This window comes from Amycolatopsis bullii, assembly GCF_014654205.1.
Classification (GTDB): domain Bacteria; phylum Actinomycetota; class Actinomycetes; order Mycobacteriales; family Pseudonocardiaceae; genus Amycolatopsis; species Amycolatopsis plumensis.
The window spans coordinates 1-56595 of the sequence record NZ_BNAW01000027.1 but is presented as its reverse complement, the minus strand read 5'-3'; the positions used below and the strand labels follow the sequence as shown (position 1 = coordinate 56595).

Here is a 56595-nt window from a genome sequence, read left to right as displayed (position 1 = left end):
CGGGCGGGAAGGTTTCGCTGCTGGAGGTCGGCTGCAGCGCGGGCCTGCTGCTGGGCCTGGACCGGTTCGGCTACCGCTACCAGTGCGACGGCGGTGACCAGCTGACGGCGGGGCCGGCCAAGGCGGCGGTCGGGCTGCACTGCGCGCTGGACCTGGCGCCGGGGGCGGTGGTGCCGAAGCTGCCGAAGAAGCTCGCGCTGCTCGACCGGGCCGGCCTCGACCGGGCCCCGGTGGACCTGTCGGACGAGGACGAGCTGGCCTGGCTCGAGGCGTGCGTCTGGGCGGACCAGCCGGACCGCATCCGGCTGCTGCGGACGGCGGCGGCCGAGCAGGCCAAGCACCGGCCGCGGTTGATCACCGGGGACGGGGTCGACGACCTGGCCGCCGCGGCGGCGTCCCTGGAGGGGCCGCTGGTGGTGCTGACGAGCCACGCGCTGGCGTACTTCCCGGCGGATCGGCGGGCGGCGTTCCTCGAAGCGCTGGCGGGGCTGGCGGCCTCGCGGCCGGTGTGGTGGGTCTCGGAGGAGTTCTACGGCGCCGGGCTGGAGCTGGTGCTGCCGGGCCGCGACGACCTTTCGGGCGCGGACGGGCTCGCGACGCTGGGCGTCGTGCGGTGGGAGGACGGGAAGGCCGAGGCGCACGCCTTGGCGCGGACCGCGCCGCACGGGCAGCGGATGACCTGGTTGCCGCTGTAATCAGGTCCGGGGCAGGGCGTTCCACTCACGCAGCGTCACGAAAAGGAGGTCCACCAGCTCTCCGGCCGCCTCGAGCCGGGCAAGGTCTGCCGCATCGGACCAACGCACGTCCGAGGCGTCGTCACCCGCCGTGAGAACGCCGCCCTCGACTTCGCAGGCGTAGTCGAAAATCTCGTACGGCCCCCGCCGCACCGAGCCGACCAGTGTGCCCGGAATCACGTCCAGTCCCGTCTCCTCGAACAGTTCGCGGATTACGGCCTCTTTGTCCGTTTCGCCCGGTTCGACTCGGCCACCCGGCAGCGACCATTGCCCCGAACCGGGGTCATTCCGGCGCCGGATGAGCAGCAAACGGCCCTGTGGGTCGAACGCGATCCCGCCGACGCAGCGGATCGTGGTGCTGGTCAGGCCCTCCATGTCCCGAAGGGTAGACGTAACCGAGGTGAAAACGGCTGTCCTGTACACGGAGAGTAGCCATACGGTACACTTCGGACGGCGTGCTGACCCAAGCGCGGGACTTCCCTCCCCTGCGCCTGTTCGGTGCGGTACAACGTAAAAGCTGCTGTTGTCCGGTGTCACCGTAAGAGACGGGATTTGATCGCGGTGAACGTGAAGAAGATTGCGGGCCTCGCCGGTATCGCGTTGGTGCTGTTCTTCGTCATTGCCCAGCCGGGTCAGGCCGCGGGCCTTGTCGGCAACATCGTCGACTTCCTGCGCAGCTCGGCCGAATCGGTGATCACCTTCGTCAGCAACGTGTTCAAGGGCTGATCGCGGGGTTACCCTCGGACCATGTTCGCGCCACGCGATCCCGACGAGTACCTCCTCGACACCGAGCGGCGGGTCATCCGGATCCGCCGCCACTGGGCGGTGCTCCTGTGGGACACCTTCGAGGCGGCCGCGCTGCTGGCCGTCTGCGTGCTGGTGTCCTACCTGCTGCCGCCGGCGCTGTACATCGGCCAGAACATCCTCTGGTACGTCGCGCTGCTCGTCGTCCTGCGGTTCGCCTACGTGGTGATGGAGTGGTGGGTCGAGCGCCTGGTGGTCACCGACAAGCGGTTCGTCATGACCACCGGGGTGTTCACCACCAAGGTGCTGATGATGCCGATCAGCAAGGTCACCGACCTCAGCTACGTCCGCACCGCCACCGGCCGCATGATGGGTTACGGCACGATGGTCGTCGAGTCCGCCGGTCAGATCCAGGCGCTCAACAAGATCGACTTCCTGCCGCGGCCCGAAGAGTTCTACGACACGATCTCGGAGCTGGTCTTCGGCGACAAGCAGAAGCAGGCCGAACGCTTCTCCATGATCAAGGCCCAGCGCGCCGCCCGGGGGAAGAAGCCGGTCGGCTGAGACTGACGTCCCCGCCGAGCGTGTGACGCAGCGCATCGTCGACAATGGACACGATGCGCATCGACCTGCACGCCCACTCCACCGCTTCCGACGGCACCGACTCGCCGGCCGGGCTCGTCGCCGCGGCCGCGAAAGCCGGGCTCGACGTCGTCGCGATCACCGACCACGACACCACCGCGGGCTGGGCGCCCGCCTCCGAAGCGGTGTCACCCGGCCTCACGCTGGTCCCCGGCGCCGAGCTCTCCACGGTCTCCATCGACCCCGAGACGGGCCGCCAGATCAGCGTCCACCTGCTGGCCTACCTCTTCGACCCGACGTCGGAGCCCGTCGTCACCGAGCAGACCCGGCTGCGGCTCGAGCGCCGCACGCGGCTGCGGCGGATGGCCGAGCGGATGGCCGCCGACGGCCTCCCGATCGACATCGACGAGATCTTCGGCCTGCTGCCCGAGGACTCCCCGCCCGGGCGGCCGCACCTGGCCCAGGCGCTCGTCCGGGCCGGCCTGGTCGAATCCGTCGACGAGGCCTTCGCCGACTACCTCAGCCCGCGCCGCGGCTACTACGTCGCCCGCCGGGACACGCCGGTCGAAGAGGCCATCGACATGATCGCCGCGGCCGGCGGCGTCACGGTCATCGCGCACCCCTTCGCCTTCAGCCGCGGCGCCACCATCAGCGAGGACACCCTCGCCGGGCTGGCCGCGCGCGGGCTCACCGGCGTCGAGGCCGACCACCCCAACCACGACGCGCCGACGCGGGCCCGCGTTCGCGAACTGGCCGCCGAGCTCGGGCTCGTCTTCACCGGGTCCAGTGACTACCACGGCACGAACAAGACGATCGCGCTCGGCGAGTGCACCACCGACCCCGGGCAGTTCGAGGAGCTCGCTTCGCGCGCCACGGGGTTCCAGGTGGTGAAGGGCTGACATGGCGCTCTTCGACGCGAAACTGTTCATGAGCGCGACGATCACCCTGATCGTCATCATGGACCCGCCCGGCACCGTGCCGGTGTTTCTCAGCCTCGTCGGCCGCAAGCCGATGGCGACCCGGGCGCGCGCCGCGCGGCAGGCCGTCCTGGTGTCACTGCTGGTCATCAGCCTGTTCGCGGTGGCGGGCCAGGCGATCTTGGCCTACCTCGGCATCGGCATCCCGGCGCTGCAGGGCGCGGGCGGCCTGCTGCTCCTGCTGATCGCACTGCAGCTGCTCACCAGCAACGGCCACGAGCCCGAGGCGGCGGCCGACGACGTCAACGTCGCCCTCGTGCCGCTCGGTACTCCGCTGCTGGCCGGGCCGGGCGCGATCGCCGCGACCATCGTGTTCGTCCGGCAGGCGGACGGGCACGTCGGCGCGTACATCGCCCTGGCGCTCGCGATCGTCACCGTGCACCTCGTGATCTATCTCTGCATGCGCTACTCCGGCCTGGTCATCCGGCTGATCAAGGAAAGCGGCATCACGCTGCTGGCCAAGGTGGCCGGCCTGCTGCTCGCGGCCATCGCCGTGGAGCTCGTCGCGAACTCCGTGCGCGGGTTCATCTCCGGCGCCGGCTGACGCGGCCACCCGGGTTGTCCTGCCGGACAGGATGCGCCCGGTGCGTTGACATCGTTGGCACCCCTCCCGCAGCCTGAAGCTCAGCTCACTGGTTGAAACGATTCAACTTCTTGCGGGAGGCCTCGATGAAGTGGCTCAGAGCGGTCCTGCCGGTGACGGTGCTGGTGGCGAGCGGCGTGGTGGCCGCGCCCGCCGAGGCGGCACCGGGCTGGCAGAAGTACGTCGTCGCACCGGCGAGCCGGGACGTCCGGCCCGTGAAGGTGCTGTCCACCACCGGGGACGTCACGAACCCGAACGGCCTGCTCGGGCGCGGGGTGGCGACGTTCAAGCGGCAGGCGCCGCCGCCGAAGCCGGTGTGGCCCGCGGGTACCTCCGCGGCCGCGTCGTCGTTCCACGCGCCGAACAACGGCGGGAACGGGCAGCCCCGGACCTACGACCCCGGCAACGCCGTCGACGGCAACCCCGAGACGTTCTGGAACGACGACACGATCGGTGCCTACCCCGACGTCCTGACGATCACCGCGGGAGCCCCGGTCGCGCTGCCCGGCGTCACCGTACTGTCCAATGTGGACGGGGTGCCGCAGGACTTCACGGTCGAGGTGCTGGACGCGGGTGCGTGGCGGGTGGCCGCGTCCGTGACCGGCAACACGGCCGTGCAGCGCGCGGTCGCCTTCGACCGGCCGGTGACGACCGCGCAGGTCCGGATTACCGTGACCAAGGACCAGAACACCCCGTCCGGCGAGTTCAGCCGGGTCGCCGAGGTGTGGCCGGGCGTGGTCGCCGACCCGCCGGTGCCGACCGCCGTCGTCGACTTCGGCAAGGTCGTCGCCGGGTACCCGAAGATCGCCTTCGCGGGCGCGTCGGCGAACCGGCCGGGCATCCGGCTGGCGTTCTCGGAAACCCTCCAATACCTGGGCGAACGCTCCGACTTCACCCGCTCGGACTTCTCCGGCGGGCCGGGTACCGACCAGTTCGCCGTGCCCGCGACGCCGACGGTGTGGCGCGACACCAAGGGCTGCGCCGCGGGGACGCAGGTGTGTGCGGACGGCCTGCACGGCTTCCGCTACCTGCGGATCAGCCTGGACGCGCTGGCCTCCGACGCGCCGTTGGCCCAGCCGTCCGGTGAGGTGCGCATCAGCGGCGTCTCGCTCGACTTCACGCCGTTCCTCGGCACGCCGTCGACCTACCGCGGCTGGTTCGAGTCGTCCGACGACGAGCTGAATCGCTACTGGTACGCGGCGTCCTACACGAACGAGCTGGGCATGGACACCTTCCGCGAGTCCGATGTGGACCCTCGGGGCGCCTTCTCGCCGTCGCTGGACGGGAAGCTGGTGCTGCACGACGGCGCGAAGCGCGACCGGGACCCGTACGTCGGCGACGTCGCCGTCTCCGGCCTGACGCAGTACCTGACGCACCAGGACGGCACGGCGGCTCGGAACGTTCTCGCCGACCTGGCCGACCACCAGCGCGCGGACGGCTGGATCCCGCCCGCGTCGATCAACGACTACACGTTGCCGCTGTTCGACTATCCGCTCTGGTGGGTGACCTCGAGCTGGGACTACGTGCTCTACACGGGCGACACCGCGTACGCGGCTTCGTACTACTCGCACCTCGTGAAGACGCTCGACAGCTGGTACCCCTCGGTCACCGATTCGCGCGGGTTGCTCGCGAAGGGGCTCAACGGTACCGGTGGCTACGGCGACTACGCGTTCCTGCCGCGTACGGGCGAAGTGACGTACTACAACGCGTTGTACGTCCGAGCGCTTCAGGGTGCGGCCGGTCTCGCGCGCGCGACGGGGCACCCGGCCGACGCGGATCGGTGGCTCGCGCGCGCTTCGGCCGTCTCGGCGGCGGTGAATCAGTATCTGTGGGATCCGGCGGCGGGCGCGTACCTCGACTCGGCGACGGGCGCGGTGCGGCACGGCCAGGACGGCAACAGCCACGCCATTCTCGCGGGCATCGCTTCGCCCGTGCAGGCCACTTCGGCGCTGGCGCGGCTTGCGGCGGGCGCGCTGCCGTACGGGAACCCGTTCATGGACAACGACACTCTGGTGGGCGACGGCACGAAGCGCGTGTACGCGTTCACGTCGTTCCCCGAGCTGCAGGCGCGGTTCCGGAGCGGGCAGACGGCGTCCGCGATCGACCAGATCAAGCGGATGTACGGCTGGATGGCCACGCACGACCCGGGCATCACGGCGTGGGAGGGCATCGGCGAGGGCGGCTCGCACTACGAGCAGGGGTACACCTCGGCCGCGCACGGCTGGTCGACCGGGGTCGTGCCGGCGCTGACGAACGAGCTGCTGGGCGTGTCGCCTGCTTCGCCGGGCTTCGCGACCTGGACGGTTGCGCCGCACCCGGGTTCGGTTTCGTGGGCGCGCGGGGCGGTGCCGACGCCGAAGGGCGAGTTGTCGGCTTCGTGGTCTCAGCAGGGTTCGGTGTTCTCGCTGACGGTTTCGGCGCCGCGAGGGACTTCGGGTTCGCTGGTGGTTCCGTCGGGCAAGCTGGTGCTGCTGGACGGGCGTCCGCTGCGTGCCGGTGGTGCCCTGGCCGTTTCCGGTGGCACGCACACGGTCCTCGTCGTGCGCTGATTGGGCTTTCCGCGCGGGGCGGCTCGCCCCGCGCGGAAAGTGGCTGTGACATCTGGGGCTTCGCCCCAGGTCGGGGGCTCCGCCACCCGAACCCCCGAAAAAGGTGTCGGTGGTGGTGCGTAGCGTGGGCGGCGTGAAGGAGCAGATGGGCTTCGACTTCGGCGTCGCGCAACCGGTGCGGCTCACGAAGGTCTCGCCGGCGCGGCTGGCGACCTTCGACGACTGCCCGCGCCGGTACCGCCTCGCGTACCTGCAGCGGCCGACCCCGCAGCGCACCGGGCCGTGGGCGCACAGCACGCTGGGCGCGGTGGTGCACAACGCGCTGCGGGCGCTGTTCGACCTGCCGGTGCTCAAGCGCGTGCCGCAGCGGGCGGTGGCGCTGGTGGCCGAGTTCTGGAAGGACGCGGGCTTCGAGAGCGAGGAACAGGCGGCGCGGTACCGGGCGCGGGCCAAGGGGTGGGTGGCGGAGTACGTCGAGGACAACGACGTCTCGCACGACCCGGTCGGGCTGGAGCGCTGGGTGTCGGCGCCGGTCAGCGGCACGCCGGGGGAGCGGCCGTCGATGATCATCGAGGGTCGGGCGGACCGGATCGACGCTCGTGACGGCTCGCTGGTGATCGTGGACTACAAGACAGGTCGTCGCCCGCCGGACGAGTACGAGGCCCGCGCGTCGCAAGCGCTTGCGCTGTACGCGGTGGCGGCGGCGCGGACGTTGCGCATGCCGTGCACGGCGGTCGAGCTGCACCACCTGCCGACGGGCACGATCGCGGCGGCGGACCACACGCCCGAGAGCCTGCAGCGGCACCTGCAGCGCGCGGAAGAGACCGCCGCGGACCTGCGCCTGGCCACGGATACCCTGGACGCGGGCGGCGACGGGGACGTGCTGTTCCCGCCCCGCCCGGACCGGCGCTGCGCTTGGTGCGACTTCCGGCCCAGCTGCGCGGCGGGCCAGGAAGCGGCCCCGCAGGCGCAGCCGTGGGACCTGCTCGCGCCCTGAACGGGAGGGAACTTGGCTTCACCGGACACCGACGAACTGGCGACCGTCCCGTTGCCGACCGGGAGCCCCGAAGGCGGAAAGGCCGCCTCGGGCCCCGAGCCGGAAGCGCCGACGGTGGAGCAGGAGCCGGTCGGGCCCGAGCGGATCGAGCCCGCGGAAGCATCTCCGGACGCACCCGCGGCTCCGGCTGCCCGGCCGGGTGGCCGCTGGTGGCGCGGGCTCACCGGCTCGCTGGCCGCCGGTCTCGCCGTCCTGGCGATCGGCGTGCTCGCGGTGGCGGGCATCTGCCTGTTCACGGGCGCACCCGGCCCCGGCGCGACCCTCCTGATCGGTCACCCGATCGCGGCCGCCCTGGCCCTGGTGGCCCAGCGAGTCGCCGACCGCCGCAACGGACCCCCGGCCGTGGGAGCGGGCCTGGCCGTGGTCCTGTTCACGGTGTCGGCGCTAACCCTCTTCTGGCTCACCTGACCCAAGCCCCGCCAGTCCCGGGCTCAATCACGCAAGACCCGGCTTCGCGCACGCGAGATGCCCGCCCAAGCACGCGAGATGCCCGCCCAAGCACGCGAGATGCCCGCCGGATCACGCGAGATGCCCGCCCAAGCGCGCGAGATGCCCGGCAGATCTCGAAAGTCTCACCTTTCCCCGCGTGATCGGAGGCGAAACTCGCGTGATCAGGCGGGTATCTCGCGTGACTGGAGGGGAATCTCGCGTGATTGGCGGGGCATCTCGCGTGACTGGAGGGGCATCACGGGGCCCGCTTACTTCAGGGCTGTGAGGGTGGGGCCGCGCTGCTCGAGCAGGACCGGACCTGCCGCGGCCAGGCGGACCGGGCCCGGATAGCCGCGGCGCTCGACGCCCACCGTGCGGATCGTCGAGCCGTCGTTCTCGTTGAGCACCGCCAGGCCGCCCTTGATCGGGACCACCAGCTGCTGGGCGAACGTGACTCCCGGGCCCAGCGCACTGCTCAACGTCCAGCGCGGCGACAGGTCGTCGCGGGACAGGGCCACCACCTTCGACCCGCTGAACCAGTACATGTTCGCCGCCGTCTGGGTGGTCGCCTCGACGCCCGTCGGCGGGTCGGCCGCCAGGTCGCCCGGCGGGACGTCCAGGGGGTACGCCGCGCGCTGGGTGCCGTCGCCGTTGAACGTCACCAGGAGCTTCTGGTCCGGCAACACCACCGCCGTCAGGTCACCCGACATCGCGATCACGCGGGCTCGCTTGCCCGCCAGCACCGAACTGAAGCTGACCTGCGGCTCGTCGTCCTTCTCCGGGGCCGCCTTGTACACCGTCAGGCGGTCCGCCGGGTCGCCCGGGCAGCGCTCGATCACGCCGATCTTGCCCGACGCCGCCGCGACCGTTCCGTACGTGCAGCCCGTCCGGGGTTGCTTGCCCGCGTTGACCAGCGCCGGGACCTGGCCGTACTCGGCGCTCTGCACCAGGTCGTCGCGCCAGGTGGTGAGGAGCTGCTTGCCTGTCGCCGTGACGTGGGAGCCGTCGTCGACCAGCTGGGTGCCCAGCTCCGCGTTGCCGTTGCGCTGGGCGGTGATGCGGCCCGTCGCGGGATCGAGCTGGGTGACTTCGCTGCAGTTGCGGCTCTTGTGGTAGACGGCGTTCAGCCGCCCCCACACCGAGTCGAGGGTGCACAACGGCAGGTCACGCGTGTAGTGCCAGCGGATCTGCCCGGTCAGCGGGTCGCGGGCGGCGACCTCGCCGCCGTCCGCGGTGGCCACCGAGTCGCCGGCCACGACCGGGATCGGTGTCGAGCCGCTGGAGGCGCTCCAGATCTCGGAGAGGGATCCCGGCACCTTGTCCGGCGCCGCGGGCAACGCCGGGGGCGGCGCCGCCTGGGTGTGATCGGTGGCCGCGCTGTCGCTCGTCGCGCCGATGACCAGCGCGACGGCGAGCACGACCACCGCGATCAGCGCGGCGATCACCCGGTCCCGCCCGCGGTTCCACGGCGAACGACGCGCCTTGACGCGCGGGGCGGGCGGGGTCGGAGCAACGTCCTCCAGGACGTCCTCGGAGCCGTACTCGGGGGCCGGTTCTGCCGCGGGCGTGACCTCTTCAGGCGCGCTTTCGGGCGCCTTCTCGTCTTCGCTCACTTACCCGACCCCCGTGCGTAGGCCTCAGTCTGCCGACGCAGGTGTATCAGACGTCGCGGCCGGGCGGCGACGGCGGCGCCGCCGAGCCGGCCGCTCGGCGTTCTCGCCGGCCTCCTTCTCGACGGCCGGACCGGTCGCTTCCGGGGCGTTGCCGCTGCGGGTGCGGCGGCGGGTCCGGGTGCGGCCCTCCGAAGCCGGAGCGGAAGCCTCGTCCGAAGGAGCGGCAGCGGCGGCGTTGTCCGCGGCCTCGACCGCCTCGGCCGCCCGCGAGCCGCCGCGGGTCCGCTTGCGCGGGGCCCGGGCGCGCTTGCGCGGCGCGTCGTCCGAGGCGACCTCGTCGGCCTTGCCCCGGCCACGCGGGCCGCGCTTCTTGCCGCCCAGGTCCTCTTCCTCCTCGGCGGCCAGGCCCGCGCGGGTGCGGTTGGCCAGCGGCAGCCGGCCGCTCGTGCCCTCGGGGATGCCCAGGTCGGCGTACAGGTGCGGCGACGACGAGTACGTCTCCACCGGCTCCGGCTTGTCGAGACCGAGGGTGTCCGAGATCAGCTTCCAGCGCGGCTCTTCGTCCCAGTCGACGAGGGTGACGGCGACGCCGGTGCGCCCGGCCCGGCCGGTGCGGCCGATCCGGTGGACGTAGGTCTTCTCGTCGTCCGGGCACTGGTAGTTGATCACGTGCGTGACGTCGTCGATGTCGATGCCGCGGGCGGCCACGTCGGTGGCGACCAGCACGTCGACCTTGCCGGAGCGGAACGCGCGCAGCGCCTGCTCGCGGGCGCCCTGGCCCAGGTCGCCGTGCACGGCGGCGGCCGCGAAGCCGCGCTCGACCAGGTCGTCGGCCACCTTCTGCGCGGTGCGCTTGGTGCGGCTGAAGATCATCGTCAGGCCGCGGTCCTTCGCCTGCAGGACGCGGGCGATGACCTCGGGCTTGTCCATCGAGTGCGCCCGGTAGACGAACTGGGCGGTGCGCTCGTGGATCGCGCTCGCGTCGTTTTCCTCGGCGCGGATGTGCGTCGGCTGCCGCAGGAAGGTGCGGGCCAGCGTGATGATCGGGCCGGGCATGGTGGCCGAGAACAGCATGGTCTGCCGCTCGTCCGGCACCATCCGCAGGATGCGCTCGATGTCGGGCAGGAAGCCCAGGTCGAGCATCTCGTCGGCCTCGTCGAGCACCAGGCCGCGGACCTTGCCCAGCACCAGGTGCTGCTGCTCGGCCAGGTCGAGCAGGCGGCCCGGGGTGCCGATCACGACGTCGACGCCCTTGCGGAGCGCCTCGATCTGCGGCTCGTACGGGCGGCCGCCGTAGATGGCCAGCGTCCGGATGCCCAGGTGCTTGCCGGCGCCCTTCAGGTCGTTCGCGACCTGGATGCACAGCTCGCGGGTCGGGACCACGACGAGCACCTGCGGGGTGCCGTCGCCGGGGACCTGCACGCGGTGCAGCAGCGGGACGCCGAAGCCCAGCGTCTTGCCCATGCCGGTGCGGGCCTGGCCGATGAGGTCGTCACCGGCCATGGCCAGCGGCAGGGTGAGGGCCTGGATGGCGAACGTCCGCTCGATGCCGGCCTCGCCGAGTGCCTTGACGATCTCCGGCTTGACGCCGAAGGACGCGAAGGTCGGGGCCTCGGGCTGGACCTCGACGCCCGCCTGCAGCGGGTGCGAGGTGTCGAGCGCGGCCGGGCCGGTCTCGCTGTGTTCCAGCGCGACGGCGGGGGTCTGTTCGGTTGTGGGAATTTCTGCGGTCAGGGTGATCGCCTCTCTCGTGACCAGCGCGCACAGCCCTGGGTCCGCTCGACACTCGACCGGGAGTAAACCCTGGTCCCTGGCGCTGATTCGGAGCGCGGAACCGGTCCGTCCCGGGAATGCCGGAAGAGGCGTGCACGCACATTGCAGTACGTCGACAGGCCACCTGACCTGCCTGTTTCCCGACGCCGGTATGGCGTACGGAAGCTTGTTGTCGGACGCCAGTGTACCTGGTCAGCGGTTTTTCGACAGTACCCGGCGCGCCGGAACCAGTGTGATCGGTCTCGTCCCGACACGTCCGGGTGCTTCGGCGATACCCTGCCCCCGTGACCGAGCCGAAAGAGATCAGCGAAGGCGTAGTCGACCTTCTCGGTGTGATCGCCTATGGCGAACTGTCCGCCTTCGACCGGCTGGCGGAGGACGCGCGCAGCGCCCCCACCCTGGCCGGGCGGGCCGCGCTGGCGGCGATGGCGGCCGCCGAAATCGGTCACTACGGCCAGCTCGCCAAGCACGTGGCCGCGAACGGCATCAAGATCGAAGACGCGATGGCGCCGTTCGTGCACCACATCGACGCCTGGCACGCGTCGACGCCGCCGAAGTCGTACCTGGAGTCGCTGGTCAAGGCCTACGTCGGCGACGGGCTGGCCGCCGACCTGTACCGGGAGATCGCCAGCTGGCTCGACCCGGAGACCCAGGACCTGGTGCTGACCGTGCTCGCCGACACCGGCCACTCGGCCTTCGCCGAACGCGAGGTCGCGGCCGGCATCGAGGCCGACCCGAAGACCCGCGACAAGCTCGCCCTGTGGGGCCGCCGCCTGCTCGGCGAGGCCCTGACCCAGGCCCAGTACGTCGTCGCCGAGCGCGACGGGCTGGCCGAGCTCATCATCAGCGGCTCGGGCGACCTCTCCGGAATTGCGGCGCTGTTCCGGCGGTTGCAACAGGGGCACACGAAGCGCATGCAGGCGCTCGGCCTGGGCTGAACCCGATGGAGTACCCGGAAGTGACGACGCGGTCGGGCGCGGACATGCGCCACCGGAACGAGCCGGTTCGGTTAGCCTTGGCCGGCACATCCCTTACGAATTTCCAGCGGAGGTCCCACGTGGAGGTCAAGATCGGCATCAAGGACACGCCGCGCGAGCTGGTGGTGTCCAGTGGCCAGTCTCCCGAAGAGGTGGAGAAGCTGGTCGCCGAGGCCCTGACGGCCGGTGACGGGCTCTTCCGCATCAACGACGAGAAGGGGCGCAAGTACATCGTCCCCTCCGACCGCATCGCGTACGTCGAGATCGCCCCCTCGGACGTCCGCAAGGTCGGCTTCGGCGTCGGCGACTGACCCACGGCCCGCAAGAGCCACCTCGGGACGTTTCCCGAGGTGGCTTTCGCGTGTCCGGGATATTCACCGGATGGTGCTGTTCTGCTTGGAGTGTCGCTTCTCGGCCCCCTAGCTTCGCCCGGTGACCACTCTCGAACCGGCCGCCGTCGCGGACCTCGTGCGGAACACCCTCGCCGCGCACAAGTCGTTGTTCCTCGCCACTGCGGGCAGCACCGGCCCGTGGGTCGGCGGGGTGTACTTCGCCGAAAGCGGCGAGTTCACCCTCAACCTCGTGCTCGAGGACCGCGGCCGGACGCTCGCCGCGATCCGGGAGAACCCGGTCGTCTCGGTCGTGGTCTCGACGGGCTCGCCGATGCAGCCGTTCCTGCAGGCCCAGGCGCTCGCCGAGATCCTCGGCCGCGACGAGGACGCGCGGGCGCGCGAGCTGCTCGTCACCAAGGTCCCGGAGGCCGCGCCCTTCCTGGCCGCGCCGGTCACGGCGGTCCGGCTGAGCATCCGGAAGTGGCGGGCCACGGACATCGCGAACGGCGTGCTGCCCGGTGCGGAACTGCCGAGCCCGCGCCTGCCCTGACCGCTAGGCGTTGAGCTCTTCCAGCGTCGTGGGGACGTGGAACGGCGGCGTGCTCGTGCCCGTGATGCGGTAGCGGCCCCACGGGTCCGGGTCCGACAGTTCCCCGGTGGCCGAATGCGAGCCCGCCTGGATGGAGACGGCCTTCTTCTTGCCGCCCGCCAGGCGGGTCAGTTCCTCGTTCACCGCCACCCGGCCGTACCAGCGGTAATAGCCGTCGATCGGCTGGAAGTAGCCGCGCAGCTCGACCGTCACCGGCAGCGAAACGCCGTCCACCTCAAGGGTCGCTTCACCGCTGTAGCCGTCTTCGTCGTGCTCGCTCATGAGGTTTCCTCCAACGACTCCGAAGTGCGGCCCAGCTGGACCACCTTGTTGGCTTCCAGGGGCAGGTTCGGGTCGATGACCACGCCGTTCTGGCGGGTCAGCCCGTCGATGGCCGCCCAGATGATCTGAGTCAGGTACTCCACGACCGCGTCGCGGCTCATCGAGCGGCGGTCCAGCCACCACTCGCCGGTGTTCTGGACCATGCCGACGATGCCGTGCGCCCACGGCTCGGCCGCGCCGGAGTCCATGTTGAACATCCGCATGTAGTCGCCGAGCAGGGCGGTCAGCGCCGTCGCGATCAGTTCCTTGTCCTCGGCCACGACGTCCGACGACACCGGCTTCTCCGGCCGCCCGTGCGCGAGCAGCCGGTAGAGGTTCGGGTGCTCCTCGATGACCGTGAAGAACGCGTCGAGGGCCATCCGGATCCGCGGCACCGGCGCCAGCTCGGCGTTGATCGCCGGGATCAGCCGCTCGAAGAGGATTTCCGTGCCGCGCTGGCCGAGCGCCACGTAGAGGTCGGCCTTGTCGTCGAAGTGCCGGTACAGCACCGGTTTCGTGACGCCGGCTTCGGCGGCGACGTCCTCCATGCCCAGGTCGGGGCCGTGCGTGTCGAGCGCCCGCAGCGCGGCCTCGACGAACTCCTTGCGCCGGGCGATGCGGTGCTTGCGCCACCGGTCGCGCCGGGCGTCGCCGGTCGCCTCCTCGCCGCGGGAGGACTTGCCGGCCTGCTTGCTGGAGCGCTTGACACGTTCGATCACGAGGGTCATGCTACGCACAGGTAACTGTTACCTCAAGTTACACATCTCGGAAGGGGTGTCGGCAATGACGCGGACGCTGAAGGAACCGGATCGCGAGAAGACCGCGGACCGCCTGCTGAAGTCGTCGGCGAACAAGTTCTACGACCCCGACGTCGACATCGACTGGACCGCGCCGCTGGTCGAGGGCAAGCGGTTCATCCTCGAAGAGCGGTCTTCGCTCTACGGCACCGAACTCTGGGACAAGCTGACCCCCGAGCAGCGCATCGAGCTGGGCAAGCACGAGGTCGCGAGCGTCGCGACCACCGGGCTGTGGTTCGAAATCCTCCTCATGCAGATGCTGCTCAAGGAGGTCTACGAGCAGGACCCGACGTCCGCGCACGCCCAGTTCGCGCTCACCGAAATCGCCGACGAATGCCGGCACTCGACGATGTTCGCGCGGATGGCGTCACGGATCGGCTGCCCGGCGTACGGCCCGGTGCCGTGGCTGCGGCGCCTGGCCAAGCTGATGCCGACGATCTCCTACGGCCCGGCGCGCTACGGCGCGATCCTGGTCGCCGAGGAGGTCCTGGACCGGCTGCAGCGCGAGCAGATGAACGACGAAGGCGTCCAGCCGCTGGTCCGGATGGTCAACCGGATCCACGTTCTGGAAGAGGCCCGGCACGTCACCTTCGCCCGCGAAGAGGTCACGCGCGGCATGGCGAAGCTGTCGAAGGCCGAAATCGCCTACCAGCAGTTCATCATCGCGCTGATCTCCTACTTCGTGACGCGGGCGTTCATCAACCCGGACGTCTACAAGGCGGTCGGCATCCGCCCGCGCGACGGCGTCGAGGCGGCGCTGAACAACCCGCACTGGCAGGGGACGATCGCCTGGGCCGGGGAAAAGATCATGCCGTTCCTGCAGGAGTCCGGCCTGGTCGGACTGCCCGGGAAGTACTTCTGGCGCAAGTCGTTCCTGCTCCCGGCGGCCCGATGACGACCGTCCTGTCGCCCGAGCGGTTCGTCACGAGTGACGGCGCTGCGCTGCACGTTTCGCAGTCGGGGCCCGCGGACTCCGCCGTCACGCTGGTGCTCGTCCACGGCTGGACGCAGGACCACCGGACGTGGGACTTCGTGCTGCCGCACCTCGATCCCGGTCTGCGCGTGCTGCGCTACGACCTGCGCGGACACGGCGGCTCGGCGCCCGCCCGGCCCGGGGGCGCCACGATCGCCCGGCTCGCCGACGACCTGGCCGAGCTGATCGCCGACCGCGTCCCGGACGGGCCGCTGGTGCTGGCCGGGCACTCGATGGGCGGCATGACGCTGATGGTGCTGGCCGAGCGGCACCCGGCCCTGGTCCGGGAGCGGCTGGCGGGCGCGGCGTTCGTCGCGACGTCGTCGGGGGACATGGACCAGCTGACGCTCGGGTTCCCGGGCCTGGTCGGCCGGAGCGTGACGCGCTTCGAGCCACGGGTGGCCCGGCTGCTGGCCCGGTTGCGGTCGGACACGCTGCGGCTGCGGCCGGGGCTGGTGCGTTCGGGTGCCCGGCGGCTGGTGTTCGGTGTCCGGCCGGGGCGGGCGCAGGTCGACAGCGTCGTCGAGCAGCTGCTGCGCGCGCACCCGGCGAGCGCGGGGATGTTCCTGGACGCGATCGCGGCCCACCGCGGGGTCGGCGGGCTGGGCGCGTTGTGCGACGTGCCGTCGGTGGTGCTGGCGGGGGAGAAGGACCGGCTGTGCCCGCTGCCGCACGCGAAGGTGATCGCGGACGAGCTGCCGCACGCCGAGTTCGTCCGGTTCCCCGGCGCTGGGCACATGCTCCCGCAGGAACGGCCCTTCGAGGTCGCTCGCCGGATTTCCGCCCTGGTTCGGGTCGCCGCCGCGCGTTGAGCTGTGTACTAACTGGTGAGTTCGGGCAGGAACTCCCCAGTTAGTACACAGGGACCATGAACTATCCGGTTAGTCCAGCTGGACTAACCGGATAGTTCACAACCGGCTGGGCTGAGGCCGGCCGGTCAGGAGTCCTTGAGCGGGAAGCCGCCGCCGATGCCGCGCCAGGCGAGGTTGGCCGTCAGGGCCACCGCCTCCTCGCGGCTCATCGACTGGTGGTGGGCCAGCCAGAACCGCGCGCTGACCTGGCTCATCCCGACCAGCCCGACCGCCAGCAGCCGCGCCTTGTCCTCGTCGAGGCCCGCGTCCGCCGTGATCGTCTCGGTGATCGCGTCCACGCTCGCCGACGTCGCCCGGTCGACCGCTTCCTGGACCGCCGGCTCGCCACGCAGGTCGGACTCGAACACCATCCGGAACGCGCCCGCGTCGTTGCTGACGAAGTCGAAGAACGCGCCGACCGTCGCCGGGACGCGCTGCTTGTTCTCCGTCGTCGAGTCCAGCGCGTTCTGGACGCGCTTGACCAGCTCGTCGACGTGGCTTTCCAGCAGCGCGATGTACAGGTCCAGCTTGCCGGGGAAGTGCTGGTACAGCACCGGCTTCGAGACGCCCGCGACCTCGGCGATCTCGTCCATCGCGGCGGCGTGGTAGCCGTTCTCGGCGAAGACCCGCTGCGCCGCGGCGAGGAGCTGGGCCCGGCGCTCGGTCCGGGGCAGCCGCACCCCACGTTGCTGCAGCCGCGTCATCTCCGTCATGCTCGTCCTCCCGTCATCGCTTCTTCGACGGGCGGGGTCGCCACCGCGTGAAGTCGCCCTGAAGATTACTCGCCGGTACGTGTGCCGCGCCAAGGGTCGGGCATTCTGGACTCGTGGACACCCCCGTGCAGGCCCGGTCGCCGCTGACCCACGTGCCGCTCTCGACCAGGGCCCTGCCGTCGCTCGACCCGCTCCCGGCGCCCTGGCCGGCGGCCTTCGAAGAGGTCGGCACCGCCCGCCTGCACGTCCGCCGCACGCCGGGTCCGGACGGCGTGCCCGCGGTCTACGTCCACGGCCTCGGCGGCTCGTCGACGAACTGGACCGACCTGGCCGCGCTGCTCGCGCCGGTCGCCGGCGGCACGGCGATCGACCTGCCCGGGTTCGGCAACTCCGAGCCCGAAGAAGGCTTCGACTTCACGCTCCAGGCGCACGCGGACGTCGTGGTCAGGCACATCGAGACCGTCGGCGGGCCGGTGCACCTGTTCGGCAACTCCATGGGCGGCGCGATCGCCCTGCTCGTCGCGGCGCAGAAGCCGGAGCTGGTCAAGACGCTGACCCTGATCTCGCCCGCGGTACCGGACCTGCGCCTCGACCCGCGGCGGCTGTCGGACCCGCGGATGGCGTTCGCCTACCTGCCGCTGGTCGGCGCGCGCGTGCGGGCCCAGCTGGCCGCGCTCGGGCCGCGGGAACGCGCCGCGCAGGTCATCAAGCTGTGCTTCGCCGACCCGTCGCGGTTCCCCGAGAGCCGTCTGGACGAGCTGACCGAGGAACACGGCGCCCGCGCCGGGTTCGCCTGGGCCGCGCCCGCGATGGCACGCAGCACGTTCGCCATCTTCCGGGCCTGGTCGACGCTGGGAAAGGCGTCGCTGTGGTCGGTCGCGCCGCTCGTCAAGGCGCCGACGCTGGTCGTCTGGGGTCGCGAGGACCGCGTCATCTCGGTGAAACGCGCCGTGCGGACCGCCCGGGCGATCCCGCGGGCCCGCCTGCTCGTGCTCCCGCGCACCGGGCACGTGGCCCAGATGGAGCGTCCGGTCGTCGTCGCGAAGGCCGTGCTGGGCATGTGGGAGCACGTCGAAGCGGGCACCTGGTAGCCCGATCGGGCGACGCCGAGTTCACTCGATGATCCGCCAGTCGGCGAGAGCGATGCCGCGCCGCTGTGGCACCCTGGTGCGGTGGACCGGGTGAAGCAGGACGCGCGAGGCGAAGATCGCCGGCCGCCCCACCGCGCGTCAGCCCGCCGGACCCCGGACGCCGACGACCACCCCCGCACCGGGCAGTACCGCCCGTCGAAAGCGGCGGCCCAGCGCCTCGAGGAGGACCGCTACCGCCCCGGCGGGCGGCGGACCAGTGCCGAGCCGCTGAGCGCCTCCTGGAAGCCGCACGTCGAGGTCAAGGCCGAGAAGCAGGCCGAAGAACCGCCGAAGTCGGGCATCGCGAAGCTGACGAAGACCTACGGCTGGCGCGTCTACGCCCTGCCGATCCTGGTCGTGCTGACCGTGCTCGTCGTGGTCAACACGGCCAACAGCCCGGCCCAGCCGATCGCCGAGCAGGGCGCGGGCGCCACCGGGTCCGGCGTCGAGTCCGCGGGCGGCGACAGCTCCGGCGGCGCGATCGACGGCAACGGCGAGCAGGCCATCCCGGAGAACCCGGCCACCCCGGTCGACCTCAAGGTGCCGACCGCGGACCTGCCCGAGGGCATCCCGTTCACCCAGGCCGGCGCCGGCAAGTGGCACGTCGTCCCGGGCAGCGGCCCGAAGATCGGCAACGGGAAGCTGTACACCTACACCGTCGAGGTCGAGGACGGCATCGACCCGTCGAGCTACGCCGGGGACGACGCCTTCGCCGCGGCCGTGCAGGGCACGCTGTCGAACCCGACGCAGGGCTGGACCTGGGACGGCAAGATCGCGTTCCAGCGGGTGGACGGCAGCTTCCCGAACCCGTCCTTCAAGGTGAGCCTCACCACGCCGGAGACCACCCACCGGCCGGACGCCTGCGGCTTCCAGATCAAGTTCGAGGCCTCCTGCTACCGCAAGAGCCTCGGCCGCGTGCTGATCAACCTGGCCCGCTGGGTGCGCGGCGCCAAGGCGTTCAACGCGGATATGACCGGCTACCGGCAGTACGCCATCAACCACGAGGTCGGGCACGCCCTGGGCAACCAGCACGTCGGCTGCGGCGGCGAAGGCCAGCCTGCGCCGGTGATGATGCAGCAGTCCTTCGGGGTCTCCGACGACTACGTCTCGATGCTCAACGACATCCCCGGCGGCGACAAGGGCAAGGTGGCCAAGGACGGCCGCACCTGCGTGCCCAACGCGTGGCCGAACCCCAAGCCCGCCGCCTGAGTTCTCCCATCATGTGGACGCGGGAAGACGTATTTGCCTGCGCGCGTTGTGCATAGTGGGATGGACGCGATACGCGCGCGAGATGGAGGACCCATGTCAGCACTGCCGCCGCTCGTCGAGCCGGCTGCCGAGCTCACCAAGGAAGAGGTGGCCCGCTACAGCCGTCACCTGATCATCCCGGACGTCGGGATGGACGGGCAGAAGCGGCTGAAGAACGCCAAGGTCCTGGTGATCGGGGCCGGCGGCCTCGGCAGTCCCGCGCTGCTGTACCTGGCCGCCGCCGGGGTCGGCACGCTCGGCATCGTCGACTTCGACGTCGTGGACGAGTCGAACCTGCAGCGCCAGGTCATCCACGGCCAGTCCGACGTCGGCAAGCTCAAGGCCGCGTCCGCGCAGGAGTCGATCGCCGAGATCAACCCGCTGGTGAAGGTGCACCTGCACACCGACCGGCTGGACTCGTCGAACGCGCTGGAGATCTTCGGGCAGTACGACCTGATCGTCGACGGCACCGACAACTTCGCCACGCGCTACCTGGTCAACGACGCCGCCGTGCTGCTGGGCAAGCCGTACGTCTGGGGCTCGATCTTCCGGTTCGAGGGCCAGGTCAGCGTGTTCTGGGAAGACGCGCCGAACGGCAAGGGCCTCAACTACCGCGACCTCTACCCGGAGCCGCCGCCCCCGGGCATGGTTCCCTCCTGCGCCGAGGGTGGCGTGCTGGGCGTGCTCTGCGCGTCCATCGGCTCGATCATGGTCACCGAGGCGATCAAGCTCATCACCGGCATCGGCGAGACGCTGCTCGGCCGCCTGATCAGCTACGACGCGCTGGAGATGAAGTACCGCGAGGTCAAGATCCGCAAGGACCCGGACACGCCGAAGATCACCGAGCTGATCGACTACGAGGCGTTCTGCGGGGTCGTTTCGGACGAGGCCGCTTCGGCTGCTTCGGGGAGCACCATCACCCCGGCCGAGCTCAAGGCCAAGTTCGACAGCGGCGAGAACTTCGCGCTGATCGACGTCCGCGAGCCGCACGAGTACGAGATTGTCAACATCAAGGGCGCGACGCTGATCCCGAAGGACCGGATCCTTTCGGGCGAGGCGCTCGCGGAGCTGCCGCAGGACAAGCCGATCGTCCTGCACTGCAAGTCGGGTGCCCGGTCCGCCGAGGCCCTCGCCGCCCTGCACGCGGCCGGCTTCAAGGACGCGACGCACCTCGGCGGCGGCGTGCTCGCCTGGGCCAAGCAGATCGACCCGAGCCTGCCGACCTACTGACAGTGTGTGTTTTGCCCGGCCGGGAAACCGTGTGTGAGCAGCGCGTCTTCTCATTCGTGGCCCACCCGGCCGGGTAACGTCACGGCCGTGCGGTCAACCCTCGAACGTCCCCCGGCGCACGTCTGCGCGGCCTTCGGCGGCCCCGCCGACGCCGCCGAACGCCTGCCGGATTCGACGGCGTGGCGCTGCGGCGACCTCGTGTTCAAGCCGGTCACCGACAAAGTCCGGACGCTGTGGACCGCGCACGCGCTCGACTACGTCCGCGAGCCGGGCCTGCGGGTCGGCAAGCCGGTCCGGTCGACGGACGGCCGCTGGATCGTCGGCGGCTGGACGGCGTCGCGGTTCCTGTCCGGCACGCACGAGCACCGCGGCGACGCCTCGGTGCTGGCGGCGGTGAAACTGCACCGCGCGACGATCGGCCTGCCCCGGCCGGACTTCCTCGACAGCCGTACCGACGTCGATGCGGTCGCCGACCGCGTGGCGTGGGAGGAACTCGAGGTCCCCCTGGAGGAGACGAAGGGCGGCCGCTGGTTCGAGGTCCTGGCGCCCGCTCGCCGCCCGATCGGGCTGCCGTCGCAGGTGGCCCACGGCGAGTTGCTGGCCGGGTTGCTGTTCGACGGCGATTCCAGTCCGGGCCTGGTCGACTTCGTGCCGTACTACCGGCCCGGTGAGTACGGCGCGGCGATCGTCGCGGTGGACGCGCTGGCGTGGGGTGGGGCGGGGCGTGACCTACTCGAACGCTGGGCCCACCTGCCGGAGTGGCCGCAGTTGCTGCTGCGCGCGGTGCTGTTCCGGCTGGCGGCCAACGCGCTGAACCCGAAATCGACGCAGGCAGCGCTGGACGGCCTGCGCGCCGCGGCCCGCGAGGTGTCCGGGGTCTTGTGACCCACGCGGCCGTCCGGGATGATGGCCGGGTGATCACCTACCGAAAGGGCCATGCCGCGTAGGCGCCCCGGAACGCTGCGCCGCCTCCGCCGACTCGACGTCGCGGGACCGCCGCCGGCCAAGATCCCTTACCTCTCCCGCCGCGAGCAGCGGCAGCTCGCCTTCGCCGAAGTGGACGCCGGTCTGGTGCCGGGTGCCGTCGCCGGTGCGCTCCGACGCTGGCAGAACCGGACTCGGCCACCCATACGGCTCTCGCTGCCTGACTGCCCGTGCCCCGCTTGCGATCCGCTGCAGGACCGGCTCGAGCTCGCGGAGATGCTGAGCGCGCTGCCGCGCCGCGAGCGGGCGCTGATCGGTGCGGAACTGGCCAAGGCCGACGGCCGGTACCGGGCGCAGACGCTGCCCGATCCGTTCGGCACCTCGCCCTGGTGGTTCGCGTGCCGGCTCATCGACCAGAACGGCTGGGGTCGCTTGTGACCGAGGTCGCAAGATCCGGCGTCACCTCCGGTAAAGCCGCGCTGACCTCCGGACTCCCGGCAGGTGGACGGCGATCTCACCGGCCGGGCGCCGGAAACACCGCCGCAATGTCAACTGCCTGAAACATTCGGTCGAATCCGGTTAACACGGCCTCCTTAGCGTCAGGGCACGCCCGAAAACGCCGAGGAGGTGCCCGATGCCGCAGGTCGACACCCACTGCCCGTACTGCGCCCTGCAGTGCGGGATGAGCCTCGACGGCGCCCGCGTCACGCCGCGGGACTTCCCGGTCAACGCCGGCGGCCTGTGCCAGAAGGGCTGGACCTCCGGCTCCCTGCTCACCGGCCCGAAGCGGCTGACCACGCCGATGCTGCGCGTGAACGGCGCGCTCGAGCCGGTCAGCTGGGACTTCGCGCTCGACTTCGTCGCCCGGAAGCTCCAAGCGATCCGGGCCGAACACGGCCCGGACGGCGTCGCGATCTTCGGCGGCGGTGGCCTGACCAACGAAAAGGCCTACCTGCTCGGTAAGTTCGCCCGGGTCGCGCTCGGCACCTCGCAGATCGACTACAACGGCCGGTGGTGCATGTCCTCGGCTGCCGCCGCGGGGATCAAGGCCTTCGGGGCCGACCGCGGGATGCCGTTCCCCGTCACCGACCTCAAGAGCGCCGACGTCGTGCTGCTCGCCGGGGCGAACCCGGCCGAGACCATGCCGCCGTTCACCCAGCACCTGCGCGGCACCGACCTGATCGTCGTCGACCCGCGGCGCACCCCGACCGCCGAGCTGGCCGGCCTGCACCTGGCGCCCGCGCCCGGCACGGATCTCGCGCTGGCCCTGGGCATCCTGCACGCCGTCGTCGAAGGCGGGCACCTCGATCAGTCCTATGTGGACGACCGGACCAGCGGGTTCGGTGAAATGTGGCGGATCGCCGCGAGCTGGTGGCCGGAACGCGCCGAGCGCGTCACCGGCGTCTCGGCCGCCGACATGCGCCTCGCGGCCGAAAAACTCGCAGGAGCCCGCAACGCCTACGTCCTCACCGCGCGCGGCACCGAGCAGCACGCGACCGGGACCGCGACCGTCGGCGCCTGGATCAACCTCGCGCTCAGCCTCGGCCTGCCCGGCCGGAAAGGCTCCGGGTACGGCTGCCTGACCGGTCAGGGCAACGGCCAGGGCGGCCGCGAGCACGGCCAGAAGGCCGACCAGCTCCCGGGCTACCGCAAGCTCGACGACCCGGCCGCGCGCGAGTACGTCGCCGGCGTCTGGGGTGTCGACGCCGCCGGCCTGCCCGGCCCCGGCCGCTCGGCCACCGAACTGCTCGAAGCGCTCGGCCAGGAGAACGGCCCGAAGGCGCTGATGGTGTTCGGCAGCAACGTGGTCGTCTCGGCCCCGCGCTCGCAGCGCGTGCAGGACCGGCTGGCGTCGCTGGACTTCCTGGTGGTCGCCGACTTCGTGCTGTCGGAGACCGCGGCGCTCGCCGACGTCGTCCTGCCGGTCACGCAGTGGGCCGAAGAGGACGGCACGCTCACCAACCTCGAGGGCCGGATCCTGCTGCGCCGCAAGGCGTTGACGCCACCACCGGGCGTTCGCTCCGACCTCGACGTCCTGACCGGCCTCGCACACCGGTTGGGCCAGCCCGAGAACCGGTTCCCCGCCGATGCCGAGACGGTGTTCGAGGAGCTGCGGATCGCGTCGAAGGGCGGCATCGCCGACTACTCCGGCGTCAGCTACGACCGGCTGCGCGCGGGCGAGGCTCTCCACTGGCCGGTCCCGGCGGAGGACCACCCCGGGACGCCGCGGATGTTCCTCGACGCCTTCGCGCACCCGGACGGCCGCGCGCGGTTCGTTCCGGTCGAGCACACCGGCCCGGCCGAGCTGCCCGACGACGAGTTCCCGTTGCAGGCCACCACCGGCCGCGTGCTGCAGCACTACCAGTCGGGTGCCCAGACGCGGCTGATCGACGAACTCAACGAGGTCGTGCCGGAGGCGTTCGTCGAGGTCCACCCGGACACCGCCAAGCGGGCCGGACTCGAAGAGGGCGACCGGGCGCTGGTCCGCTCCCGGCGCGGCGAAACCGTCGCGCGGGTCCGGTTCACCCAGAGCCTCAAGCCCGATCTCGTCTTCCTGCCGTTCCACTTTCCCGGTGAGCAACGCGCCAACTTGTTCACCAATCCGGCGCTCGACCCGGTTTCCCGGATGCCGGAGTTCAAGGTGTGTGCCGTGTCGTTGTCTACTGTGGATGGTGCCGCGTGAGCCCTCGTGAAGTCGTCATCGTCGGGTACGGCATGGCCGGCGCCCGGCTCGCCGACGAAATCCGCCGCCGGGACCCGATCGCCGAACGGGTCCGGCTGACCGTCCTCGGCGCCGAACAGCACGCGGCCTACAACCGGGTGCTGCTGTCCGCGGTCGTCGCGGGCGGGATGAGCGCCGAAAGCGTCCGCCTGCATGACGATGAGTGGGCCCAGCGCCACAACATCGACCTGCGGCTCGGCGTCGACGTCGAACGCATCGACCGCGAGAAGCGCTGTGTCGAGCTGGCCGACGGCTCCTCCGTCGACTACGACGCCCTGGTCCTCGCCACCGGCGCGAACCCGTGGATCCCGCCGGTGGAAGGGCTCGAAGCCGGGCCCGGCGTGGTCGCCTTCCGCAGCCTCGACGACTGCGCCAAGATCCTCGACGCCGCCCGCTTCGGCGCGCCGGTCGCGGTGCTCGGCGGTGGCCTGCTCGGCCTCGAAGCCGCCCGCGGCCTGGCCGGGCGCGGCAACCAGGTGACCGTCGTGCACCCGTTGGGCCACGTCATGGAACGCCAGCTCGACCCGGCCGCCGGCCACGTGCTGGCCCGGCAGCTGACCGACATGGGCGTGACGTTCAAGTTCGGCGCCACCGCCGCCCGCTACCTGCCCGGCGACGGCCTGAAGCTGGACGACGGCAGCCTCGTCCCGGCCGACCTGGTCGTCGTCGCTGCCGGGGTCCGCGCCGAGACGCGCCTGGCTGCCGAAGCCGGCCTCGACGTCGACATGGGCGTCCTCGTCGACGACGTGCTGCGCACCAGTGACGGCCGCATCCACGCCCTCGGCGACTGCGCCCGCCACCCCGGCGCCCCGGCCGGGCTGATCCAGCCCGCCTGGGAGCAGGCCGAAGTCCTCGCCGACGTCCTGACCGGGACGAACGCGGCGGCCCGCTACCGCGGCACCACGGCCGTCACCCGGCTCAAGGCCCGCGGCATCGACCTCGCCGCGCTCGGCGAGACCCAGCTCGAAGCATCCGACAACGGTGCCGAGGTGCTCACCTTCAACGACCCCACCGGTGGCCGGTACGGCAAGCTCGTCGTCCGCGAAAACCGCGTCACCGGGGCGATCCTGCTCGGCCTGCCCGACGCGGCCGCGACCATCACCCAGTTCCACGACCGCGGGACGCCGCTGCCGGAAGACCGGCTGGCCGTCCTGCTCGGCCGCGCGCTGCCCAGCGGCAGCACCCCGGCGGCCAGCCCCGCCGACCTGCCCGCCGCGGCGGTGATCTGCCGCTGCAACAACGTCACCAAGGGCCGGCTGATCGAAGCCTGGAAGGCCGGGGCCACCGACACTCCCGCACTGGCGCGGGCCACGCGAGCGACGACGGGATGCGGCGGGTGCACGGACACCGTCGGCGGCATCGCGAACTGGCTCGCCGCGCAGTGACCCATCACCACTGACCACCTCGAACCGCCGCACGAAGGAGCACGCCGTGGCCCACCAAGGAAAGCACTGGATCGAGCACTGGGAACCCGAGAACGAAGAATTCTGGGAGTCCACGGGCAAGAAGGTCGCCCGCCGCAACCTGTGGTTCTCCGTCTTCGCCGAGCACATCGGCTTCTCGATCTGGACCCTCTGGTCGGTCATCGTTCTGTTCATGGGCAAGGACTACGGCTTCTCCGCCGCCGACAAGTTCCTGCTCGTCTCGACGCCGACGCTGATCGGCGGCCTGATGCGGCTGCCCTACACCTTCGCCGTGGCGAAGTTCGGCGGCCGCAACTGGACGGTCGTGTCGGCCGTGCTGCTGCTGATCCCGACCACGCTGGCCGCGATCGTGCTGCACCCCGGCACGTCACTCGGCACCTTCCTGCTCGTCGCCGCCCTCGGCGGGGTGGGCGGCGGCAACTTCGCGTCGTCGATGACGAACATCAACGCCTTCTACCCCGAGAAGCACAAGGGCTGGGCGCTGGGCCTCAACGCCGGCGGCGGCAACCTCGGCGTCGCGGCGATCCAGCTGGTCGGGCTGCTCGTGATCGGCACGGCGGGAGCGACCGCGCCCCGGCTGGTGCTGTTCATCTACCTGCCGCTGATCGTGGTCGCCGCGCTGTGCGCGTACTTCTTCATGGACAACCTCGCCACCATGAAGGGCGACACGAAGGCGATGCGCGAGGTCGTCAAGGATCCGCACACGTGGGTGATGTCGTTCCTCTACGTCGGCACGTTCGGCTCGTTCATCGGCTACAGCTTCGCCTTCGGCCTGGTGCTGCAGAACCAGTTCGGCCGCACGCCGCTGCAGGCGGCCGCGGTGACCTTCCTCGGCCCGCTGCTCGGCTCGCTGTCCCGGCCCACCGGCGGCTGGCTGGCCGACCGCATCGGCGGCGGCAAGGTCACCTTCGCCACCTTCACCGGGATGGCACTGGCCACGGTGGTCCTGATCCTCGCCTCGACGTCGAAGTCCCTGACGTTGTTCACGATCGCCTTCATCGTGCTGTTCGTGCTCACCGGCATCGGCAACGGCTCGACGTACAAGATGATCCCGGCCATCTTCCGCGCCAAGGCGAAGGTCGCCATCGCCAACGGCGCCGAGGAGACGGCCGAGCTGCTCAAGGCGCGGCGCCGATCCGGCGCGCTGATCGGCCTGGCCGGCGCGATCGGTGCCGAAGGCGGCCTCTTCATCAACCTGGCGTTCCGGCAGTCCTTCGCCGACGCGCACAGCGGGGTGCCCGCCTTCATCGGGTTCCTCGTCTTCTACGGGCTCTGCTTCGCCGTCACCTGGGCGGTCTACCTGCGGAAGCCCGCCGAACAGCCCACGAGTGAGCGCGGTCTGGCGCTCGCGGGAGCGGAGGTCTGAGATGCCCACCCTGGTCGTCGCCGGACACGGCATGGTCGCCCACCGGCTCGTGGAGGCGGTGCGCGCGGAAGACCCTTCGGGGAACTGGCACATCGTCGTCCTGTCCGAGGAGCCGCGCCCGGCGTACGACCGGGTGGCCCTCACGTCCTATGTGGACACGTGGGACCCGGCCACCCTGGCCCTGCCCGGCTCGGACTACGCGGGCGACTCCCACGTCGACCTCCGGCTCGGTGAGCTGGCGGTTTCGGTGGACCGCTCCGGCAAGACGGTCACCACGGCGTCCGGAGATGTCGTCTCCTACGACGCCCTGGTGCTGGCCACCGGCTCGCGGCCGTTCGTGCCGCCGGTGCCCGGGCACGACCTCGACGGCTGCTTCGTCTACCGGACCATCGAGGACCTCGACCGCATCCGCGCCGCGGCGATCGACAAGCCGGGCCGCGGACGGCGCTCGGCCGTCGTCATCGGCGGTGGCCTGCTCGGCCTGGAGGCCGCGAAGGCGTTGCGGGACATGGGCCTGTCGCCGCACGTCGTCGAGATGGCGCCGCGGCTGATGCCGCTGCAGGTCGACGAGGGCGGTGGGTCGCTGCTGCGGCGGCTGATCACCAACCTGGACGTCACCGTCCACACGGGAACGTCCACCGACGCGATCGAGGCCGACGGCTCGCGGCTGCTGGCCAAGCTCGGCAACGGCACCGAGCTGGACGTCGACCTGGTTGTCTTCTCGGCCGGTGTCCGGCCGCGTGACGATCTCGCCCGGCAGTCCGGCCTGGACCTGGGCCCGCGCGGCGGTGTGCTGACGGACGCCTCCTGCCGCACCAGCGACCCGGCGATCTACGCGATCGGCGAGTGCGCCGCGGTCGAGGGTCGCGTGTACGGCATCGTGGCCCCCGGGTACGCGATGGCGGAGATCGTCGCCGCGCAGCTCACCGGCGGGGCCGGGACGTTCCCGGAGCCGGACACGTCCACGAAGCTGAAGCTGATGGGTGTCGACGTCGCTTCCTTCGGGGACGCCCACGCGACGACCGAAGGTGCGCTGGAAGTCGCCGTCAACGACGCCGTCGCCGGGACATACAAGAAGCTGGTGGTCACCGACGACGGCAAGACCCTCCTGGGTGGCGTGCTCGTCGGCGACGCGACCGAGTACAACACGCTGCGCGCGCTGGTCGGGCGTCCGCTGCCGGCCGAGCCGGGCGCGATCCTCGCCCCGGCGGGCGGTGGCGCCGCGGTCGGCGTCGACGCGCTGCCGGACGCGGCGCAGATCTGCTCGTGCAACGCGGTGTCCAAGGGCGCGATCACGAACGCCATCCACGAGGACGGCTGCGACACCGTCGGCAAGCTCAAGGCGTGCACCCGCGCGGGCACGGCCTGCGGTTCGTGCGTCCCGCTGCTGAGCAAGCTGCTCAGCGCGGCCGGGGTCGAGCAGTCGAAGGCCGTCTGCGAGCACTTCACGCAGTCGCGCGCGGAGCTGTTCGAGATCGTCCAGGCCACGCGCATCACCACGTTCAGCGAGCTGATCGCCCGGTACGGCTCGGGCAGCGGCTGCGCGATCTGCAAGCCGGCGGTGGCGTCCATCCTGGCCACCCTCGGCAACGGGCACGTGCTCGGCGGCGAGCAGATGACGCTGCAGGACACCAACGACCGGTACCTGGCGAACCTGCAGCGCAACGGCACGTACTCGGTGGTCCCGCGGATCCCCGGCGGCGAGATCACGCCGGACAAGCTGATCGTGATCGGCGAGGTGGCCCGCGACTTCGGGCTGTACACGAAGATCACCGGCGGCCAGCGGATCGACCTGTTCGGGGCCACGGTGGACCAGCTGCCGCTGATCTGGCGGCGGCTCGTCGACGCCGGGTTCGAATCCGGGCACGCCTACGGCAAGGCGCTGCGGACGGTCAAGTCGTGCGTCGGCTCGACGTGGTGCCGCTACGGCGTCCAGGACAGCGTCGGGCTGGCGATCGAGCTGGAGCTGCGCTACCGCGGGCTGCGCTCCCCGCACAAGCTCAAGTCGGCGGTGTCGGGTTGTGCCCGGGAGTGCGCCGAGGCGCGGAGCAAGGACTTCGGCATCATCGCCACGGAGAACGGCTGGAACCTCTACGTCGGCGGCAACGGCGGCACCACCCCGCGCCACGCCGACCTGCTCGTGTCCGATGTGGACACCGCGACGCTGATCCGGACGATCGACCGGTTCCTGATGTTCTACGTGCGCACCGCCGACCGGCTGCAGCGGACCGCGCCGTGGATCGAGGAGCTGGAAGGCGGCCTCGACCACCTGCGCGCGGTGATCGTCGACGACTCGCTCGGCATCTGCGAAGACCTCGACGCGGCGATGGCCAAGCACGTCGACAACTACGCCGACGAGTGGAAGGGCGTCCTGGAGGACCCGGAGAAGCTGGCCCGGTTCTCCTCCTTCGTCAACGCGCCGGGCGCGCCCGACCCGGCGATCTCGTTCCGCGAGGAGCGGGACCAGAAAGTGCCCGTGATGCTGGGAGTTCCGGAGGTGCGGCGATGACCACGTCGATCGAACGGACCTGGACGGCGGTGTGTCCCGTCGGCGCGGTGCCCGAGTACGCCGGGGTGGCGGCGCTGCTCGACGGCGGCGTGCAGGTGGCGATCTTCCGGCTGCCGGGCGACCGGTGGTACGCGCTGTCCAACTGGGACCCGTGCAGCGGCGCGGCGGTGCTCTCGCGCGGCATCGTCGGCGACACCGGCGGCGTGCCGGTGGTCGCTTCGCCGGTCTACAAGGAGCGGTTCGCCCTCGACAGCGGCGAGTGCCTGGACGCTCCGGGCGTCTCGGTGCCGGTGTACGAGGTGCGCGTGCGGGAAGGCGTCGTCGAAGTGGAGAGCCCGTGAGCGATGTGCTCCCACTGGCCGGTTTCGTGATCGGCATCACCGCGGCGCGCCGGGCTGACGAGCTCGGCGCGCTGCTGGTGCGCAAGGGGGCGAGCGTCCGGTACGGCCCGGCGATCCGGATCGTGCCGCTGACGGACGACCGGGAGCTGCACGCGGCGACCACCGCGTTGCTGTCCGCGCCGGTGGACGCGGTCGTGGCGACCACCGGCATCGGCTTCCGCGGCTGGCTGGAGGCGGCCGAGGGCTGGGGGCTGGGGGACTCACTGCTCTCGCGGCTGTCTTCGGCGTCGCTGCTGGCCCGGGGCCCGAAGGTGACCGGGGCGCTGCGGGCGGCTGGGCTGTCGGAGTCGTACTCACCGGCGTCGGAGAGCAACGCGGAGCTGCTGCAGCACCTGCTCTCGTCGGGGGTCGACGGGCTGCGGATCGCGGTGCAGCTGCACGGGGAGCCGCTGCCGTACTTCGTGGACACGCTGCGCGCGGCGGGTGCGGAAGTCATCGAAATCCCGGTGTACCGCTGGGTCGGCCCGGTCGACCCGGGCCCGGTGGACCGGCTCCTCGACGGCGTCCTGGACGGCTCGATCCACGCACTGCCCTTCACCAGCGCGCCGGCGGCGGCGTCGCTCATCGCCCTGGCCCGGCGCACGGGCCGGCTGCCGGGGCTCGTCACGGCGCTGTCCGGCCCGGTGGTGGCCGCGTGCGTCGGACCCATCACGGCTGGACCGTTGGCGGCTTTGGGGGTGCCGACGGTCCAGCCGCACCGCGCGCGGATCGGCGCACTGGCCCGGACGGTGGCGGAGACGCTGGTCGCGCGTTCGCCGCGGTTGCGGGCGGGCGGTCGGTCGATCGAGCTGCGCGGCCAGGCGGCCATCGTGGACGGCGAGTGGCGCGAAGTGGCCCCGGCGCCGATGGCGCTGCTGCGGGCGCTGGCGGCGTCACCGGGCCGGGTGGTGTCGCGGCGCGAGCTGATCTCGGCGTTGCCCGGGGGCGGCGAGGAGCACGCGGTGGAGACGGCGATCGGGCGGCTGCGGACGTCGCTGGGGGGCGGGAAGGTGGTCCAGACGGTGGTGAAGCGGGGGTACCGGCTGGCTGTCGACGTCTGACTCCCGGTGTCAGCGGGCGTGTCAGTGCGGTGGCTCTCCGGTGTCAGCGGGGGCGGCGAAGGTGGTCTCACACCAGCTACTTCGCTTCTCGAGGAGAATCCGATGCAGAAGTTCACCACCCCCGCCCCGATCGCCACCGAGCTTTCGATCCCCGCCGGCCGGGTCCGGTTCGACGCTTCCCTTCGTTCCGACACGGTCGTCCAGGTCCTGCCCGCCGACCCGGCGAAGAGCCGCGACGTGAAGGCGGCTGCGGAGGCGTCAGTGTCGTTTGACGACGGCGTCCTGCGGGTCACGCTCGAGGGCAAGAACCAGTACTTCGGCCCGTCCGGAGCGGTCGACGTGACGGTTTCGCTGCCCGAGGGTTCGTCGGTGGAGGCCAAGGCCGCGGCGGTGGAGCTGCGGGGCGTCGGCCGCCTGGGTGACGTCACGGTCTCGGGCGCCCACGGCGAGGTGGTCTTCGACGAGGCCGCGAGCCTCCGCCTGACCGCCCACGCGGGCGACGTCTCGGTGGGCCGCCTGACGGGCCGGGCGGAGATCACGACGGGCAAGGGCGACATCCGCATCGCCGAGGCAACGGGCGGCAACTTGGTGCTGAGCACCCAGGCAGGCGACATCACGGTCGGCGCGGCGTCGGGTGTCTCGGCGTCGCTGGACGCGGGGACGACGTACGGGCGGATCCGGAACGCGCTGAAGAACGAGGGGACTGCGGGGTTGTCGATCCAGGCGACCACGGCTTACGGCGACATCGACGCCCACAGCCTGTGAGCCGGGTCCGGAGGCGCCCGATCAGCCCGCGAACTCGGTCGGGGTGCACCCGGCCAGTGCGCGGAAGTCGCGGCTGAGGTGCGACTGGTCGGCGTACCCGCACCGGTGGGCGATCTCCGGCCACGGCAGCCGCCCGGCCAGCGACGACGCGTGCCGCAACCGGAAGATCCGCGCAACGGTCTTCGGGCCGAGCCCGAACGCGGCCCGGAACCGGGTGTTCAGGTGCCGCGGGGTCCAGCCGAGCTCGTCGGCGAGCGCGGCGATCTTCAGCCGGCCCCGCGTGGCGTCCAGCCGGTGCCACGCGCCGAGCACCGCACGCGGGGGCGAGGACGCGTCGCGCAGCCGGGCGCCGAAGAAGGCGTCGAGCACCCGTGCGTCCGGCGTTTCGCTCAGCTGCTCGGTGAGCAGCGTCGCCTCATGGCCCAGCAGGTCCTCGAACCCGACGACGGAGTTCGCGAGGTCGCGCACCGGCATCCCGAACAGCGCGTAGGCGCTGGGCGCGGTCAGGGCGATCGCGGCCCCGCTGGTCCGGCCGGACTGGACCACCTCCAACGGCCGGTCCCGCAGCCCGAGCACCGGCGACGCCGGCAGCTCGCGACCGTTCGCGTGCCGGGTGGGCGCCGTGAAGTCGAGGGTCACCGTGAGTACGCCGAGCGCGGTGAACCGCCACCACAGCGGATCCGGGTGCCGGAAGTCGTGGAAGACGTACCCGGGAAGGTGCTCCGCGAGCCAGGGGTGCGGGCGGGTGAACCGCCGCCTCGCGGGCACGCGGACGGCGTCGGTGTGCGGCAGCACCAGCGCCCAGTCCGCCATGCCTCGATCGTACTTTCCTTCAAGACGGCAGCGGGCGGAGTTCCGTACTTTCGCGCCATGAGGGACATCGGAACGTTCCGCGACCCCGCCGCTCGAGCACGCTACGACGCCGCCTACGACCTGGCGATGAGCCGGTGCCCAGTTCCGGACGAGGTGCTCGACGTCGGCACCGAGCACGGCACGACCCGCGTCTACCGGTTCGGCGAGGGCGACGCGCCGCCGCTGGTGCTGCTGCCGGGCATGGCGGCCACGTCCGCCAGCTTCGCCGAACTGCTGCCCGCGCTCGCCGGCACTGGTCCCGTCTACACCGTCGACACGCTGGGCGAGCCGGGCCGCAGCGTGCAACGGAAGCCGATCACCGGGCACGCCGACCGGGCCCGGTGCCTCGACGACGTCTTCGCGGAGCTCAGTTTCGGTGAAGTGCATCTGGCCGGCGGGTCCACCGGCGGCTGGCACTGCGTCAACCAGGCCGTGCACCTGCCCGGGCGGCTGGCGTCGATCAGCCTGCTGGACCCGACGACCGTGACCGCGCCGTTCAGCCGCGGGGTGCTCGCGCTCGGCCTGCTGTGCGCGGTGGTCCGCACCGAAGGCATGCTGCGGTGGCTCGTCCACCGGACCACGGGCGGGGACTCCCTCGACCGCCCGGACGTTCGGCTGGTCCTCGCCGGGATCCGCGAGTACCGGCCCCGCGTGCCGTTCCAGACCTGCCCGTCCGAAGAGCGGCTGCGGGCGATGCGGATGCCCGTCCTGGCGGTGTTCGCCGGGCGCAGCGGAGTGCACGACGCCCAGCTGGCCGCCCGCCGCCTGCGGGAGTTCGTGCCGCACGCCGACGTGGAGGTCCGGCCGGGGCTGACCCACGGGTTCGCCTTCGGGCCGGGCGAGCTCGGCCACTTCGCCGCCCGCGTGCTCACCTTCACCGGCCGTCGAACGACCACAGTGGACGGACCCGGACCGGCGAAATCCGGGTGATCCGGGCACTCGGCGACCGGAATTGTCGGTGCCTGCCGGTAATGTGGAAAACGGGGGGCGCCCCCGCGGCAGGGTCAATCCACCCAGGTGACCGCGTGCTTCTCGAATCCCCGCGCCACCGCCACCCGGGCCGCCTCGGCTTCCGCTTCCTCGCGGACCGCCGGACGCAGCGGGTCAAAGGCCGTCACCGTCACCGTCAGCTTCGCCCCGGCGCTCTTCGCGCGCCAAATCCCCGCGATGTCGCCGTCCGCCACCAGCACGCCCGGGTTGCCCAGCATCTTCCACACTTCCTTGCGCCGCAACGGATCCGGGACCAGCAACGCCTTGTCGCGCGCCTGGATGAACGGATCCAGCGGGGGCAGCAGCCGCACCACGTCCGGCTCCGGCGGGTTCTCCAGGGCGGCCAACCGGGACGACGGCAGGAACCGGGTCTTGCCCTCGACCTGCACCGAAGCCAGGTCCGCCGGCCACGTCCGGTCGACCACCGCGCGGGCCGTGCCCGCGAACTCCGCCGCTTCGCCCGGGGACGCCGGGCCGTTGAGCCGCAGGTACCGCTCGATCACCGCCGTCGCCGCGACCGGGTCCGGGGTCTTCCGGAGGCGGCCGCGGCCCTCCAGTGGCGCCAAGGTCGCCGGGGACGCGCCGGACACCAAGCGGATGCCGCCCAACGGCGCCGCGATGCGCATCAGCTGCTCCTGGATGTGCGTCGCGTTGCAGCCCCGGCACCAGCGCGAGAACGACGGCGGCAGCACCTTCGTGACCGCCGCCGAAACCGCGCCCTTCGTCATCGGCTTCGTGACGATCTTCCGGAGCGCCGCGGCCGCGGTGAACACCACCTCGGTCGCGGCCAGCCCGGTCGCCGCCATCTCCTTGCGCTGCCACAACATCCGGGCCTGCGCGTCCGCGTCGTCCAGCGGGACCAGCGCCCGGATCACCTCCGGCAGGTCCGAGCGCACGTGGTAGTGCGGCGCACCCCGCAACGTCCAGGCCAGGACGAGCTCCTCGAGGGACACCGGGCCGTCGAGCCGGGCCACCAGGGCGAGCAGCGCGGTGTCGCGCATGCTGTCCTGCAGCCCGGCCCGGACCACGGCGAGGTCGGCGACGTCCTGCGCCGAGCGGTGCAGGCCGTGCTCGGCGATGCGGTAGGCGAGTACCTGACGGCGGTCCACGGGCAGCTCCTAGAACGCGTACTCGAAGGTGTAGCCCACCTTGTCCTCGCCCATGGCGCCGCCGGCGGTGCCGCGGCCGGTGATCCCGGCCAGCTCGCCGGTGCCCGAGCCGGGGACGACGGTGAACGTCGAGGCGATGCCCTTCGCGTCGAAGGTGTACTCGTGGCGCACGATGAAGGTCCCTTCGCGACCGTCGACCTTGCCTTCGAAGCGCTCGAAGCACGGCGACGTCGTCTCGCCGCTTTCGTACCCTTCGCCCGCGTAGTACAGCAGAAGGTCGCAGACCGACTCACCCTCGATGACACCTTCGTACGCGAAGGTGGCGTGCGCGTAGGCCACCCGCGGTCCGCTGCCCTCGGTGCCGCTGACGATCTTCTCTTCCCAGTTCTTGGTGGTGAAAGCGTTCATGGGGACACTCTGCCGGGCATACCTGTCAGCTTGTGTCAGGTATTTCTGCCAGAATTGCCGTCATGCGCGCGAGCCGTCTCCTGTCCGTTCTCCTGCTGCTGCAGAACCGCGGCCGGATGACGGCCGAGGAGCTGGCCGAAGAGCTCGAAGTCTCGGTGCGGACGGTCTACCGGGACATCGACGCGCTCTCGGCGTCCGGCGTCCCGGTGTACGCCGACCGCGGCCGGACCGGCGGCTACCGGCTCGTCGACGGCTACCGCACCCGGCTCACCGGGATGACCGAGGAAGAGGCCCAGTCGCTGTCGCTGGCCGGCCTGCCCGTGGCGGCGGCCGAGCTGGGGCTCGGCACGGTGCTCGCGGCGGCGCAGCTCAAGCTGTACGCCGCGTTGCCCGCCGAGCTGCGCGACCGCGCCGGACGCGTCGCCGAGCGGTTCTACCTGGACGTCCCGGGCTGGCACCGGGGCATCGAGAGCCTGCCGACGCTGTCGGCGATCGCCGACGCCGTGTGGTCGTCGCACCGGATCCGGATCCGCTACGAACGCTGGGGGCAGCGGGTCGTCGAACGGGAGCTGGAGCCGCTGGGACTGATCCTCAAGGCGGGCAACTGGTACCTCGCGGGCCGCTGCGACGGCACCGATCGCACCTACCGCGTTTCGCGGGTGCTGGAGCTGGAAGACCTGGGCGAGGTGTTCGAGCGGCCGGACGGCTTCGACCTCGCGCGGTACTGGCAGGAGTGGTCCGAGCAGTTCGAACGCCGGATGTACCCGCGCGTCGCGGTGGTGCGGCTTTCGCCGCGGGCGCAGGCTCTCGTACCGTTCTACGGAGGTTCCGTCGGCGCCCGCGCCCTGCGCGACTGCCCGAGCGAGCCCGACGCGGACGGCTGGCTCACCGTGGAGCTGCCGGTGGAGCCGGGCGAACCGGCCATCGGGGAGCTGCTGCGCTTCGGGCCGCACCTGGAGGTCCTGGCACCGGCGGACCTGCGGGCGGAGCTGGCCGAAGCGATCGAGGAGATGGGCGCGTTCTATGGGTGAGCTGAGCGGCATCGCTATCGGGGTCACGGCCGAGCGGCGAGCGGGCGAATTCATCGCGGCCCTCGAACGCTCCGGCGCCGAGGTCCGGCACGCGCCGACGATCACCATCGTGCCCCTGGACAGCGACCCCGAGCTGCGCGCGGGCACCGAGGCGGTGCTGGCGGCCCCGGTCGGGTTCACGGTGGTCACGACGGGCGCGGGCTTCCGCGGCTGGCTCGACGCGGCCGAGGGGTGGGGCCTGCGCGAGGGACTGCTGGCGGCGCTGGGGGAGTCCCGGATCTACGCCCGCGGCCCGAAGGCGGTGGGCGCGGTCCGCGGCGCCGGCCTGCGCGAGTCCTTTTCGGCCGCTTCGGAGTCGAACGCCGAGCTGTTCGGGGCGCTGGCCGCGGCCGGGGTCGGTGGCGAGCGGGTGGCCGTCCAGCTGCACGGCACGCCCTTGCCGGAGCTCACCGATCCGCTGGTGCACGCCGGCGCGTCCCTGGTGCAGGTGCAGCCCTACCGCTGGCATTCGCCGCCGGACGTCACGCCGGTGTACGACCTGATCGACGCGGCCGTGGCGCGGGAGCTGGACGCCCTGGCCTTCACGAGCGCTCCGGCCGCCGCGAACTTCCTGACGCTGGCGCGCACGTCCGGGCACTACGACGAGCTGGTGGCGGCCCTGCGCGGCCCGCTGGTGGTGGCGTGCGTCGGCCCGGTGACGGCCGCCCCGCTGGAGGCGGCGGGCATCGAGACGCTGCAGCCGGACCGCCAGCGCCTGGGTGCGCTGGTGAAGCTGCTGGTCACCACGCTCGGGAAGGCCTAGGTCCGGCCGGCACTTCCGCGTGTCAGTCGCTGTCGGCCGGCACTTCGCCCGCCTCCGCCGCCCGGACCGCCTCCCGGCCGGCCGCTTCCTCGCTCATCCCGAGCCGCCAGTAGCCCGTGAAGCAGATCAGCCGCTTGTCCACCTCGCGCTCCCGCACCAGGTGGCGCCGCACCGCCTTCACCACTCCCGCCTCGCCGGATACCCACGCGTACGGCGTCCCGCTGGGGAACGCCGCTGCGCGCAGCGACTCCAGCAACGCCTCTCCCCGCGGCCGCGCACCGCGCAGCACCCAGTGGATCTCCACCGCTCCGCGCGTCTCGAACGCCTGCCGCTCCGCGCGGTCCGCCAGCTCGACGTACACCGAGGCCCGCGCGCCCGGCGGGAGCTGCTCGATGATCGCGCCGATCGCCGGCAGCGCCGTCTCGTCGCCGACCAGCAGCTGCCACGCGCAGCCCTCGGGAGGCGCGTACAGCCCGTACGGCCCGGTGAACGTCACCCGGTCGCCCCGCGCTGCCCGCGACGCCCAGGCCGAGGCGGGTCCCGTATCGCCGTGCAGCACGAAGTCGACGTCGATCTCCGCCGCCTGCGGGCGATGGGCCCGGACCGTGTACGTGCGCATCGGCGGCCGGACGTCGTCCGGCATCGCCAGGTACGTCCGGTACCAGGACATGACGTCGGAGCCGGTCTCCGGCAGCACCGGCGCGTCCTGTCCCCGCAGCGGGAAGAACACCTTGACGTACTGGTCGGGCGCCCCGGCCGGGACGTCGCGGAAGCCGTCCGCGGCGAACGTCACGCGCACCATGTGCGGCGTGACCGGCCGGTTCGCACTCACCCGGGCACGGTGGTAGGTCAGCGCCTCCGTCGTGGTCATTAGGCGAGGCTAACCTAACAATATGGAGTTAGAACAGCCCCTCGGGTCCGGTTTCCTCCTCTCCGTCCGGCTTCCACCGGTACTTCCGCAGGTCGACGCGCTGGCCGTCGGCCAGGACGCCCTCCGCGCGCAGGCGCTCCAGCTGGTCGTGGACCAGGTGCGGTGCCGGGGTGCCGTTCGCGCGCAGGATCCGGTGCCACGGCAGGTCGTGCCCGTCCTCGGCCAGGATGGCGCCGACCATCCGCGGCGACGGCGCTCCCGCGAGAGCCGCGATGTCGCCGTACGTCGCCACCGCGCCGGCCGGCACCGACTCGATGATCTCCCGCACGCGCTCGTGCAGAACGTCGTCCATGACCCCTACTGTGCCGGACACCACCGACACTTTTCGCAACCATCCACCGCACGCTGCGGCGCCTTCGCCGAACGGACTCCCGCTAAGCCGTGCCGGTGCGCCACCCGGGGGACCGGGCGTGGTTCCATCGCGGGGTGAACGGGAGGCGAACGGCGCAGGCGGACGCGCGGCTGGTGCGCGCGCCGGTCACCGCCACACCCTCGTTCACCTGGGACGAAGGCGCCCGGCGCGTGCTCTCCGCACCCGGCGGGTTCCTCCGCGTGCTCGGTGGTCCCGGCACCGGCAAGACGGCGCTGCTGGCCTCGGCCGCCACCCGCCGCATCGCCGAGGGCGCCGACCCGGAGAGCGTGCTCGTGCTCACCACGTCCCGCCGGTCCGCCGACGCGCTGCGCGCGGACATCACGCGCCGGCTCACCGCCGACCCCGACCTGGCGCGGCCGCTGCCCCGGACCGTCCGCGAGCCCCTGGTCCGCACGGTCCACTCCTACGCCTACTCGCTGCTGCGGCTGGAAGCGATGGCCGAAGAGCTCCCGCCCCCGCGGCTGCTCGCCGGCGCCGAGCAGGACGTCGTCGTCCGGGAACTGCTGGCCGGTGACCTCGACGAAGAGGCCGAGTACTGGCCCGAGCAGCTGCGGCCCGCCCTGATGGTCCCCGGCTTCGCCGAAGAGCTGCGCGACCTGCTGATGCGGGCCGCCGAGCGCGGGCTCGGCCCCGAGGACCTCGCCGAGCTGGGCCGTCGCCGCGGGCGCGAGGAGTGGATCGCCGCCGGGCAGTTCTGGGCGCAGTACGAAGAGGTCACGCAGCTGCAGGGCGCGGGCGGCAACGCCCTCGGCGTGGCGAGCGCGCCCGCGCTGGACGCCGCCGAGCTCGTCACCTCCGCGCTGCTCGCCCTGGAGGACGACGACGAGCTGCGCGAACGCGAGCGCACCCGCGTCCGGCACCTGTTCGTCGACGACGCCCACCACCTCGACCCGCTGCAGACCAGCCTGGTCCGGGTGATCGGGCACACCGCGGCCGAGTTCGTCGTGGCCGGCGACCCCGACCAGAACGTGTTCTCCTTCCGCGGCGCCGACGCGCGGCTGTTCGCCGACGCCGACCCGGACGGCAGCCGGACCGTCACGCTCACCACGGCCCACCGGCTCGCCCCGGCCGTGCGGCTCGCGGTGGCCAAGATCGGCGCGACGCTGCCCGGCGCGTCGCCGCACCGCAAGATCGTGTCCCCCAAGGGGGCTTCCGGCGGGAACGTGCGGGTCCGGGTGATGCCGACGCCCGCCGCGGAGGCGAGCTGGATCGCCGACCAGCTCCGCCGCGCGCACCTCGTCGACGGCGTGCCCTGGTCGGAGATCGCGGTGCTCGTCCGGTCGCCCGCGCGGACTTTCCTGGTGCTGCAACGAGCGTTACGCGCCGCCGGCGTCCCGATCGGGTCGGCGACCGAGGAGCTGCCGCTGGCCAAGCAGCCCGCGGTGCGGCCGCTGCTGGCCGTGCTGAAGCTCGCGCCCGCGCCCGAACTCCTCGACGTCGATCTCGCCGAGATGCTGCTGTCGTCGTCGCTCGGCGGCGCGGATCCCCTGGCGCTGCGGCGGTTGCGGCGGGGCCTGCGCCGGCTCGAACTGGCCGGCGGCGGGCAGCGGTCGAGCGACGAACTGCTCGTGGAGGCGTTGCGCGGCGGGGACATCCTGGCCGGGCTGGCCGACGCCGAAGCCGAGCCGGTGCGGCGCGTCGGCGGGCTGCTGCGCGTCACGCACCAGGCCGTCGCGCGCGGCGAGGGCGTCGAGCAGGTGCTGTGGGAGCTGTGGCGGGAAAGCGGGCTGCAGGACAAGCTGCTGAAGCAGGTCGAACGCGGCGGCTCGCTGGGCGCGCAGGCCGATCGCGACCTCGACGCCGTCGTCGCGCTGTTCGACGCCGCGGGCCGGTACGTCGACCGGCTGCCCCGCGCGAGTGTCGCCTCCTTCGCGGATTATCTTGGCGCGCAACGCATCGCGGGTGACACACTGGCGCCGGCGGCCGTCCCGTCCGACGGCGTCTCGCTGCTCACCGCGCACGCCGCCGCCGGTCGCGAGTGGACGGTCGTCGCCGTCGCCGGTGTCCAGGAGGGCGCGTGGCCGGACCTGCGGCTGCGCGGCTCGGTGCTGGGCGTGGAGCGGCTCAAGGACCTGATGGCCGGGGTCGACGACGACGCCGTCTCCCAGACCGCGCCGATCCTCGCCGAAGAGCGGCGCCTGTTCTACCTCGCGATGAGCCGGGCGAAGCAGACGCTGCTGGTCACCGCCGTGTCGGGCGAGGACGAGCAGCCGTCCCGGTTCCTCGACGACCTGGAGGAGAACGGCGCCGACGACGGCGGGCTCGACTCGCGGATGAAGCCGCCGGGCCGGTCACTGGTGCTCGCCGAGCTGGTGGGGGAGCTGCGCGAGGTCGTCTGCGACGACAAGGCCGACCCCGCTCGGCGGCGCCGGGCGGCGAAGCAGCTGGCGCGGCTGGCCGACGCGCGCGTGCCCGGCGCGCACCCGTCGACGTGGTACGGCCTGCTGCCGGCGTCCAGCGACGAGCCGGTGCACCCGCCGGGCGACCTGATCCGGATCTCACCGTCCACAGTGGAAATCCTGACGAAGTGCCCGCTGCGCTGGATGATCGAGCGTCACGGCGGCAGTGACCCGGCCCAGCTGGCGGCGGTGACCGGGACGCTGGTGCACGGGCTGGCGCAGGCCGTGGCGTCCGGCAGCACGGACGCGGAGCTGCAGGCCGCGCTGGACGAGGCGTGGGTGCGCGTCGACGCGGGGGCGCCGTGGTTCTCGCGGCGTGAACGGCGGCGGGTCGAGCAGATGCTGCGGAACTTCACGACGTGGCTGGAGCGGAGCCGGGCGGAGCTCAAGGAAGCCGGGGTCGAGCAGGACATCGAGGTCGAACTGCCGGCCGGGGGCGACGACGAGGTCCGGGTGCTGCTGCGCGGGCGGGTCGACCGGGTGGAGCTCGATTCCGAGGGACGCCCGGTGATCGTGGACATCAAGACGGGCAAGGTCCCGGTGTCGGGCGCGGAGGCCGAGGCGCACCCCCAGCTGGCGGCGTACCAGCTGGCGGTGCTGCTGGGGGCGATCGAGGGCCGGACCGAGGCGGGCGGCGCGCGGCTGGTGTACGTCGCCAAGGCGAACAACAAGACGGGGGCGACGGAGCGGTCCCAGCCGCCGCTCGACGAGGTGGGCGGGAAGCAGTGGCTGGAGCTGGTGCAGAAGGCGGCGGCTTCGGCGGCTGGGCCGGATTACCAGGCCCAGGAAAACCCGGACTGCGACCGGTGTCCGGCGCGGGGGTGCTGCCCGCTGCGCCCCGAGGGGCGGCAGGTGCCGGGGCCGTGAACTATCCGGTGAGTTCAGCCGCGGGGTGGCGACGGCCGGGCGGCGGGGTTGTGAACTATCCGGTGAGTTCAGCCGCGGAGGCGCCGGGATGGCCGGGTGGCGGCGTTGTGAACTATCTGGTGAGTTCAGTCGCAGGGCGCACCGATGGCCGGGCGGTGAGGCTGTGAACTATCTGGTGAGTTCGCTTGGTGGCGCGAGGAGGCGTTCGAGCCGAGGGGTAATGAACTATCCGGTGAGTTCGCTGGCCGTGCAAGGCCGGGCAAGCGCAAGCGTTGTGAACGATCCAGTGAGTTCAGCCGCGGTGGGGTGGGCTGCATGAGCCCGCTCGTCATCGCCAACCCCGTCGAGCCCGCCGAACTCGCCGACGCGCTCGGACTGCACCGGCCCACTCCCGAACAGGCCACCGTCATCGCCGCGCCCGTCGAACCCTCCCTCGTCGTCGCCGGCGCCGGAGCCGGGAAGACCGAAACCATGGCCGCGCGGGTCGTCTGGCTCGTCGCCAACGGCATCGTCAGCCCCGACCGCGTCCTCGGCCTCACCTTCACCCGCAAAGCCGCGCGCCAGCTCGGCGAACGCGTCCGCGCCCGGCTGCGCCGCCTCGCCGGATCCAGCCTCCTCGACCGCCTGGACCCGACCGGCGGCCTGCGGTCCACCGTGGTCGCCGGCGAACCCACCGTGCTCACCTACCACGCCTACGCCGGGCGCCTGCTGTCCGAACACGGCCTGCGTCTCCCGGTCCAGCCCGGCGTCCGGCTCCTCTCCGAAACGTCGTCGTGGCAGATCGCGCACCGGGTGGTGTCCACTTGGGACAACGAGCTCGACACCGACCGCGTCCCGCCGACCGTGACCGCCGATCTCCTCGCGCTGGCCGGTGAGCTGGGCGAGCACCTGATCTCCACCGAGCAGCTCGCCGAGTACACGACGTGGCTGTGCCGCGTCATCGAGAACGCCCCGCGCGCCAAGGGTCAACGCGCCGCGCTGCCGCAGAAGCTCACCGAAATCATGGCGGCGCAGCACTTCCGGCTCGCGCTGCTGCCGCTGGTCGACGACTACCACCGCCGCAAGCGCAACGAAGGCGCGCTGGATTTCGCCGACCAGATGTCCCTCGCCGCCCAGCTGGCCGGTGGGTACCCGTCGGTCGTCCGCGGCGAGCGGGAGCGCTACGGCGCCGTGCTGCTCGACGAGTACCAGGACACCGGACACGCCCAGCGCGTGCTGCTGCGGGCGCTGTTCGGCGGCGTCGAGAACCCGCCGATGCCGGTCACCGCCGTCGGCGACCCCGCGCAGGCCATCTACGGCTGGCGCGGCGCCAGCGCGGCCAACCTGCCCCGGTTCACCACGGACTTCCCGCGCTTCGACGGCGAACGGCTCGTCCCCGCGCACGAATTCGGCCTGCTGACCAGTTTCCGCAACCCGCCGGAGATCCTGGAGCTCGCGAACGCGATCGCCGAACCGCTGCGCGCCCGCGGCCTCGGCGTCGAACGGCTGCGGGCGCGCGAAGGCGCCGGGGCCGCGGACATCGCGTGTGCGCTGCTGCCGGACATCCGCGCCGAACGCGCGTGGGTCGCCGACGCCCTCGCCCGGCGCTGGTACGCCCACCAGGAAGAGGCCGGCAAGCCGCCGACCGCCGCGGTGCTGGTGCGGCGCCGCGCCGACATGGCCCCGATCGCCGCCGAACTGCGGGCGCGCGGGCTGCCGGTCGAGGTCGTCGGGCTCGGCGGGCTGCTGGACGAACCCGAGGTCGCGGACCTCGTGTCGACGCTGAAGGTCCTCGCCGACCCGCTGTCCGGCAGCGCCGCGGCCCGGCTGCTGACCGGGGCGCGCTGGCGGCTCTCGGCCGCCGACGTCGCCGCGCTGTGGCGGCGGGCCGGGGAGCTGTCCAGCCCGGAGAAGCCGGACACGCCGGAGCTGGTCGTCGAGCGCGTCGAGCAGGCCGGGCTGATCGACGCCATCGACGAGCCGGGCGACCCGGCACGGTACTCCGAGGAGGGCTTCAAGCGGATCCGGCGGATCGGGTGGGAGCTGGCCGCACTGCGGCGGCGGCTCGACCAGTCGCTGCCGGAGCTCGTCGCCGACGTCGAACGCACGATGCTGCTGGACGTGGAGTCGTTGGCGCGTCCCGGATCCGCGGGGCGCGCGCACCTGGACGCGTTCGCCGAAGTCGTCGCCGACTACGCCGAGACGGCGCCCACCGCGACCCTGCTGTCCTTTGTGGACTACCTGAACACCGCCGCGCACGCCGAGGACGGGCTCACCCCGGGCGAGGTCGAGGTCGTCCCGGACCGGGTGCAGGTGCTGACCGTGCACTCGGCGAAGGGCCTCGAGTGGGAAGTCGTCGCCGTGCCGCACCTGGTGCGCGAGGTGTTCCCCGGACGCCGTCGGTCGTCGTCGTGGCTGCGGACGGCGACATCGCTGCCGGCCAAGCTGCGCGGTGACGCCGAGGACCTGCCGACGCTGGACATCGCCGAGGGGTACGACCGCAAGGAAGTCCAAGAAGGACTGGAGCTGCACGAAGCCGGGTTCGTCGAACGGGAGCAGGCGGAGGAACGGCGGCTCTGCTACGTCGCGCTGACGCGGTCCGAGCACGCGCTGATCGTCTCCGGGCACTGGTGGAACGAAAGCAGCAGCCGGGCGAAGGGGCCGTCGGAGTTCCTGACCGAGATCGCCGACGTCGTCCGTGAGACGGGCGCCGGGCAGCTCGCGGAATGGGCTCCGGAACCCACCGAGGACGACGAGAACCCGCTGGTCACGGACTCGCGGGCGGCGCGCTGGCCGGTCGACCCCCTCGCCGACCGCCGCACCGGCGTGCAGACCGGCGTGGAACTGGTGTCCGAGGCGCTCGCGTCACTGCCGGACGAGGAAGCGTCCGAAGAGGACGATCCGGACGGCTGGCTGACCGACACCGACGTCCTGCTGGAGGAGTGGGCGCGCAAGGACGACCACGTGCACCGGGTGCCGTTGCCTTCGCGGCTTTCGGTGAGCCAGCTGGTCGCCCTGGCCGACGACGCCGCCCGGCTGGCGGCGGACCTGCGCCGTCCGCTCCCGGTGGAGCCCAACAGCTTCGCCCGCCGCGGCACGGAGTTCCACAGCTGGCTGGAACGCCGCTTCGCGGGCGACCAGCTCATCGAGATCGACGACCTCCCCGGCGCGGCCGACTTCGGCGAGGCCCCGGACGCGGACTTCGAGGAACTGCAGACGGAGTTCGAGAAGAGCGAATGGGCGTCACGGGTCCCGGTGGCGGTGGAGGTGACGTTCTCGGCCGACGTCGAGGGCATCACCCTGCGCGGCCGCATGGACGCGGTCTTCGCCGACCCGGACGGCGGCTGGACGGTGGTCGACTGGAAGACCGGCGCGGTCCCGCCGGAGTCCCGCATCCCGGCCCTGTCGGTCCAGCTGGCGGCCTACCGGATGGCCTGGGCGGCGCTGAAGAACGTCCCGGTGGAGCGGGTCCGCGCGGCATTCCACTACGTCCGCGCCAACCGCACGATCCGCCCGGCGGACCTCCTGCCCCCGGAAGCCCTGCGAAACCTTCTCCGCGACCTCCCCGAGGCGTGATCAGCGGGGCATCACGTGTGATCGGAGGGGTATCTCGCGTGATTGGAGGGGCATCATTCGTGATCGGGCGGGCATCGCGGTGATGCCCGCCGAGACACACGTGATGCCCCTCCGGACACGCGTGATGCCCGGGCAATCACGCGTGTTGCCTCTTTGCGCTCAGGCGTTGTCGCGGACCTTCAGGGCGCAGGCGATCAGGGGCCACTGGAGGGGGAGGCGGGCCCAGGCGATCGTTCGCTGGGGAGTGGAGCGCGCGTCCATCGCCATCTTGACGTTGCCCGGGAAGACGCCCAGGAACAACAGCGCGGCCGCCAGGCCGCCGAGACGGCGGGTGCGGGGCGCCGCCACCGCGGCCGCGACCGCCAGCTCGGCCACGCCGGAGCCGTACGTCCACGCTCGGCGGGACCCCGGCAGGGACCGCGGGATCAGGCCGTCGAACGGCTTCGGCACCGCGAAGTGCAGGACGCCCATGAAGCCCAGCGCGCCCGCCAACAGGTGCGCGGGTCGTTGCGAGGTTGCCATGAACTCATCGTTTCACGCGGCGGCGCGGTGTCCGGTTCGGCTATCCTCCGGGCGTGAGTGACGCTCGACACGAGCCAGCATGAAGGCCCTCAAGCGGTTGCCGCTGGGCAGTCTCACCGATCGGCCCGACCACGAGCTCGTCGGCATCCTGCGGATGCCGGAGCTGACGGTCAGCCCGCTCCGCTCGATCGTCAAGCGGATCATCGGTGCGACGCTGGCGCTGCTGCTGACCGTGATCATCGTGTACGTCGACCGCGACGGCTACCGCGACGCCAACGGCGACGGCCTGTCCCTGCTGGACAGCCTGTACTACGCCACCGTCTCGCTGTCGACGACCGGCTACGGCGACATCGCGCCGGCCACGTCGTCCGCCCGGCTGGTCAACGTCCTGGTGATCACCCCGCTGCGGGTGCTCTTCCTCATCGTCCTGGTCGGGACCACCCTGGAAGTGCTCACCGAGCGCTCCCGCCAGGCGTTCAAGATCCAGAAGTGGAGGACCAAGGTGCGCGACCACACGGTCGTCGTCGGGTTCGGCACCAAGGGCCGGTCCGCCGTCAACGCGCTGCTCGGCGACGAGGACGTCGCCCCGGAGCAGATCGTCGTCGTCGACACCGACCAGCAGGCCCTCGACGCGGCGAGCGCGCTCGGCCTCGTCGCCGTGCACGGCTCGGCCACCCGGGCGGACGTCCTGCGCGTGGCCGCGGTGCAGCACGCGCGCGCGGTCGTGGTCGCCCCGAACCGCGACGACACGGCGGTGCTCGTCACGCTCACCGCCCGCGAGCTGGCGCCCAAGGCGCACATCGTCGCGTCGGTGCGGGAGGCGGAGAACGTCCACCTGCTCAAGCAGTCGGGCGCCAACCAGGTCGTCGTCTCCAGCGAGACGGCCGGGCGGCTGCTCGGCATGGCGACGTCGACGCCGCTGGTCGTGGACATCATGGAGGACCTGCTGACGCCCGAATCGGGCCTGGCGATCGCCGAGCGGGCGGTCGAACCGTCCGAAGAGGGCGGTTCGCCGCGGCACCTGGCCGACCTCGTGCTCGGCCTGGTCCGCGACGGCGTCCTGTACCGCGTCGACGCGCCGCAGGCCGACGCCATCGAGCCGGGCGACAAGCTGCTGTACGTCAAGAAGGTGACGCAGGCGGAGAAGATCGAGCGCTGACCAGGCCACCTGGGTTTTGCCCGCGGGATCTGGAACCATGACCGGGTGCCCCCGCGATCACTCGCCCTCACGTGGCCCACGGTGGCGATCCCCGCCGCGGCGGGCGTGCTCGTCGTGCTGCTCGCCTGGCTGGCCGGGCCCGGGCTGCTCGGCATCGGCAACGACGTCCTCGGCGCGCCGGTGCAGGCGGAGGTGACCAAGCCGGCGCCGTGCGACCGCGCGGACGCGAAGGAAACCGTGAAGTTCACCGTCGGCGGGAAGACCCACGAAGGCACGCTCGACGGCTGCGGGCACGGCCAGGGCGAACGCGTCGAGGTCGCCGTGCCGGATGTGCTGCCGGACCAAGGGCCGGCCGTCGTCCACGCCGCCGACACGTCGATGGGCGCGTCCGACGCCCGCCGCCCGCTCGGCCTGGCGCTGCTGGTGTTCGCGTGCTTCTCCGGCGGGATGTTCGTCTACCTCTGGCTGAGCATCCCCCTGCGCCCGAGAACCGCTAACTGACCTCGGACGACGGCGCCGCGAAGGTGTTGCAGTCGGCGATCCGGTTGCTCGTCGCGCCCGCCCGCCACCAGGACGCGTAGTGCGCGTTCGTCCCGTGGTCGTGGCTGCGGGAAGTGTTGTCGCCGCGGGTCTCCTGGTCGTTCCAGGCCTTGTTGTACATGTCGCGGGTGATCGTGCCGCCCTGGTCGACGTGCGCGCCGAGGAACATCCCCGAGAAGCACTGGGCCTGCAGTTCCTTGCGCCGCGACATCTCGAGCCCGGCCGGGCTGTTCTGGCCGGCCTCGTAGATCTTCTGCCAGGCCGCGTCCATCAGCCCGGCGACCTCCTGCACGTGGTGGCCGTACTCGTGGGCGAACAGGGCCAGGTAGACGCCCGGGTTGTTGCCGTACTGGTCGGTCTGCAGCCCGCGGAACGGGACGTACAGGTTGTTTTCGCAGTAGTACGCGGCGGTCGCGATGCCGACCTGGATGGTGCCGCACTCGGTCTCGAAGCTCGCGCCGGTCGGGAAGTGCAGCGACGGCGAGGTGAACGGCAGGTGGTAGGCCTCGAGGAACGGGCCCCACGCCGCGTCGAGGCACTTGCTGGCGGCGGTGAAGAACGCTTCCGCGCCCGCCTGCGTGCTCTGCCAGGCCGGCAGCGTGCAGACGCGATTCTGCAGGCCGGCGTTGGGGTCCTGCAGGATCGGGTGGTCGGCCAGCTTGAGGATCTTCTGCGGGCCCGTCGGGCTGGGCGCCGGCTCCTCGGTCGCCGGGTTCGACGCCGACGCCGGGGCACCCGCGCCGCCGGGGGGCAGCTGCTGCGGGGGGACGTCCTGCGACGACGGGACGTCACGGAGGTTCGGGTTGGCCAGCGGCGTGTCGTCGCGGTTGAGGGCCACGATCGCGACCAGCCCGAGCACCAGCACGGCCACCGCGCCGAGGCAGACGCCGATCACGGCCGCCGCGGACCGGCGCTTCGGTGCGGACACGGTGTGGGGACGGCCCAGCCACGGGAGATCCGGTTGCGCATCCGGCACCGGCGGCGGCTGGACGGTTCCGCGGGGCGGTACCTGGCCGGGGGGCGGTTGCGTCACTAGGCAGTCCCGAAGGGTCTCGGCACGGACCGGGGGTACCCGATCCCGCCATTCAGCATATCGGGGGAATGGGCCGTCTCGCACCCGTCCGTGCGCACCGCGTCACGGCGCATCGACGTCACCCCAGGTCTGGCCGGGTACGAGCGGCTCTGAGAGAGTGTGGCCAAGCAGGTACTGCAGGCGAGGGGCTTCGATGACAGACACCGGTGGCGCGCCCGGCGGCGAGGGCGCCGACACGCCGACTCCGAGCCAGGGCGTCCCCCAGGCTTCCGCCCCCGGATCGGGTGAGCCGAAGCGGCCCGAAGATCACGCGGCGTCACCGGCGACGCCGCCGCGCGGCTGGCAGGCGCCGGACGCCCCGCCGACCCCGCCGCCGGGGTGGCAACACGGGCCGTCCCACCGGCCGGATGCGCCCTACGCCGGGCAGCAGCCGCCGCAGTATCCGCCCTACCAGCAGTACCAGCCGCCGCGCTGGAACCCGAACGGGCTGGGCAAGCCCGGCGTGATCGCGTTGCGGCCGCTCAACATCGGCGACATCCTCGACGGCGCGATCACCGCGATCCGCCGGCACGCGCTGCTCGTGCTCGGCATCGGCGCGGTGATGGCGGTGATCACCGCCGCGATCACGTTCGTCGTGCAGAAGTACGCGCTGGCGAACCTGGCCGGCTTCGCTTCGACGGTCCAGCTCGGTCCCGCCGCGACCGAAGAAGAGCTCCGCAACGCCGTCTTCGGTACGTTCGGCGACACCTTCCTCGTGCTGATCTCCTCCTCGCTGCTCACCTCGTTCCTGCTGACCGTCACCGCCGGCCTGATGGCCGCGGTGATGAGCCGCGCCGCGCTGGGCCGCGAGGTCACCTTCGGCATCGCCTGGGGCGAGGTGCAGCCGCGGCTGCTGCCGCTGCTCGGCGTGGCGTTCGTCTACGCGCTCCTCAGCACCATCGGCGTCCTGCTCTGCATCGTCCCCGGCGTGCTGGCCTGGGTGTTCTGGGCGCTGGCCGCCCCGGCGCTGGTGCTCGAGCGCGGCACGTTCCGGGAGGCGTTCACCCGGTCGGTCAAGCTGGTCAGCGGGGCGTTCTGGCGGGTGCTCGGCGTGCTGCTGCTGGCCCGGATCATCGAGTCGTTCTTCGAAAGCATCATCCAGCTGCCGTTCACCCTCGGCAGCGGCGTGTTCAGCCAGATGTTCAACCCGGCCAAGGTGACCGTGCCGGGCACCGGTGACCTGCTGCTGGCCTCGGCCGGGCAGATCATCGCCGGCACCATCGCGATCCCGTTCGTCTCGCTGGTCACCGTGATCGTCTACCTCGACCAGCGGATGCGCCGCGAAGGCATGGACATCGAGCTGGCCCGTGCCGCCGGGGTGCAGCCGCCCCAGGCATGGTGACCTCGCGGCTCGGAGACGTCCCGGTCGACATCGACCGGGACACGGCCCGCCGCGCGGCCGAACAGGAGCTGTCGGACCCGAAGTACCGGGACGCGCGGCCGGGCCTCCTCCAGGAGATCGGCCAGTGGCTCGGGGAGCAGCTGGAAAAGCTGCTGAACAGCCTGTCCACGGGCGTCCCCGGCGGGATCTTCGGCGTGCTCCTGATCGTCGCGCTGCTGATCGTGCTCGTCGTGGTGATCCGCTTGCGCACCGGCAAGATCGCGCGATCGGCGCGGGCCGATCGCGTGGTCTTCGGCGGACAGCGCAAGAGCGCCGCCGACTACCGCCGGTCGGCCGCGGAAGCCGCCGCCGCGGGCCGGTTCGACGACGCCGTGCGCGACCGGTTCCGCGCCGTCGTGCGGGCGCTGGAAGAACGCGCGCTGCTCGACACCCGATCCGGCCGGACAGCGGACGAGGCCGCCGCCGAGGCCGGGCAGCTGCTGCCGAACGTCGCGGACCAGTTGCGGCAGGGCGCGCGGCTCTTCGACGACGTCCACTACGGCGGCCGCGAAGGCACCGAAGCGGCGTACCGGACCCTGACCGAGCTGGACGAACGCTGCCGCCGTGAGCGGCCGGTCGCCCTGGCGGCCCCGTGAGCACCACCGCCGACGTGCTCTTCCCCGCGGAGGCAGGATGACCACGGTTTCCCCGGACCTGCGCCGGATCTGGCGCGGCGCCCGGATTCCCCTCGCCATCCTCGTCCTGATCTTCGTCGCCGGTGCCCTGCTCCTGCTGGGGCGCGGCGAGCAGGCCTACGGCGCCCTCGAACCCGGCTCGTACGAACCCGGCGGCGCGCACGCCCTGGTGAAGCTGCTGAAGGACCAGGGCGTCGACGTCCGGACCGCGCGCACGATCGCCGAAGCGGACGCCGAGGTCGGCGAAGACGCGACACTGCTGGTCACCGCGCCGGACCTGGCCCCGGCCAAGCGGTTCGACGCGCTGCGCGAGCGCGCCGCCGACGTCGTCCTGGTGACGCCGGGGGAACCGACCCTGCGTGATTCGCTGCCGCTGGTGCACGCGGCCGGGCGCAGCGACGTCGGGACGTTGCCGCCGCAGTGCACGGTCGCCGCCGCGGTCGCCGCGGGCGAGGCCACGCTCGGCGGGATCGGCTACGCCTCGCCCGGCGCCCGCTCGTGCTACCCCGGCGAGGACGGCGGCGGCACGCTGCTGCAGCTCGCCGAGGGGAACCGCACGACGACGCTGCTCGGCACGCCGGCCCCGCTGACCAACGCGCGGCTCGCCGACCAGGGCAACGCGGCACTGGGACTGCGCCTGCTCGGCGCGCACCCGAAGCTCGTCTGGTACCTGCCGAGCGCGTCCGACCCGGCACTCGACGTCTCGCGCCGGTCGATCTTCGACCTGATCCCGGACGGCTGGTACTTCGGGGCCGCGCAGGCGTTCGTCGCCGTGGCCCTGGTGGCGTTGTGGCGGGCCCGCCGGCTCGGGCCGGTGGTCACCGAGCCCCTGCCGATCGTCGTCCGCGCGGCCGAAACGGCCGAGGGCCGCGCCCGGCTGTACCGGCGGGCGAAGGCGGCCGGGCACGCGGGGGAGACGCTGCGGGAAGCGGCGCGGCACCGGCTGCGGACGACGCTGGGCCTGCCGCGCGACGCCGATCCGGCGGCGCTGGTGGAGTCGGTGAGCACGCGGACCGGCCGGCCGCCGAACGACGTCGGCGCCGTCCTCTACGGACCGCCGGTGCCGGACGACCCGGCGCTGGTGCGGCTGGCCGACGAACTGGACCGGGTGGAACGAGAGGTGGGGCGAACTTGACCAGCGAGAACGCGACGGGAGCCCGTGACGCGCTGATCGCGTTGCGCGCCGAGGTCGGCAAGGCCGTCGTCGGCAACGAAGCCGCCGTCACCGGGCTGATCCTGGCGCTGCTGTGCCGGGGGCACGTGCTGCTCGAAGGCGTCCCGGGCGTGGCGAAAACGCTGCTGGTGCGGGCCCTGGCCGCGGCGCTGGACCTGGAGACCACGCGCGTCCAGTTCACCCCGGACCTGATGCCCGGCGACGTCACCGGCTCGATCGTCTACGACGCGCACAGCGGCGAATTCTCCTTCCGCGAGGGGCCGGTGTTCACGAACCTGCTGCTCGCCGACGAGATCAACCGGACCCCGCCGAAGACGCAGTCGTCGCTGCTGGAGGCGATGGAGGAGCGGCAGGTCTCGATCGACGGCAAGTCGCGGCCGCTGCCGGACCCGTTCATCGTGATCGCCACCCAGAACCCGGTGGAGTACGAGGGCACCTACCCGCTGCCGGAGGCGCAGCTGGACCGGTTCCTGCTCAAGCTGACCATGCCGGCGCCCTCGCGCGAGGACGAGATCGGCATCCTGTGGCGGCACGCGCAGGGCTTCGACCCGCGCAACCTGGCCGCCGCGGGCCTGCGCTCGGTGGCCGGTGCGCCCGAGCTGGCCGCCGCGCGGGAAGCCGTCGCGAAGGTGACGATCGGGCCCGAGGTGATCGGGTACGTCGTCGACCTGTGCCGGGCGACGCGGTCGCTGCCGTCGGTGCGGATCGGCGTTTCCCCGCGTGGCGCCACGGCGTTGCTCGCGGTGACCCGCGCCTGGGCGTGGCTGGCCGGCCGCGACTACGCGACCCCCGACGACGTCAAGGCCCTCGCGCGGCCCGCGCTGCGGCACCGCCTGGACGTGCGGCCGGAGGCCGAGCTCGAGGGCGTCACCGCGGACGGCGTGCTGGACCGCGTGCTCGCGTCCGTGCCCGTGCCGCGCTGACATGGCCGTCACCGGAAGGCTCGGGCTGCTGGCGCTCTTCGGCGCGCTGGTGGTCGGGCTGCTGCTGCCATCGGCCGCCGGGATGCTGGCGGTCGCCGCGGTGCTGCTGGTGCTCGTCGTCGTCGACCTCGTGCTGGCGGGCAGCGTGCGGTCGCTGACGTTCGCGCGCTCGGGCGACACTTCGGTGCGGCTCGGCGAGCCGTGCGAGGTGACGCTGGTGGTCGCCAATCCCGGCGGGCGGACCGTGCGCGGGCAGCTGCGCGACGCGTGGCCCCCGTCGGCCGCGGCGGCGGACCGGCATGCGCTGCGCGTCCCGGCGGGGGAGCGGCGGGCGCTGGTGACCCCGTTGCGGCCGACGCGGCGGGGCGACCGGACGGCCGCGCGGGTGACGGTCCGCTCCGTCGGGCCGCTGGGGCTGGCGGCGCGGCAGGGTTCGCACGCGGTGCCGTGGACGGTCCGGGTGCTGCCGCCGTTCCACAGCCGCAAGCACCTGCCGTCGCGGCTGGCGCGGCTGCAGCAGCTCGACGGCCGCAACGCGGTGCTGATCCGGGGCCAGGGCACGGAATTCGACTCGTTGCGCGAGTACGTCATCGGCGACGACGTCCGGTCCATCGACTGGCGCGCGACCGCGCGGGCGGCCGACGTCATGGTCCGGACGTGGCGTCCGGAGCGCGACCGGCACGTGGTGCTGGTCCTCGACACGGGCCGCGTCTCGGCGGGCCGGGTGGGTGACGCACCGCGGCTGGACGCGGCGATGGACGCGGCGTTGCTGCTGGCGGCCTTGGCCTCCCGCGCCGGCGACCGCGTCGACCTGATCGCCTACGACCGCCGCCTGCGGGCCGCGGTGCAGGGGTCGTCGGGAGCTTCGCTGCTGACGTCGCTGGTGAACGCGATGGCACCGCTCGAGCCGTCGCTGGTCGAAACGGACGCGCGCGGCATGGTCGCAGAGGTGCTCCGGCGGACCCGCCGCCGGGCGCTGGTCGTGCTGCTGACCGGGCTGGACGCGGCGCCGCTGGAGGAGGGCCTGTTCCCGGTGCTGAGCTCGCTGACCGGGCGGCACGAGCTGGTGCTGGCCTCGGTGGCGGACCCCCGGGTGGCGGAGATGCTGGCGGCCCGCGGCGACGCGGCGGCGGTCTACGACGCGGCGGCGGCGGCGCGCACGACGGCCGAGCGCCTGCGGGTGACCGAGCGGCTGGTGCGGCACGGGGTGAGCGTGGTGGACGCGGTCCCGGAGGAGCTGCCGCCGGCGTTGGCCGACCGCTACCTGGCCCTCAAAGCGGCGGGACGGCTTTAAGCCGCTTCCGGCAGCGCGTCCCCGGCGTCGCGGGCGTCGAGGTCGCCGACCTCGCCGTCCTTCGCCGCGCGGCGGCCGAGCGTGAAAACGTAGACCAGGAAAGCGATTTCGACCACCGCGCCGATGCCGACGCGCAGCCACGTCGGCCAGCCCGACGGGGTCACGAACGCCTCGATGACCCCGGACACGAACAGCACGCACGTCAGCCCGAGCGCGATCACGACCACCGACCGGCCCTGCTCGGCGAGGGCCGCCGTGCGGGAGCGGCGGCCCGGGTCGATCACCGTCCAGCCGAGGCGCAGCCCGGTGCCCGCCGCGACGAACACCGCCGTCAGCTCCAGCAGGCCGTGGGGGAGCAGGAGGCCGATCATCACGTCGCCGCGGCCGGCCGCGCTCATCGCGCCGATGATCACGCCGGCGTTGAGCGAGTTCAGCCAGAGCGCGGCGATCACCGGCAGGCCCAGCGCGACGCCGAGGAACAGGCAGGTCGCCGCCACCCACGCGTTGTTCGTCCACACGTGCGCCGCGAAGGACGCCGCCGGGCCGGTCGAGTAGTAGCTTTCGGCCTCGCCGCCGGGCTTGGTCAGCTCGCTCAGCTGGTCCGGGGTGCCCAGTGACGCGCGGACGAGCGGGTCGCGCACGACCCAGACGGCGATCACCGCCATCACCGCGATCGACACCAGCGCGGCCGGGATCCACCAGCGCCGCGACAGGTAGACCGCGGCGGGGAACCGGCGGGTGAAGAACAGGCCGACCTCGCGCCACGCCGGGCTGTGCGACCCGGAGACCGCCGACCGGCCGCGGGCCACGAGATCGGACAGCCGGCCGAGCAGGGCCGGGTCCGGCGCGACCGACCGCACGATCGACAGGTGCGTCGCGGTCCGCTGGTAGAGCGTCACCAGCTCGTCGGCTTCCGGACCGGTCAGCTTGTTGCCGGGCCGGACCAGCTCGCCGAGCCGGTTCCACTCCGCCGCGTGCGCAGCGACGAAGACGTCCACATCCACGCCGACCACCCTATCCGTCGATACGCTGGGCAGCGTGCACGAGGAATCGGAGCTGGTCACCGGTGAAGCGGTCGTCCTGGACCTGCGCGTGGCCAAGCTCGCCAGCCGCGCGCTGGCCATGGCGCTCGACGTGCTGGTGCAGTTCGCGCTGCTGCTGACCGCGGCGATGGTGTTCACGTTCGCGGTCCCGGTCGGCGACGAGTCGCTGTTCCTGGCGCTGCTGCTGGTGCTGGTGGTGCTGGTCATGGTCGGCTACCCGGTCGTGTTCGAGACGCTCTCGCGCGGCCGCTCGCTGGGCAAGATGGCGGTGGGGCTGCGCGTGGTGCGCGTCGACGGCGGCCCGATCCGCTTCCGGCACGCGCTGGTGCGCGGGCTCGCCGGCTTCGTCGTGGACTTCTGGGCACTCGGGCTGTTCGGCGCGGTCGCGGTGATCGTGTCGCTGTGCTCGTCGAACGGCCGCCGCGTGGGCGACTTCCTGGCCGGGACGCTGGTGGTCCGCGAGCGGGCCCCGGCCGGCGCCCTGCACGCGGCGATCGTCATGCCCCCGGGCCTCGAGGGCTGGGCGGCCCAGCTCGACCTGACCCGGTTGCCGGACGCCCTCGCGCTGGCGAGCCGCCAGTTCCTGGCCCGGTTCCGGGAGCTGAGCCCGGAGGCCTCGCACGCGCTCGGCTGGGGGCTCGCACAGCAGGTGGGGAACGCGCTGGGCACGCCGGTGCCGCCCGGGGTGCCGCCGTGGGCGTTCCTGGCGGCGGTGCTGGCGGAGCGGCGCAACCGCGACCACGCCCGCGCGTTCCAGGCGTATGCGGCGCAGGCCCAGGCTCAGGCCCAGGTCCAGCCGATGGCGGCCCCCTGGCCGGGGGCGCAGCCGCAGCCCGGTCCGGTGGCGGGGCCGCCGCCGGACCCGCCGACGCCGCCGTCCGGGACCCCCGTGGCGAACCCGTTCACCCCGCCGAGCTGACCGGCGCTACGAGACGTCGCCCGACGGCGAAAGCCACGTGTTGCACTGCTGGTTGCGGTTCTTCGTGGCACCGTGCTGCCACCAGCTGATGTTGTGCCGGGCGCTGCCGTGGTCGCGTTTGCCGTTGCGGGCGTAGTCGTCGCCGCGGTCCTGGGCGTTCCAGGCTTCGTTGTAGACGTTCTTGTCCACCGAGCCGCCGGAGACCGAGGCCGAGCCGAGGAACATGCCGGAGAAGCACTGGGCCTCGAGCTCCATGCGCCGCGACAGTTCCAGGCCGGTGGCCGAGTCGGCACCCGCGTCGTACCGCTGGTTGCCGTACGCCTCGGAGATGCCGGACAGGTTCTGCACGTGGTGGCCGTATTCGTGGGCCAGGATCGACAGGTACGGCCCCGGGTGGTTGCCCCACACGTCCAGCTCGATCCGGTCCATCGGCATGTAGATCGTGTTGTTCGACGGGCAGTAGAAGGGAGTGACGCCGGTGGTCGTGCCGCCGCTGCCGCACGGCGTCGAGGATTCCGACAGCGACCGCGGCACCGACAGGTTCGGCGTCCGGAACGGCAGGTCGACGGCGCCGAGCATGCGTGACCACATCGCGTCGAGGCAGCCGATGCCGGACTGGAAGAAGCGGGTGACGCTGTTCTGGTCGCTCGCCCAGCGGCTCAGCGAGCACGAGATGTTCTGCAGGCCGTAGTCCGGGCTGCCGAACAGCGGGTTGTTCCCGGTGGCCGCGACCGAGCGGGGGCCGGAGGGGGTCTGCGACGCCGGGGTCCGGCGCTCGGTGGTGCGGGCGGTCGTCGTTTCCTCGGCCGACGTGGTGGCCGACGTGGTCGAGGTGGTCGCCTCGGTGGTGGTTTCCGCGGTGGTGCTCGGGTAGGTGCTGGAGTACCCGGTGTCGGCGACGTGCCGCTTGTGGTTCCCGGACAGCGCAACGGCGGCAACGAGCCCGCCCGCGACGGCGACGATCGCGAAGATCGCCACGGCGACGATCACGCCGGTGTTCGACTTCTTGGCGACGTAGGGGACATAGCCGGGCGCGAACCGCGGCCCGAAGGCGGGCGGCCCGGCCGGGCCCGGGAGGAAGACGGGCGGAGCAACCGCCGGCGGCGGCAGGGGAGCCCGCGCGGGCGGCGGGAGCGGGTGGCCGTACGGGCCGGTGGGCGGACCGTAGGGCGCCTGGCCGGGGAACGGCCCGCCGGGACCTGGTGGCACGGGCGGCCTGGCTTGTCCAGGGGGAGCGCCGGGACCGGGTGTGCCGCCGGGGCC

General features: G+C 72.3%; 53 protein-coding genes (1 of these 53 only partly in view). 38 read left to right on the top strand and 15 right to left on the bottom strand.

The genetic code is table 11. The annotated features are described in order from the left end of the window. Window positions 1-695, top strand: the 3' portion of a protein-coding gene (locus tag IE317_RS26760) for a DUF2332 domain-containing protein (RefSeq protein WP_191314102.1). It extends 400 nt beyond the left edge of the window; 695 of the gene's 1095 nt are visible here — the last part of the coding sequence; the start codon falls outside the window, past its left edge; the stop codon is at window positions 693-695. Here IE317_RS26760 and IE317_RS26755 read toward each other — a convergent pair whose 3' ends face one another. Beyond that, window positions 696-1109, bottom strand: coding sequence for an NUDIX hydrolase (locus tag IE317_RS26755; protein WP_191314101.1), 414 nt, complete (start codon window positions 1107-1109; stop codon window positions 696-698). Between the two features lie 186 nt (window positions 1110-1295). Here IE317_RS26755 and IE317_RS26750 point away from each other — a divergent pair, with 186 nt between their 5' ends. From IE317_RS26750 to IE317_RS26720, 7 genes are all read left to right on the top strand, one after another. Beyond that, a complete protein-coding gene (locus IE317_RS26750; RefSeq protein WP_167379843.1) occupies window positions 1296-1460 on the top strand; it encodes a hypothetical protein in 165 nt (54 codons plus the stop codon). A 21-nt stretch (window positions 1461-1481) separates the two neighbouring features. Continuing rightward, window positions 1482-2042, top strand: coding sequence for a PH domain-containing protein (locus IE317_RS26745; RefSeq protein ID WP_003095467.1), 561 nt, complete (start codon window positions 1482-1484; stop codon window positions 2040-2042). Between the two features lie 53 nt (window positions 2043-2095). After that, entirely contained in the window at window positions 2096-2959 is an 864-nt protein-coding gene (locus IE317_RS26740; RefSeq protein WP_373309118.1) for a PHP domain-containing protein, read from the top strand. Between the two features lies 1 nt (window position 2960). Then, on the top strand, window positions 2961-3581 hold the full coding sequence (locus IE317_RS26735; RefSeq protein WP_191314099.1) for a MarC family protein: 621 nt from the start codon (window positions 2961-2963) through the stop codon (window positions 3579-3581). Window positions 3582-3706: 125 nt separating this feature from the next. Continuing rightward, on the top strand, window positions 3707-6169 hold the full coding sequence (locus IE317_RS26730) for an alpha-L-rhamnosidase-related protein (RefSeq protein WP_191314098.1): 2463 nt from the start codon (window positions 3707-3709) through the stop codon (window positions 6167-6169). A gap of 145 nt (window positions 6170-6314) precedes the next feature. Beyond that, window positions 6315-7166: a RecB family exonuclease gene (locus tag IE317_RS26725; RefSeq protein ID WP_191314161.1), complete on the top strand. Its 852-nt coding sequence runs from the start codon at window positions 6315-6317 to the stop codon at window positions 7164-7166. A gap of 12 nt (window positions 7167-7178) precedes the next feature. Then, window positions 7179-7634: a hypothetical protein gene (locus tag IE317_RS26720; RefSeq protein WP_191314097.1), complete on the top strand. Its 456-nt coding sequence runs from the start codon at window positions 7179-7181 to the stop codon at window positions 7632-7634. Between the two features lie 290 nt (window positions 7635-7924). Here the strand turns inward: IE317_RS26720 and IE317_RS26715 are convergent, their stop codons facing one another. Both IE317_RS26715 and IE317_RS26710 read right to left on the bottom strand, forming a co-directional pair. Continuing rightward, window positions 7925-9268, bottom strand: a complete 1344-nt coding sequence (locus IE317_RS26715; protein WP_191314096.1) for an Rv3212 family protein — start codon at window positions 9266-9268, stop codon at window positions 7925-7927. Window positions 9269-9292: 24 nt separating this feature from the next. Beyond that, window positions 9293-10771, bottom strand: a complete 1479-nt coding sequence (locus IE317_RS26710; RefSeq protein WP_229902930.1) for a DEAD/DEAH box helicase — start codon at window positions 10769-10771, stop codon at window positions 9293-9295. 554 nt (window positions 10772-11325) lie between these two features. Here IE317_RS26710 and IE317_RS26705 point away from each other — a divergent pair. The 3 genes from IE317_RS26705 to IE317_RS26695 all read left to right on the top strand — a co-directional run bounded on the left by IE317_RS26705 (window position 11326) and on the right by IE317_RS26695 (window position 12900). Further along, window positions 11326-11979: a ferritin-like fold-containing protein gene (locus tag IE317_RS26705; protein WP_191314095.1), complete on the top strand. Its 654-nt coding sequence runs from the start codon at window positions 11326-11328 to the stop codon at window positions 11977-11979. A gap of 119 nt (window positions 11980-12098) precedes the next feature. Then, window positions 12099-12329 (top strand): DUF3107 domain-containing protein, encoded by a 231-nt coding sequence (locus tag IE317_RS26700; RefSeq protein WP_013223016.1) that lies wholly within the window; start codon window positions 12099-12101, stop codon window positions 12327-12329. A gap of 121 nt (window positions 12330-12450) precedes the next feature. Next, a complete protein-coding gene (locus tag IE317_RS26695; protein WP_229902929.1) occupies window positions 12451-12900 on the top strand; it encodes a pyridoxamine 5'-phosphate oxidase family protein in 450 nt (149 codons plus the stop codon). Window positions 12901-12903: 3 nt separating this feature from the next. On the opposite strand, the gene IE317_RS26690 is transcribed toward IE317_RS26695, so the two are convergent. Then, the gene (locus IE317_RS26690) at window positions 12904-13221 is read right to left on the bottom strand and encodes a DUF4873 domain-containing protein (RefSeq protein ID WP_191314094.1); all 318 of its coding nucleotides are present in this window, start codon (window positions 13219-13221) and stop codon (window positions 12904-12906) included. After that, window positions 13218-13988 carry a TetR/AcrR family transcriptional regulator gene (locus IE317_RS26685; protein ID WP_191314093.1) on the bottom strand — a complete coding sequence of 257 codons (771 nt, stop codon included), beginning with the start codon at window positions 13986-13988 and terminating at the stop codon, window positions 13218-13220. The genes IE317_RS26690 and IE317_RS26685 overlap by 4 nt, the downstream gene beginning before the upstream one ends. 55 nt (window positions 13989-14043) lie before the next feature. Here IE317_RS26685 and IE317_RS26680 point away from each other — a divergent pair, with 55 nt between their 5' ends. Continuing rightward, window positions 14044-14952, top strand: coding sequence for an AurF N-oxygenase family protein (locus tag IE317_RS26680; protein ID WP_191314092.1), 909 nt, complete (start codon window positions 14044-14046; stop codon window positions 14950-14952). Then, window positions 14949-15842 carry an alpha/beta fold hydrolase gene (locus IE317_RS26675; protein ID WP_191314091.1) on the top strand — a complete coding sequence of 298 codons (894 nt, stop codon included), beginning with the start codon at window positions 14949-14951 and terminating at the stop codon, window positions 15840-15842. The genes IE317_RS26680 and IE317_RS26675 overlap by 4 nt, the downstream gene beginning before the upstream one ends. Window positions 15843-15967: 125 nt before the next feature. On the opposite strand, the gene IE317_RS26670 is transcribed toward IE317_RS26675, so the two are convergent. Then, entirely contained in the window at window positions 15968-16594 is a 627-nt protein-coding gene (locus IE317_RS26670) for a TetR/AcrR family transcriptional regulator (RefSeq protein WP_003095505.1), read from the bottom strand. A gap of 113 nt (window positions 16595-16707) precedes the next feature. Here IE317_RS26670 and IE317_RS26665 point away from each other — a divergent pair, with 113 nt between their 5' ends. From IE317_RS26665 to IE317_RS26610, 12 genes are all read left to right on the top strand, one after another. Continuing rightward, complete coding sequence (locus IE317_RS26665) at window positions 16708-17685, top strand: alpha/beta fold hydrolase (RefSeq protein ID WP_191314090.1); 978 nt, start codon at window positions 16708-16710, stop codon at window positions 17683-17685. Window positions 17686-17766: 81 nt separating this feature from the next. Beyond that, window positions 17767-18933, top strand: coding sequence for a DUF3152 domain-containing protein (locus IE317_RS26660; protein WP_191314089.1), 1167 nt, complete (start codon window positions 17767-17769; stop codon window positions 18931-18933). Between the two features lie 93 nt (window positions 18934-19026). Further along, entirely contained in the window at window positions 19027-20202 is a 1176-nt protein-coding gene (gene moeZ, locus IE317_RS26655; protein ID WP_191314088.1) for an adenylyltransferase/sulfurtransferase MoeZ, read from the top strand. An 87-nt stretch (window positions 20203-20289) separates the two neighbouring features. Next, complete coding sequence (locus tag IE317_RS26650; RefSeq protein WP_191314087.1) at window positions 20290-21087, top strand: TIGR02569 family protein; 798 nt, start codon at window positions 20290-20292, stop codon at window positions 21085-21087. Between the two features lie 51 nt (window positions 21088-21138). Then, a complete protein-coding gene (locus tag IE317_RS26645) occupies window positions 21139-21564 on the top strand; it encodes a hypothetical protein (protein WP_191314086.1) in 426 nt (141 codons plus the stop codon). A 196-nt stretch (window positions 21565-21760) separates the two neighbouring features. Continuing rightward, window positions 21761-23809, top strand: coding sequence for a molybdopterin oxidoreductase family protein (locus tag IE317_RS26640; RefSeq protein WP_191314085.1), 2049 nt, complete (start codon window positions 21761-21763; stop codon window positions 23807-23809). Continuing rightward, window positions 23806-25233: an FAD-dependent oxidoreductase gene (locus IE317_RS26635; protein WP_191314084.1), complete on the top strand. Its 1428-nt coding sequence runs from the start codon at window positions 23806-23808 to the stop codon at window positions 25231-25233. Before IE317_RS26640 ends, IE317_RS26635 begins: the two co-directional genes overlap by 4 nt. A gap of 46 nt (window positions 25234-25279) precedes the next feature. Further along, window positions 25280-26638: a nitrate/nitrite transporter gene (locus tag IE317_RS26630; RefSeq protein WP_191314083.1), complete on the top strand. Its 1359-nt coding sequence runs from the start codon at window positions 25280-25282 to the stop codon at window positions 26636-26638. A 1-nt stretch (window position 26639) separates the two neighbouring features. Further along, window positions 26640-29147 carry a nitrite reductase large subunit NirB gene (nirB, locus tag IE317_RS26625; RefSeq protein WP_191314082.1) on the top strand — a complete coding sequence of 836 codons (2508 nt, stop codon included), beginning with the start codon at window positions 26640-26642 and terminating at the stop codon, window positions 29145-29147. Further along, entirely contained in the window at window positions 29144-29488 is a 345-nt protein-coding gene (nirD, locus tag IE317_RS26620; protein WP_191314081.1) for a nitrite reductase small subunit NirD, read from the top strand. The genes nirB and nirD overlap by 4 nt, the downstream gene beginning before the upstream one ends. Further along, the gene (locus tag IE317_RS26615) at window positions 29485-30588 is read left to right on the top strand and encodes a uroporphyrinogen-III synthase (RefSeq protein WP_191314080.1); all 1104 of its coding nucleotides are present in this window, start codon (window positions 29485-29487) and stop codon (window positions 30586-30588) included. The genes nirD and IE317_RS26615 overlap by 4 nt, the downstream gene beginning before the upstream one ends. A 102-nt stretch (window positions 30589-30690) precedes the next feature. Continuing rightward, entirely contained in the window at window positions 30691-31353 is a 663-nt protein-coding gene (locus tag IE317_RS26610; RefSeq protein ID WP_191314079.1) for a DUF4097 family beta strand repeat-containing protein, read from the top strand. A 21-nt stretch (window positions 31354-31374) separates the two neighbouring features. On the opposite strand, the gene IE317_RS26605 is transcribed toward IE317_RS26610, so the two are convergent. Continuing rightward, window positions 31375-32166, bottom strand: coding sequence for a helix-turn-helix transcriptional regulator (locus IE317_RS26605; protein WP_191314078.1), 792 nt, complete (start codon window positions 32164-32166; stop codon window positions 31375-31377). Between the two features lie 57 nt (window positions 32167-32223). Between IE317_RS26605 and IE317_RS26600 the strand changes: the two genes are divergently transcribed. Then, window positions 32224-33135: an alpha/beta fold hydrolase gene (locus tag IE317_RS26600; RefSeq protein ID WP_191314077.1), complete on the top strand. Its 912-nt coding sequence runs from the start codon at window positions 32224-32226 to the stop codon at window positions 33133-33135. A gap of 74 nt (window positions 33136-33209) precedes the next feature. On the opposite strand, the gene IE317_RS26595 is transcribed toward IE317_RS26600, so the two are convergent. Continuing rightward, on the bottom strand, window positions 33210-34304 hold the full coding sequence (locus IE317_RS26595) for a DNA glycosylase AlkZ-like family protein (protein ID WP_191314076.1): 1095 nt from the start codon (window positions 34302-34304) through the stop codon (window positions 33210-33212). Between the two features lie 9 nt (window positions 34305-34313). After that, window positions 34314-34712 carry a DUF3224 domain-containing protein gene (locus IE317_RS26590; protein WP_191314075.1) on the bottom strand — a complete coding sequence of 133 codons (399 nt, stop codon included), beginning with the start codon at window positions 34710-34712 and terminating at the stop codon, window positions 34314-34316. A gap of 62 nt (window positions 34713-34774) precedes the next feature. On the opposite strand from IE317_RS26590, the gene IE317_RS26585 reads away from it, so the two are divergent. After that, on the top strand, window positions 34775-35743 hold the full coding sequence (locus IE317_RS26585; RefSeq protein WP_191314074.1) for a helix-turn-helix transcriptional regulator: 969 nt from the start codon (window positions 34775-34777) through the stop codon (window positions 35741-35743). Further along, the gene (locus IE317_RS26580) at window positions 35736-36545 is read left to right on the top strand and encodes a uroporphyrinogen-III synthase (protein ID WP_191314073.1); all 810 of its coding nucleotides are present in this window, start codon (window positions 35736-35738) and stop codon (window positions 36543-36545) included. The genes IE317_RS26585 and IE317_RS26580 overlap by 8 nt, the downstream gene beginning before the upstream one ends. Before the next feature lie 22 nt (window positions 36546-36567). Here the strand turns inward: IE317_RS26580 and IE317_RS26575 are convergent, their stop codons facing one another. After that, a complete protein-coding gene (locus IE317_RS26575) occupies window positions 36568-37416 on the bottom strand; it encodes a siderophore-interacting protein (RefSeq protein WP_191314072.1) in 849 nt (282 codons plus the stop codon). 28 nt (window positions 37417-37444) lie between these two features. Next, window positions 37445-37768: an MGMT family protein gene (locus tag IE317_RS26570; RefSeq protein WP_191314071.1), complete on the bottom strand. Its 324-nt coding sequence runs from the start codon at window positions 37766-37768 to the stop codon at window positions 37445-37447. Between the two features lie 173 nt (window positions 37769-37941). On the opposite strand from IE317_RS26570, the gene IE317_RS26565 reads away from it, so the two are divergent. Then, the gene (locus IE317_RS26565; RefSeq protein WP_191314158.1) at window positions 37942-41115 is read left to right on the top strand and encodes an ATP-dependent helicase; all 3174 of its coding nucleotides are present in this window, start codon (window positions 37942-37944) and stop codon (window positions 41113-41115) included. A gap of 315 nt (window positions 41116-41430) precedes the next feature. Next, the gene (locus tag IE317_RS26560; RefSeq protein WP_191314070.1) at window positions 41431-44670 is read left to right on the top strand and encodes an ATP-dependent helicase; all 3240 of its coding nucleotides are present in this window, start codon (window positions 41431-41433) and stop codon (window positions 44668-44670) included. A gap of 159 nt (window positions 44671-44829) precedes the next feature. Here IE317_RS26560 and IE317_RS26555 read toward each other — a convergent pair whose 3' ends face one another. After that, a complete protein-coding gene (locus IE317_RS26555; protein ID WP_191314069.1) occupies window positions 44830-45192 on the bottom strand; it encodes a DoxX family protein in 363 nt (120 codons plus the stop codon). Between the two features lie 79 nt (window positions 45193-45271). On the opposite strand from IE317_RS26555, the gene IE317_RS26550 reads away from it, so the two are divergent. Then, window positions 45272-46351 carry a potassium channel family protein gene (locus IE317_RS26550; RefSeq protein WP_191314068.1) on the top strand — a complete coding sequence of 360 codons (1080 nt, stop codon included), beginning with the start codon at window positions 45272-45274 and terminating at the stop codon, window positions 46349-46351. 81 nt (window positions 46352-46432) lie between these two features. Next, window positions 46433-46852: a hypothetical protein gene (locus tag IE317_RS26545; RefSeq protein WP_191314157.1), complete on the top strand. Its 420-nt coding sequence runs from the start codon at window positions 46433-46435 to the stop codon at window positions 46850-46852. On the opposite strand, the gene IE317_RS26540 is transcribed toward IE317_RS26545, so the two are convergent. Continuing rightward, window positions 46845-47867 (bottom strand): neutral zinc metallopeptidase, encoded by a 1023-nt coding sequence (locus IE317_RS26540; protein ID WP_191314156.1) that lies wholly within the window; start codon window positions 47865-47867, stop codon window positions 46845-46847. The genes IE317_RS26545 and IE317_RS26540 overlap by 8 nt on opposite strands. Before the next feature lie 250 nt (window positions 47868-48117). On the opposite strand from IE317_RS26540, the gene IE317_RS26535 reads away from it, so the two are divergent. Genes IE317_RS26535 through IE317_RS26515 form a run of 5 tightly spaced genes read left to right on the top strand, consistent with a single transcriptional unit; the run spans window position 48118 to window position 53370 of the window. Then, a complete protein-coding gene (locus IE317_RS26535; protein ID WP_191314067.1) occupies window positions 48118-49305 on the top strand; it encodes a hypothetical protein in 1188 nt (395 codons plus the stop codon). Further along, on the top strand, window positions 49299-49940 hold the full coding sequence (locus IE317_RS26530; RefSeq protein ID WP_191314066.1) for a DUF4129 domain-containing protein: 642 nt from the start codon (window positions 49299-49301) through the stop codon (window positions 49938-49940). Before IE317_RS26535 ends, IE317_RS26530 begins: the two co-directional genes overlap by 7 nt. A 37-nt stretch (window positions 49941-49977) precedes the next feature. Then, the gene (locus IE317_RS26525) at window positions 49978-51114 is read left to right on the top strand and encodes a DUF4350 domain-containing protein (RefSeq protein ID WP_191314065.1); all 1137 of its coding nucleotides are present in this window, start codon (window positions 49978-49980) and stop codon (window positions 51112-51114) included. Next, window positions 51111-52076: an AAA family ATPase gene (locus IE317_RS26520; protein WP_191314064.1), complete on the top strand. Its 966-nt coding sequence runs from the start codon at window positions 51111-51113 to the stop codon at window positions 52074-52076. The genes IE317_RS26525 and IE317_RS26520 overlap by 4 nt, the downstream gene beginning before the upstream one ends. A 1-nt stretch (window position 52077) precedes the next feature. Further along, window positions 52078-53370, top strand: coding sequence for a DUF58 domain-containing protein (locus IE317_RS26515; protein ID WP_191314063.1), 1293 nt, complete (start codon window positions 52078-52080; stop codon window positions 53368-53370). On the opposite strand, the gene IE317_RS26510 is transcribed toward IE317_RS26515, so the two are convergent. Beyond that, window positions 53367-54374 (bottom strand): stage II sporulation protein M, encoded by a 1008-nt coding sequence (locus IE317_RS26510; protein ID WP_191314062.1) that lies wholly within the window; start codon window positions 54372-54374, stop codon window positions 53367-53369. The two genes, IE317_RS26515 and IE317_RS26510, sit on opposite strands and share 4 nt — an antisense overlap. 34 nt (window positions 54375-54408) lie before the next feature. Here IE317_RS26510 and IE317_RS26505 point away from each other — a divergent pair, with 34 nt between their 5' ends. After that, window positions 54409-55332 (top strand): RDD family protein, encoded by a 924-nt coding sequence (locus IE317_RS26505; RefSeq protein WP_191314061.1) that lies wholly within the window; start codon window positions 54409-54411, stop codon window positions 55330-55332. A gap of 6 nt (window positions 55333-55338) precedes the next feature. Here the strand turns inward: IE317_RS26505 and IE317_RS26500 are convergent. After that, on the bottom strand, window positions 55339-56595 hold a 1257-nt coding region (locus IE317_RS26500), incomplete at its 5' end, for a neutral zinc metallopeptidase (protein WP_308443408.1).

What these genes read in the sequence shown, in the direction of transcription:
- IE317_RS26685 (WP_191314093.1), bottom strand. Translation starts at nt 13,988, where the DNA reads ATGACCCTCGTGATCGAACGTGTCAAGCGCTCCAGCAAGCAGGCCGGC.
- IE317_RS26640 (WP_191314085.1), top strand. Translation starts at nt 21,761, where the DNA reads ATGCCGCAGGTCGACACCCACTGCCCGTACTGCGCCCTGCAGTGCGGG.
- IE317_RS26530 (WP_191314066.1), top strand. Translation starts at nt 49,299, where the DNA reads ATGGTGACCTCGCGGCTCGGAGACGTCCCGGTCGACATCGACCGGGAC.
- IE317_RS26575 (WP_191314072.1), bottom strand. Translation starts at nt 37,416, where the DNA reads ATGACCACGACGGAGGCGCTGACCTACCACCGTGCCCGGGTGAGTGCG.
- IE317_RS26580 (WP_191314073.1), top strand. Translation starts at nt 35,736, where the DNA reads ATGGGTGAGCTGAGCGGCATCGCTATCGGGGTCACGGCCGAGCGGCGA.
- IE317_RS26555 (WP_191314069.1), bottom strand. Translation starts at nt 45,192, where the DNA reads ATGGCAACCTCGCAACGACCCGCGCACCTGTTGGCGGGCGCGCTGGGC.
- IE317_RS26680 (WP_191314092.1), top strand. Translation starts at nt 14,044, where the DNA reads ATGACGCGGACGCTGAAGGAACCGGATCGCGAGAAGACCGCGGACCGC.
- IE317_RS26690 (WP_191314094.1), bottom strand. Translation starts at nt 13,221, where the DNA reads ATGAGCGAGCACGACGAAGACGGCTACAGCGGTGAAGCGACCCTTGAG.
- IE317_RS26710 (WP_229902930.1), bottom strand. Translation starts at nt 10,771, where the DNA reads ATGGCCGGTGACGACCTCATCGGCCAGGCCCGCACCGGCATGGGCAAG.
- IE317_RS26755 (WP_191314101.1), bottom strand. Translation starts at nt 1,109, where the DNA reads ATGGAGGGCCTGACCAGCACCACGATCCGCTGCGTCGGCGGGATCGCG.
- IE317_RS26745 (WP_003095467.1), top strand. Translation starts at nt 1,482, where the DNA reads ATGTTCGCGCCACGCGATCCCGACGAGTACCTCCTCGACACCGAGCGG.
- IE317_RS26515 (WP_191314063.1), top strand. Translation starts at nt 52,078, where the DNA reads ATGGCCGTCACCGGAAGGCTCGGGCTGCTGGCGCTCTTCGGCGCGCTG.
- IE317_RS26725 (WP_191314161.1), top strand. Translation starts at nt 6,315, where the DNA reads ATGGGCTTCGACTTCGGCGTCGCGCAACCGGTGCGGCTCACGAAGGTC.
- IE317_RS26600 (WP_191314077.1), top strand. Translation starts at nt 32,224, where the DNA reads ATGAGGGACATCGGAACGTTCCGCGACCCCGCCGCTCGAGCACGCTAC.
- IE317_RS26570 (WP_191314071.1), bottom strand. Translation starts at nt 37,768, where the DNA reads ATGGACGACGTTCTGCACGAGCGCGTGCGGGAGATCATCGAGTCGGTG.
- nirB (WP_191314082.1), top strand. Translation starts at nt 26,640, where the DNA reads ATGCCCACCCTGGTCGTCGCCGGACACGGCATGGTCGCCCACCGGCTC.
- IE317_RS26735 (WP_191314099.1), top strand. Translation starts at nt 2,961, where the DNA reads ATGGCGCTCTTCGACGCGAAACTGTTCATGAGCGCGACGATCACCCTG.
- IE317_RS26670 (WP_003095505.1), bottom strand. Translation starts at nt 16,594, where the DNA reads ATGACGGAGATGACGCGGCTGCAGCAACGTGGGGTGCGGCTGCCCCGG.
- IE317_RS26740 (WP_373309118.1), top strand. Translation starts at nt 2,096, where the DNA reads ATGCGCATCGACCTGCACGCCCACTCCACCGCTTCCGACGGCACCGAC.
- IE317_RS26605 (WP_191314078.1), bottom strand. Translation starts at nt 32,166, where the DNA reads ATGGCGGACTGGGCGCTGGTGCTGCCGCACACCGACGCCGTCCGCGTG.
- IE317_RS26645 (WP_191314086.1), top strand. Translation starts at nt 21,139, where the DNA reads ATGCCGCGTAGGCGCCCCGGAACGCTGCGCCGCCTCCGCCGACTCGAC.
- IE317_RS26560 (WP_191314070.1), top strand. Translation starts at nt 41,431, where the DNA reads ATGAGCCCGCTCGTCATCGCCAACCCCGTCGAGCCCGCCGAACTCGCC.
- nirD (WP_191314081.1), top strand. Translation starts at nt 29,144, where the DNA reads ATGACCACGTCGATCGAACGGACCTGGACGGCGGTGTGTCCCGTCGGC.
- IE317_RS26535 (WP_191314067.1), top strand. Translation starts at nt 48,118, where the DNA reads ATGACAGACACCGGTGGCGCGCCCGGCGGCGAGGGCGCCGACACGCCG.
- IE317_RS26730 (WP_191314098.1), top strand. Translation starts at nt 3,707, where the DNA reads ATGAAGTGGCTCAGAGCGGTCCTGCCGGTGACGGTGCTGGTGGCGAGC.
- IE317_RS26675 (WP_191314091.1), top strand. Translation starts at nt 14,949, where the DNA reads ATGACGACCGTCCTGTCGCCCGAGCGGTTCGTCACGAGTGACGGCGCT.
- IE317_RS26585 (WP_191314074.1), top strand. Translation starts at nt 34,775, where the DNA reads ATGCGCGCGAGCCGTCTCCTGTCCGTTCTCCTGCTGCTGCAGAACCGC.
- IE317_RS26590 (WP_191314075.1), bottom strand. Translation starts at nt 34,712, where the DNA reads ATGAACGCTTTCACCACCAAGAACTGGGAAGAGAAGATCGTCAGCGGC.
- moeZ (WP_191314088.1), top strand. Translation starts at nt 19,027, where the DNA reads ATGTCAGCACTGCCGCCGCTCGTCGAGCCGGCTGCCGAGCTCACCAAG.
- IE317_RS26550 (WP_191314068.1), top strand. Translation starts at nt 45,272, where the DNA reads ATGAAGGCCCTCAAGCGGTTGCCGCTGGGCAGTCTCACCGATCGGCCC.
- IE317_RS26525 (WP_191314065.1), top strand. Translation starts at nt 49,978, where the DNA reads ATGACCACGGTTTCCCCGGACCTGCGCCGGATCTGGCGCGGCGCCCGG.
- IE317_RS26610 (WP_191314079.1), top strand. Translation starts at nt 30,691, where the DNA reads ATGCAGAAGTTCACCACCCCCGCCCCGATCGCCACCGAGCTTTCGATC.